This is a genomic window from Cobetia sp. cqz5-12 (genome assembly GCF_016495405.1).
Taxonomy (GTDB): Bacteria; Pseudomonadota; Gammaproteobacteria; order Pseudomonadales; family Halomonadaceae; genus Cobetia.
In genome coordinates this window covers 399,756-457,426 of record NZ_CP044522.1, presented here as the reverse complement: position 1 = coordinate 457,426, position 57,671 = coordinate 399,756, and the positions used below count along the sequence as shown (strand labels likewise).

Annotated in this window: 43 protein-coding genes (1 of these 43 only partly in view); 18 read left to right on the top strand and 25 right to left on the bottom strand. The window is 62.2% G+C overall.

The features are described from left to right. A protein-coding gene (locus F8A90_RS02080) for an S-(hydroxymethyl)glutathione dehydrogenase/class III alcohol dehydrogenase (protein ID WP_200018694.1) crosses the window boundary here: on the bottom strand, positions 1-678 show its 5' portion. 432 nt of this gene lie to the left of the window's left edge; 678 of the gene's 1,110 nt are visible here — the first part of the coding sequence; it begins with the start codon at positions 676-678; its stop codon lies beyond the left edge, outside the window. Positions 679-964: 286 nt separating this feature from the next. Here F8A90_RS02080 and F8A90_RS02075 point away from each other — a divergent pair, with 286 nt between their 5' ends. Beyond that, entirely contained in the window at positions 965-1,858 is an 894-nt protein-coding gene (locus F8A90_RS02075) for a LysR family transcriptional regulator (protein WP_166019770.1), read from the top strand. A 112-nt stretch (positions 1,859-1,970) separates the two neighbouring features. Here the strand turns inward: F8A90_RS02075 and F8A90_RS02070 are convergent, their stop codons facing one another. After that, positions 1,971-3,497 (bottom strand): NCS1 family nucleobase:cation symporter-1, encoded by a 1,527-nt coding sequence (locus F8A90_RS02070; RefSeq protein WP_200018693.1) that lies wholly within the window; start codon positions 3,495-3,497, stop codon positions 1,971-1,973. 83 nt (positions 3,498-3,580) lie between these two features. Next, positions 3,581-3,874, bottom strand: coding sequence for a hypothetical protein (locus F8A90_RS02065; RefSeq protein WP_200018692.1), 294 nt, complete (start codon positions 3,872-3,874; stop codon positions 3,581-3,583). Between the two features lie 487 nt (positions 3,875-4,361). Here F8A90_RS02065 and F8A90_RS02060 point away from each other — a divergent pair, with 487 nt between their 5' ends. The 4 genes from F8A90_RS02060 to preA all read left to right on the top strand — a co-directional run bounded on the left by F8A90_RS02060 (position 4,362) and on the right by preA (position 9,748). Further along, a complete protein-coding gene (locus F8A90_RS02060; RefSeq protein ID WP_200018691.1) occupies positions 4,362-5,264 on the top strand; it encodes a nitrilase-related carbon-nitrogen hydrolase in 903 nt (300 codons plus the stop codon). A 94-nt stretch (positions 5,265-5,358) separates the two neighbouring features. Next, entirely contained in the window at positions 5,359-6,801 is a 1,443-nt protein-coding gene (gene hydA, locus F8A90_RS02055) for a dihydropyrimidinase (protein WP_200018690.1), read from the top strand. Positions 6,802-7,007: 206 nt separating this feature from the next. Further along, on the top strand, positions 7,008-8,396 hold the full coding sequence (locus F8A90_RS02050) for an NAD(P)-dependent oxidoreductase (protein WP_200018689.1): 1,389 nt from the start codon (positions 7,008-7,010) through the stop codon (positions 8,394-8,396). After that, positions 8,396-9,748 (top strand): NAD-dependent dihydropyrimidine dehydrogenase subunit PreA, encoded by a 1,353-nt coding sequence (gene preA, locus F8A90_RS02045; RefSeq protein WP_200018688.1) that lies wholly within the window; start codon positions 8,396-8,398, stop codon positions 9,746-9,748. The genes F8A90_RS02050 and preA overlap by 1 nt, the downstream gene beginning before the upstream one ends. A gap of 160 nt (positions 9,749-9,908) precedes the next feature. Here preA and F8A90_RS02040 read toward each other — a convergent pair whose 3' ends face one another. The 3 genes from F8A90_RS02040 to F8A90_RS02030 form a co-directional block, all read right to left on the bottom strand. Beyond that, positions 9,909-10,529, bottom strand: coding sequence for a TetR/AcrR family transcriptional regulator (locus tag F8A90_RS02040; RefSeq protein WP_043333730.1), 621 nt, complete (start codon positions 10,527-10,529; stop codon positions 9,909-9,911). Between the two features lie 156 nt (positions 10,530-10,685). Next, on the bottom strand, positions 10,686-11,894 hold the full coding sequence (locus tag F8A90_RS02035; protein WP_166019765.1) for a CmpA/NrtA family ABC transporter substrate-binding protein: 1,209 nt from the start codon (positions 11,892-11,894) through the stop codon (positions 10,686-10,688). Between the two features lie 50 nt (positions 11,895-11,944). Next, the gene (locus F8A90_RS02030; protein WP_054555320.1) at positions 11,945-12,520 is read right to left on the bottom strand and encodes an ANTAR domain-containing response regulator; all 576 of its coding nucleotides are present in this window, start codon (positions 12,518-12,520) and stop codon (positions 11,945-11,947) included. Positions 12,521-13,082: 562 nt separating this feature from the next. On the opposite strand from F8A90_RS02030, the gene F8A90_RS02025 reads away from it, so the two are divergent. Continuing rightward, on the top strand, positions 13,083-14,441 hold the full coding sequence (locus F8A90_RS02025; protein ID WP_043333727.1) for a NarK family nitrate/nitrite MFS transporter: 1,359 nt from the start codon (positions 13,083-13,085) through the stop codon (positions 14,439-14,441). Positions 14,442-14,562: 121 nt separating this feature from the next. Here the strand turns inward: F8A90_RS02025 and F8A90_RS02020 are convergent, their stop codons facing one another. The 3 genes from F8A90_RS02020 to dbpA all read right to left on the bottom strand — a co-directional run bounded on the left by F8A90_RS02020 (position 14,563) and on the right by dbpA (position 17,131). After that, a complete protein-coding gene (locus F8A90_RS02020; RefSeq protein ID WP_166019763.1) occupies positions 14,563-14,730 on the bottom strand; it encodes a hypothetical protein in 168 nt (55 codons plus the stop codon). 208 nt (positions 14,731-14,938) lie between these two features. After that, positions 14,939-15,511: a GNAT family N-acetyltransferase gene (locus F8A90_RS02015; RefSeq protein ID WP_200018687.1), complete on the bottom strand. Its 573-nt coding sequence runs from the start codon at positions 15,509-15,511 to the stop codon at positions 14,939-14,941. A 219-nt stretch (positions 15,512-15,730) separates the two neighbouring features. Beyond that, positions 15,731-17,131 carry an ATP-dependent RNA helicase DbpA gene (gene dbpA, locus F8A90_RS02010; protein WP_200018686.1) on the bottom strand — a complete coding sequence of 467 codons (1,401 nt, stop codon included), beginning with the start codon at positions 17,129-17,131 and terminating at the stop codon, positions 15,731-15,733. Positions 17,132-18,269: 1,138 nt separating this feature from the next. Between dbpA and F8A90_RS02005 the strand changes: the two genes are divergently transcribed. Then, positions 18,270-19,787 carry a hypothetical protein gene (locus F8A90_RS02005; protein WP_200018685.1) on the top strand — a complete coding sequence of 506 codons (1,518 nt, stop codon included), beginning with the start codon at positions 18,270-18,272 and terminating at the stop codon, positions 19,785-19,787. A 342-nt stretch (positions 19,788-20,129) separates the two neighbouring features. Here the strand turns inward: F8A90_RS02005 and F8A90_RS02000 are convergent, their stop codons facing one another. Beyond that, positions 20,130-20,564 (bottom strand): hypothetical protein, encoded by a 435-nt coding sequence (locus F8A90_RS02000; protein WP_233593402.1) that lies wholly within the window; start codon positions 20,562-20,564, stop codon positions 20,130-20,132. 391 nt (positions 20,565-20,955) lie between these two features. Between F8A90_RS02000 and F8A90_RS01995 the strand changes: the two genes are divergently transcribed. Both F8A90_RS01995 and F8A90_RS01990 read left to right on the top strand, forming a co-directional pair. After that, positions 20,956-21,459 (top strand): hypothetical protein, encoded by a 504-nt coding sequence (locus tag F8A90_RS01995; protein ID WP_200018684.1) that lies wholly within the window; start codon positions 20,956-20,958, stop codon positions 21,457-21,459. Positions 21,460-21,663: 204 nt separating this feature from the next. Then, positions 21,664-21,978: a hypothetical protein gene (locus F8A90_RS01990; protein ID WP_043333722.1), complete on the top strand. Its 315-nt coding sequence runs from the start codon at positions 21,664-21,666 to the stop codon at positions 21,976-21,978. Between the two features lie 119 nt (positions 21,979-22,097). Here F8A90_RS01990 and F8A90_RS01985 read toward each other — a convergent pair whose 3' ends face one another. Continuing rightward, positions 22,098-24,449, bottom strand: a complete 2,352-nt coding sequence (locus F8A90_RS01985) for a P-loop NTPase (protein ID WP_200018682.1) — start codon at positions 24,447-24,449, stop codon at positions 22,098-22,100. Between the two features lie 386 nt (positions 24,450-24,835). Here F8A90_RS01985 and F8A90_RS01980 point away from each other — a divergent pair, with 386 nt between their 5' ends. The 3 genes from F8A90_RS01980 to F8A90_RS01970 all read left to right on the top strand — a co-directional run bounded on the left by F8A90_RS01980 (position 24,836) and on the right by F8A90_RS01970 (position 27,674). After that, the gene (locus F8A90_RS01980) at positions 24,836-25,726 is read left to right on the top strand and encodes a pseudouridine synthase (RefSeq protein ID WP_200018680.1); all 891 of its coding nucleotides are present in this window, start codon (positions 24,836-24,838) and stop codon (positions 25,724-25,726) included. A 140-nt stretch (positions 25,727-25,866) separates the two neighbouring features. Beyond that, positions 25,867-27,060, top strand: coding sequence for a DUF3500 domain-containing protein (locus F8A90_RS01975; protein ID WP_200018678.1), 1,194 nt, complete (start codon positions 25,867-25,869; stop codon positions 27,058-27,060). Beyond that, on the top strand, positions 27,057-27,674 hold the full coding sequence (locus F8A90_RS01970) for a hypothetical protein (RefSeq protein ID WP_200018676.1): 618 nt from the start codon (positions 27,057-27,059) through the stop codon (positions 27,672-27,674). The genes F8A90_RS01975 and F8A90_RS01970 overlap by 4 nt, the downstream gene beginning before the upstream one ends. A gap of 174 nt (positions 27,675-27,848) precedes the next feature. Here the strand turns inward: F8A90_RS01970 and guaA are convergent, their stop codons facing one another. Both guaA and guaB read right to left on the bottom strand, forming a co-directional pair. Further along, positions 27,849-29,423, bottom strand: a complete 1,575-nt coding sequence (gene guaA / locus F8A90_RS01965; RefSeq protein ID WP_166019754.1) for a glutamine-hydrolyzing GMP synthase — start codon at positions 29,421-29,423, stop codon at positions 27,849-27,851. A 165-nt stretch (positions 29,424-29,588) separates the two neighbouring features. Further along, positions 29,589-31,058 (bottom strand): IMP dehydrogenase, encoded by a 1,470-nt coding sequence (guaB, locus tag F8A90_RS01960; RefSeq protein WP_166019753.1) that lies wholly within the window; start codon positions 31,056-31,058, stop codon positions 29,589-29,591. A 398-nt stretch (positions 31,059-31,456) separates the two neighbouring features. Here guaB and xseA point away from each other — a divergent pair, with 398 nt between their 5' ends. Further along, on the top strand, positions 31,457-32,827 hold the full coding sequence (xseA, locus tag F8A90_RS01955) for an exodeoxyribonuclease VII large subunit (protein ID WP_233593401.1): 1,371 nt from the start codon (positions 31,457-31,459) through the stop codon (positions 32,825-32,827). A 283-nt stretch (positions 32,828-33,110) separates the two neighbouring features. Here the strand turns inward: xseA and glrR are convergent, their stop codons facing one another. The 6 genes from glrR to F8A90_RS01925 form a co-directional block, all read right to left on the bottom strand. Continuing rightward, a complete protein-coding gene (gene glrR / locus F8A90_RS01950) occupies positions 33,111-34,478 on the bottom strand; it encodes a two-component system response regulator GlrR (protein WP_054555312.1) in 1,368 nt (455 codons plus the stop codon). 121 nt (positions 34,479-34,599) lie between these two features. After that, complete coding sequence (locus F8A90_RS01945; protein WP_200018672.1) at positions 34,600-35,166, bottom strand: hypothetical protein; 567 nt, start codon at positions 35,164-35,166, stop codon at positions 34,600-34,602. Positions 35,167-35,170: 4 nt separating this feature from the next. Beyond that, positions 35,171-36,727, bottom strand: coding sequence for a sensor histidine kinase (locus F8A90_RS01940; RefSeq protein ID WP_166019745.1), 1,557 nt, complete (start codon positions 36,725-36,727; stop codon positions 35,171-35,173). 1,088 nt (positions 36,728-37,815) lie between these two features. Beyond that, on the bottom strand, positions 37,816-39,126 hold the full coding sequence (gene argA / locus F8A90_RS01935; protein ID WP_200018670.1) for an amino-acid N-acetyltransferase: 1,311 nt from the start codon (positions 39,124-39,126) through the stop codon (positions 37,816-37,818). Between the two features lie 217 nt (positions 39,127-39,343). Beyond that, positions 39,344-40,627: an inorganic phosphate transporter gene (locus tag F8A90_RS01930; RefSeq protein ID WP_107335585.1), complete on the bottom strand. Its 1,284-nt coding sequence runs from the start codon at positions 40,625-40,627 to the stop codon at positions 39,344-39,346. A gap of 40 nt (positions 40,628-40,667) precedes the next feature. Further along, positions 40,668-41,348: a TIGR00153 family protein gene (locus F8A90_RS01925; protein WP_166019743.1), complete on the bottom strand. Its 681-nt coding sequence runs from the start codon at positions 41,346-41,348 to the stop codon at positions 40,668-40,670. A gap of 474 nt (positions 41,349-41,822) precedes the next feature. Here F8A90_RS01925 and F8A90_RS01920 point away from each other — a divergent pair, with 474 nt between their 5' ends. Together F8A90_RS01920 and F8A90_RS01915 are read left to right on the top strand one after the other, a co-directional pair. After that, positions 41,823-42,833 (top strand): CYTH domain-containing protein, encoded by a 1,011-nt coding sequence (locus F8A90_RS01920; protein WP_200018668.1) that lies wholly within the window; start codon positions 41,823-41,825, stop codon positions 42,831-42,833. 151 nt (positions 42,834-42,984) lie between these two features. Further along, positions 42,985-44,058, top strand: a complete 1,074-nt coding sequence (locus F8A90_RS01915; protein WP_200018666.1) for an ion transporter — start codon at positions 42,985-42,987, stop codon at positions 44,056-44,058. A gap of 148 nt (positions 44,059-44,206) precedes the next feature. Here the strand turns inward: F8A90_RS01915 and F8A90_RS01910 are convergent, their stop codons facing one another. Both F8A90_RS01910 and F8A90_RS01905 read right to left on the bottom strand, forming a co-directional pair. Further along, positions 44,207-44,830, bottom strand: coding sequence for an L-threonylcarbamoyladenylate synthase (locus F8A90_RS01910; RefSeq protein WP_054555307.1), 624 nt, complete (start codon positions 44,828-44,830; stop codon positions 44,207-44,209). 65 nt (positions 44,831-44,895) lie between these two features. Then, entirely contained in the window at positions 44,896-45,756 is an 861-nt protein-coding gene (locus tag F8A90_RS01905; protein ID WP_200019835.1) for a PHP domain-containing protein, read from the bottom strand. A 368-nt stretch (positions 45,757-46,124) separates the two neighbouring features. On the opposite strand from F8A90_RS01905, the gene F8A90_RS01900 reads away from it, so the two are divergent. The 3 genes from F8A90_RS01900 to mnmC all read left to right on the top strand — a co-directional run bounded on the left by F8A90_RS01900 (position 46,125) and on the right by mnmC (position 49,531). After that, complete coding sequence (locus F8A90_RS01900) at positions 46,125-46,706, top strand: septation protein A (protein ID WP_043333711.1); 582 nt, start codon at positions 46,125-46,127, stop codon at positions 46,704-46,706. Then, the gene (locus tag F8A90_RS01895; RefSeq protein WP_166019740.1) at positions 46,706-47,005 is read left to right on the top strand and encodes a YciI family protein; all 300 of its coding nucleotides are present in this window, start codon (positions 46,706-46,708) and stop codon (positions 47,003-47,005) included. Before F8A90_RS01900 ends, F8A90_RS01895 begins: the two co-directional genes overlap by 1 nt. Positions 47,006-47,146: 141 nt before the next feature. After that, on the top strand, positions 47,147-49,531 hold the full coding sequence (gene mnmC, locus F8A90_RS01890) for a bifunctional tRNA (5-methylaminomethyl-2-thiouridine)(34)-methyltransferase MnmD/FAD-dependent 5-carboxymethylaminomethyl-2-thiouridine(34) oxidoreductase MnmC (protein WP_325096935.1): 2,385 nt from the start codon (positions 47,147-47,149) through the stop codon (positions 49,529-49,531). Between the two features lie 140 nt (positions 49,532-49,671). Here mnmC and F8A90_RS01885 read toward each other — a convergent pair whose 3' ends face one another. The 4 genes from F8A90_RS01885 to smc form a co-directional block, all read right to left on the bottom strand. Continuing rightward, a complete protein-coding gene (locus F8A90_RS01885; RefSeq protein WP_166019899.1) occupies positions 49,672-49,950 on the bottom strand; it encodes a YheU family protein in 279 nt (92 codons plus the stop codon). Positions 49,951-50,042: 92 nt separating this feature from the next. Beyond that, positions 50,043-52,133 carry an NAD-dependent DNA ligase LigA gene (gene ligA / locus F8A90_RS01880; RefSeq protein WP_233593622.1) on the bottom strand — a complete coding sequence of 697 codons (2,091 nt, stop codon included), beginning with the start codon at positions 52,131-52,133 and terminating at the stop codon, positions 50,043-50,045. Positions 52,134-52,524: 391 nt separating this feature from the next. Beyond that, entirely contained in the window at positions 52,525-53,790 is a 1,266-nt protein-coding gene (locus F8A90_RS01875) for a cell division protein ZipA C-terminal FtsZ-binding domain-containing protein (protein WP_200018663.1), read from the bottom strand. 260 nt (positions 53,791-54,050) lie between these two features. Continuing rightward, positions 54,051-57,572: a chromosome segregation protein SMC gene (gene smc / locus F8A90_RS01870; RefSeq protein WP_200018662.1), complete on the bottom strand. Its 3,522-nt coding sequence runs from the start codon at positions 57,570-57,572 to the stop codon at positions 54,051-54,053. Positions 57,573-57,671: the final 99 nt, after the last annotated feature.

Below are 57,671 nucleotides of genomic sequence, written 5' to 3'. Positions count from 1 at the left end.
CAGGTCGAACTTGTCTTCATTGATGTCGATGGCGATGATGCGCGACGCCTTGGCCATCACCGCGCCCTGGATGGCGGCCAGACCGATGGCACCGAGGCCGAAGATGGCGACGGTAGCACCCGGCTCGACCTTGGCGGTGTTCATTACCGCGCCGATACCGGTGGTGACGCCACAGCCCAGCAGGCAGATCTTGTCCAGCGGCGCTTCCTTGGACACCTTGGCCAGCGAGACTTCCGGCACCACGGTGTATTCGGAGAAGGTAGAGGTGCCCATGTAGTGGTGCAGCATCTTGCCATCGAGAGAGAAGCGCGAAGTGCCGTCCGGCATCAGGCCGCGACCCTGGGTGGCACGCACGGCGCTGCACAGGTTGGTCTTGCCGGAGAGGCAGAACTTGCACTTGCCGCATTCCGCGGTATAGAGCGGAATGACGTGATCGCCCGGCACCAGGCCAGTCACGCCCTCGCCCACTTCCTCGACGATACCGGCGCCTTCGTGGCCCAGCACGGACGGGAACAGGCCTTCCGGGTCTGCGCCGGACAGGGTGAACGCATCGGTATGGCAGACGGCGGTATTGACGATGCGTACCAGCACCTCACCGGCCTTCGGCCCTTCGACATCGATCTCGAGCAGTTCCAGCGGCTTGCCGGCTTCCAGCGCAATCGCAGCACGTGATTTCATGAATCTCTCCTAGTGAGCATCAATAGCGGTAAACTGGCTGCCAATCTCATGCCCCCTGGCGTAGTGACGACCAGCGCGGAGGTCACCCTGAAAGGTAGCAGCACCTGACAGGTTGCATAGATGAGTCGCCCGGGGGACTCCCCACGCGACAGGCACTGGGCTCGTCCTTGCGGTTCATCCTTGCGGGCTTGGCATGCAGCACAGTCTACGCAGTCATGCGGGTGGGATTAAGCCGTCGGCACTCAGATGATTATTGCCACTCAACAACAATGAAAGAGGAGCCAGCATGCAGCGCTGGGACCGTATCGAAGCCTTCGTGGAAGTCGTCAGAATCGGCTCATTTTCCGGTGCCGCCCGTCATCTCGGGGTGTCCAGCTCACATGTCAGTCGTCTGATCAGCCAGCTGGAAGCCCAGCTCGATACCCAATTGCTCTACCGCACCACCCGTCAGACGCGTCTCACCGATGCCGGACAGGTGTATTTCGAGCACTGCCATCACCTCTTCGATGGCTTCCGCGCCGCCGAACAGGCCATCGGTGACTTCCACGCCCGCCCCAGCGGCGTGCTCAAGCTGACCAGCGCCACCACCTTCGGCGAGCGCTACGTCGCGCCGCTGGTCAACGACTTCCAGCTGCTGCACCCGCAACTGGAAGTGCAGATGCACTTCACCAACCGCCCGGTGGAACTGATCGACGAGGGTTTCGACGTCGCCATCCGCATGGGCGTGCTCAAGGATTCCTCGCTGATCGCAAGGCGGCTGGTGGACCGCCGCGAATTCGTGGTCGCCTCGCATGACTACTTCCAGCAGGCGCCGCGCCCGCACACCCTGGCCGAGCTCTCCAGTCACCGCTGTCTGGCCGGTTCCAAGCGCGAATGGCTGTTCGAGGTCGAGGGTCAGCGCCGTGAGGTGCGCATCACCGGCAGCTGGCAGGCCAACTCCGGCCCGGCGCTGTTGGACGCCACGCTCAAGGGCCTTGGCCTTGCTCAGATTCCCGACTATTACGTCGCGCCCCATCTGGCCAGCGGCAAGCTGATCTCGGTGCTGGATGAGTACCAGGTGCGCGATACCGGGGTGTGGATCGTCTATCCCCGCCACCGCCACCTCTCGCCCAAGGTGCGCCAGTTCGTCGATTTCATGGTCGAGCGCTTCGAGGGCGGCATCCCCGGTCTGGTGGGCTGACGATCAGGGCGCGAAGGCCTGAACCGGCCGTCACTTTCCCTGGCCACGACGACAGACGGGCTGCCGATTGGCAGCCCGTCTGTCATTGCACTCACCATACTCATCAGCGGCGTCAGGCGCGCTGCGCGCCGCTGCCAGGTACTGCCTCGGGCAGATGTACTGGTGGTGCCTTGACCAGCAGCTTGCTGGCCACGAAATAGACCAGCGCCCCCAGCAGCGAGCCGGTGAACCAGCCGTAGTCGTAGAACCAGGACAGCCCAGGCTGCGAGAAGCTGATCACCGTCAGTCCCACCGGCACGAAGAAGGCGATGAAGCCCGCCGGATTGAAGGCCGGATAGGTGCTGCCATCCAGATAGAGTGCCGGCAGATCAAAGGACTGACGACGGATCACGAAGTAGTCGACGATCATGATCCCCGCGATCGGCCCCAGCAGACTCGAATAGCCCAGCAGCCAGTTGGAATAGAGGCTCTCGAGACTCACGTCCGAGACGATCCAGCCCATCTTCTTAATCAGCTCGAAGCCCATCAGCAGCACCCCGACCAGCCCGGTCAGCAGCACGCCGCGCGTCTGGTTGATCAGCTTGGGCGCGATGTTCTGGAAGTCATTGGTCGGCGAGACGATGTTGGCGGCGGTATTGGTGGAGAGCGTCGCGATGATGATCAGCACCATGGCGATGGCGACCCAGCCGGGACTGTCGATGCGACCGATCAGGTTGACCGGGTCAGAGATGGTCTCGCCCACCAGCGAGCTGGAAGCGGCCGTCAGCACCACGCCGAGCGCGGCGAAGAAGAACATCGTCAGCGGCAGGCCGATGATCTGACCGACGATCTGGTCCTTCTGGCTCTTCGCGTAACGACTGAAGTCAGGAATGTTCAGCGACAGCGTCGCCCAGAAGCCGACCATCGCGGTCAGGCCCGCCATGAAGTAGCTGGCCACGCCATCGCCTTCGGGACGATTCGGCGGCTGGGCCAGCAGCTCGCTGATCGAGGTATGCGGCAGCGCCCACACCATCAGGCCGACGCCCACCGCCAGCAGCAAGGGCGCGGAGAGCGTCTCCAGCCACTTGATGGATTCCGCGCCGCGAATCACCACGAACAGGTTGAGCGCCCAGAACACGAAGAAGCCGATGACCTCGCCTACCCCGCCCAGCGCCTTCCAGTCGGCCGAGAGGCTCGACAGCAGCAGGTGAATCGCCAGTCCGCCGAACATCGTCTGGATACCGAACCAGCCACAGGCGACCACCGCGCGAATCATGCACGGCACGTTGGAGCCGATGATCCCGAAGGAGGAGCGCAGCACCACCGGGAAGGGGATCCCGAAGCGCGTGCCGGGGAAGGCGTTCAGCGTCAGCGGAATCAGCACCACCAGGTTGGCGATCAGGATCGTGAACAGCGCCTCGCCGACGCTCAGGCCGAAGTAGGCGGTCAGGACGCCACCCAGGGTGTAGGTCGGCACGCAGATCGACATGCCGACCCACAGTGCGGCGATATTCCAGCGCGACCAGGTGCGTTCGGCACTTCTGGTCGGCGCGATATCCTCGTTGTAACGCGGGCTGCGGGCGACATCCTGTGCCACCACCAGCTCGATCATTTCCTCATTGCTGCGCACCATGTGCGAGCGCGTCTGTGTCGGGGCCATGAGTCCTCACCTGTTCAGCTGTTGTTATTGTTGAGGGTGATGCACTGCGCTTGCCTTGTGTCACTTGTCGTTTCTTGTCTTCCTCACCTTCTCCGTCGCTTTTCTGGCTCCTCCTCGCTCCTCCTCGCTCCTCCCCGTTCGGCATAAATCATCAGGCACACTTCATTCAGCACTGCATGCAGAAGATTCTGCGGCAGACGAAACTGCGGCAGACGAATCTGCGGCAGACGAATCTGCGGCAGGCCGTGTAGAAGAAACACCTTGCGCAGCTTATGTGCAAAACCCTGTGGCAAATCGCATGCCGCCGGCCGGATTATTGCCGACAAATCAAACCTGTCTTGCAAGACAACTTGAGATGCAATGGCGCGTATTTTCATGCATGACGCCTGTCAGGTGGCGACAAGCCTTGTTCGCGCCAACTGTCAGTATGGTCAGGTTCCAAGCTGGTGCAAGGCGGTCTTGCGCAATGCCCGCGCAAACGGTCACAAGCCACTGTTGTGCATCGCATTTTCCTTTGAAAATCGTGTGAACCACGCTGATTCTCCAGGCACCACAATGGTGAAATATGGCCTTTTCTTGAATAAAAACTCTTTGATAACAACAAGATGAATCCACAATACTTTATTTGACACTTCATCTTGCCGAACGCGGGAACACTGTCTAATGTTCATTAAGCTGACTGGTAAGACAGGATTTAAATCGGATCTTTCCTGACCCACGATGCCTGCCATCGGCGTGCAGACTTGCCAGGCAGGCGGCGTGTTTTTCTTGGGGCCATTTCGCGCTATCCCTGCTCACCCGTTCAGCCCACCAGCACTCATTGAAGACAACAACAACCGGCGCCAAGCGCCCGATGAGGAAGACATGTCGAACGATTCCCGCATCTCCCATACCGAGGATGCCGGCAAGCTGCGCTGCGCCGTCATCCAGATGGGACTCAACGTCTCCACCGACCTCGAGCCCGCGCAGATCCGTGATGCCATGAACGAGGCCCACCTGCCGCTGATCGACCAGGCCGGTGAAGCAGGCGTCAAGATCCTGTGCTTCCAGGAAGTCTTCAATCAGCCCTACTTCTGCCCGAGCCAGGATGCCAAGTGGTATGCCGCCGCCGAGCGCGTGCCCGACGGCCCCACCGTCACCCTGATGCAGCAGTACGCGAAGAAGCATCAGATGGTGATCATCGTGCCCATCTACGAGGAAGTGCAGCCGGGGGTGTACTACAACACCGCCGCCGTCATCGATGCCGACGGCAGCTATCTGGGCAAGTATCACAAGACCCACATCCCGCAGGTGGCGGGCTTCTGGGAGAAATTCTTCTTCAAGCCGGGCAAGTCCGACTGGCCGGTCTTCGACACCGCCTACGGGCGCATCGGCGTCTACATCTGCTACGACCGCCACTTCCCGGAAGGCTGGCGTGCGCTGGCGCTCAACGGCGCCGAGATCATCTTCAATCCCTCCGCTACCGTCGCGGGCCTCTCCCAATATCTGTGGGAGCTGGAGCAACCCGCCTCCGCCGCCGCCAATGGCTGCTACATCGCCGCCATCAACCGCGTCGGCCATGAACAGCCCTGGGATATCGGCGAGTTCTACGGCTCCTCCTATTTCGTGAATCCACGCGGCCAGATCGAAGCCCAGGCCAGCGCCACCGAGGATGAGCTGCTGATCCACGACCTCGACATGTCGATGGTGCGCGAGGTGCGCAACAACTGGCAGTTCTTCCGCGACCGCCGTCCGGACGCCTATACCCGCCTCACCGATGGTGAATGACGGCCAGCACGATAACGACAACGACAACGACAACGACAACACGACCTGACACTCAATGCCGGACAAGGCCGCGCGATGCGGCCGGGAGAGATTCATGGCAATCCTGATCAAGGGCGGCAGCATCCAGACCCACGAAGAGCGCTACACCGCCGATGTGCTGTGTGACGGCGAGACCATCACCGCCATCGGCACCGACCTGGACGTCCCGGACGACTGCGAAGTGATCGACGCCAGCGGCTGTCTGGTGATGCCCGGCGGCATCGATCCGCACACCCACATGCAGCTGCCCTTCATGGGCACCGTGGCCAGCGAGGACTTCCAGAGCGGCACCGCCGCGGCACTGGCCGGCGGCACCACCATGATCATCGATTTCGTGATTCCCTCCCCCCAGCAACCGCTGATGGAGGCCTATCACACCTGGCGCGAATGGGCCGAGAAGTCGTGCTGCGACTACAGCTTCCACGTCGCCGTCACCTGGTGGGACGAGAGCGTCAGCCAGGACATGCAGACGCTGGTTTCCGATTACGGGGTCAACAGCTTCAAGCACTTCATGGCCTACAAGAACGCCATCATGGCGCCGGATGACACCCTCGTCTCGAGCTTCGCGCGCTGCCTGGAGCTGGGCGCGATTCCCACCGTGCATGCCGAGAACGGCGAGCTGGTCTACCACCTGCAGCAGAAGCTGCTGGCCGATGGCATCACCGGGCCGGAAGCGCATCCGCTGTCGCGTCCGCCGCAGGTCGAGGGCGAGGCCGCCAGCCGTGCCATCCGCATCGCCGGCACTCTGGGCACGCCGGTGTATCTGGTTCACGTCTCCACCGCCGATGCGCTGGAGGAGATCCGCTACGCGCGTGAGCACGGTCAGCCGGTCTACGGCGAGGTGCTGGCAGGCCATCTGCTGATCGATGAAGAGGTCTATCAGAACAAGAGCTGGGAATTCGCGGCAGGCCACGTGATGAGCCCACCGTTCCGCTCGCTGGTGCACCGCCAGGCGCTGTGGGGCGGCATCCAGTCCGGTGACCTGCAGACCACCGCCACCGATCACTGCTGCTTCTGCGCCGAGCAGAAGGAGATGGGCAAGGACGACTTCTCGAAGATTCCCAACGGCACCGCCGGGGTCGAGGACCGCATGGCGATGCTGTGGCACGAGGGCGTCAACACCGGGCGCTTCTCCGCCGAGGACTTCGTCGGCCTGACCTCCACCAATGCCGCCAAGATCTTCAATCTGTATCCGCGCAAGGGCGCGATTCGCGTCGGCAGTGACGCCGATATCGTGGTCTGGGACCCCAACGCCGAACGCACCATCTCGGCCAAGACTCACCATCAGAACATCGACTTCAACATCTTCGAAGGCCGCACCGTCAAGGGCATTCCGCGCCACACCATCAGCCGCGGCGACTGGGCATGGCGCGATGGTGAGCTGCATGCCAGGCGCGGCCACGGCCAGTACGTCGAACGCCCGCCCTACCCCAGTGTCTTCGACCAGCTCAAGGCCCGCGCCGAGAGCAATGTCGTCAGTGCCGTGGATCGCAGCTGACGGACGACGAACGGCCAGCCTGAGACCAGTACGAAACGGCTGAGACCAGTACGGCACGACTGAACGGCGGCCTGGCGGCGCACCTGACGCGCTGCCGGTCCCTTAGCACTTCCAAACAAGCCGCTGCCAGTCAAGAAGCGCAACCCGACTCGCCTGCAAGACCAACAACAACGACCCCGCGCCTGAGCGCGGGCAGGAGCCACACCGTGACCACATCCTCCACTCCTTCCCACTGGGCCCCGTCCGGGCTCGCGGAAGAGGCGCTGAGTGCGCGTTTCACAGACCTGCATCCGGCGCTCACCAAGCGCCAGGCCTTCATCGAGAGTTCGCGTTGCCTGTATTGCTATGACGCGCCCTGCATCAAGGCCTGCCCGACCAGCATCGACATCCCGACCTTCATCCGCCGTATCCACGATGACAATCTCGAAGGCGCCGCCAGCGAGATTCTCGATGCCAATATCCTCGGTGGCAGCTGCGCCCGCGTCTGCCCCACCGAGATCCTCTGCGAGCAGTCCTGCGTGCGCAATCAGGGCGATGAGTGCCAGCCGGTGCTGATCGGCCTGCTGCAGCGACATGCGCTGGACAACGCCCAGTTCGAAGCCCACCCGTTCACGCGGGCAGCGAGCACCGGCCGACGTATCGCGGTGGTCGGCGCCGGGCCTGCCGGACTTTCCTGCGCCCACCGCCTGGCGCGTTTCGGCCACGACGTGGTGATCTTCGAGGCCGAGGAAAAGGCCGGTGGCCTCAACGAATACGGTATCGCTCGCTACAAGCTGACCGATGACTTCGCCGCCCGCGAAGTCGAATTCCTGCTCGAGATCGGCGGTATCGAGATCCGCCACGGCCAGCGCCTCGGCGACAACCTGGCGCTGGCCTCCCTGACACGCGAATTCGACAGCGTCTTCCTGGGCCTCGGCCTTGGCACCAGCCATGCCCTCGGCCTGACCGGCGAGGATGCCAGCGGCCTGATGGCGGCCACCGACTTCATCAAGGTGCTGCGTCAGAGCGGCGAACTGAACGCCCTGGCAGTACCGAAGCAAGCGGTGGTGATCGGCGCGGGCAACACCGCCATCGACATCGCCGTGCAGGCCAAACGCTTGGGCGCGCAGACGGTGGACCTGGTCTACCGGCGTGGCGAGGAGCAGATGTCCGCCACCCATCACGAACAGGAAATCGCGCGGGCCAATGGCGTGATGATCCACACCTGGGCGCGCCCGCTGGCCATCGATGTGGCAAGCGGCAGTGAGGGTGGTGATGCCGCGCTCAGTGCGATGCAGTTCGCGCGCACGCGGGTCGAGGATGGCCGCCTCGTCGATACCGGCGAGACCTTCACCCTGGCCTGCGATGGGGTCTTCACCGCTATCGGCCAGGGCTTCGATGACGCGAGCCTGAGCGATGCCCATGCCGCAGGGCTGGCCCGCGAGGGAGCGAAGATAGAGGTGGACGAGATGCTGCGCACCAGTCTGCCGGGCGTCTATGCCGGCGGTGACTGCATCGCTCGCGGGCAGGACCTCACCGTTCAAGCCGTCGCCCACGGCAAGCTGGCCGCCGAGGCCATCCATCACGATCTGATGCTCAAGGTGGAGGCCGCCTGATGACCATTCATACCCCGCTCAATGATGACAACGCACGCCCGGCAGGCGCTGGCGCGGCTGACGATCACGTCGCCAGCTACAAGGCCGATCTGTCGATCAACTTCGCCGGCATCCGTGCGCCCAACCCCTTCTGGCTGGCCAGTGCCCCGCCCACCGACAAGGCCTACAACGTGGTACGCGCCTTCGAGGCCGGCTGGGGTGGCGTGGTCTGGAAGACACTGGGCGAAGACCCGGCGGCAGTGAACGTCTCGTCACGCTACTCGGCGCACTATGGCCCGAATGGCGAGGTCAGCGGCTTCAACAACATCGAGCTGATCACCGACCGCTCGCTGGAGATCAACCTGCGTGAGATCACCCAGGTCAAGAAGGACTGGCCGGACCGCGCCCTGATCGTCTCGCTGATGGTGCCGTGTGAGGAAGAGGCCTGGAAGACCATCCTGCCGCAGGTCGAGGCCACCGGCTGCGACGGCATCGAACTCAATTTCGGCTGCCCGCATGGAATGCCGGAACGCGGCATGGGCGCGGCGGTGGGCCAGGTGCCGGAGTATGTCGAGCAGGTCACGCGCTGGTGCAAGACCTACAGCTCGCTGCCGGTGATCGTCAAACTGACTCCCAACATCACCGACGTGCGTGAACCGGCCAAGGCCGCCTGGCGTGGTGGCGCCGATGCCGTCTCGCTGATCAACACCATCAACTCCATCACCCATCTGGATCTCGACCGCATGGTCGCGCATCCCATCGTCGGCGACCGCAGCACCCACGGCGGCTATTGCGGCAGCGCCGTGAAGCCCATCGCGCTGAACATGGTGGCCGAGATAGCGCGCACGCCGGAAACCGCCAACCTGCCGATCTCCGGCATCGGCGGCATCTCCAACTGGGAAGATGCCGCGGAATTCATCGCCCTCGGCGCGGGCAGCGTGCAGGTGTGCACGGCGGCAATGCTGCACGGCTTCCGTATCGTCGAGGAGATGAAGGATGGCCTGGGGCGCTGGATGGACAGCAAGGGCTATCAGCGTATCGACGAGTTCTCGCGCGCGGCGGTGCCCAACACCACCGACTGGAAGCAGCTGGACATGAACTATCAGGTGATCGCCCGCATCGACCAGGACAAGTGCATCGGCTGCGGACGCTGCTACATCGCCTGCGAGGACACCTCGCACCAGGCCATCATGCATCTGACCAAGGACAACGGCACCGCCCGCTATGAGGTGAAGGACGCCGACTGCGTGGGCTGCAACCTGTGCGAGATCACCTGCCCGGTCGAGGACTGCATCACCATGGAAGTGCAGGACACCGGCAAGCCGTACATGAACTGGATGGAGGACCCGCGCAATCCGCATCGCGCGGCCTGATCGTCTGCTGCCCCTCTGATCGCGGGGCGCAGGTAGCAATAGAGGGGAACCAAAAAAAGGGCTGCCAGCAATGGCAGCCCCTTTTTGATTGGCCTGATGACCCATCAACGATGGCCATGATTAGCTCAAGGATAATCAAGTCATGAAGTCATCTACTGACTCAGGCAGACAGGCCGACGCCCTTCAGCAGCACCCGCGTCACGTTCTGCACCGCCTGCTCGAATTCCCGATCACTCAGCGCCTTGCCCTGATTGAGCACCGCGATCTGGTGGTCGAAGTCGGCGTAGTGCTGGGTGCTGGCCCAGATCATGTACAGGTAGGCGGAGGCATCGACGTTATCGATGCGGCCCTCGCCGATCCACTGGCGCAGACGTGACTTCTTCATCTCGGCCCACTCGTCGAGCCACACCGTCAGCTCTTCGCCCAGCACCGGCGCGCCCTGCATGATCTCGCTGGCCCACACCTTGGAGCCATAGGGGCGCTGGCGCGAGTGCATCATCTTGGCGCGGATGTAGGTGGAGAGCACCAGCTGCGGGTCGTCATAGGCCTCGAAGCACAGCGCATCTTCCTTCCACAGCGCCAGCAGACCATCGAGCACCGCGCGATACAGCGCTTCCTTGGTGCTGAAGTAGTAATGCAGATTGGACTTGGGCAGCTCTACCTCGGCGGCAATATCGACCATGCTGGCGCCGACATAGCCCTTGAGAGCGAAGATCTTTTCGGCGGCGAGCAGAATGCGGCCGACATTGTCCTTGCGAATCTGAGACTTGCGAGTGGTCATGCGATCCCCTGACGCGGTGCTGGCAGTGCGATGAGAATATCACAACCGCACTGCCAACATGTCTGAGCCGTCAGGTTTGCCCGGCATCCGCTCAATGGCGGCGGTTGCCCTGACAGCCCTTGCTCGCAGGGGGCTGCAAGGCGCGCAGCCGAAACGTCACTCGAAGACCGCGCCATCAATGAAGCCATCCGCCGGCATCGGCACCTGGCCCGCCTCGCCGCTCAGCCACCAGGGGGCCGGGTGCGTGCCTTCGCTGCGCTCATCCGCCACCGGCACTACCATGCCCAGCTTGCGGGCCGCCGTGCGGTAGAGATCCGGTCGCACACAACGTGTCAGCGTCGCCTCGAGATCCTCGTCATTGAAGCCCTGCAGATGCCCCCAGCGCTGCATCTGGGCGATGTACCAGCGTGTCTGGGAACGCCACGGGAAGTTGGCTGCGTAGCGATGGAAGATGGTCCAGCCGGGGTTGTGCTGCTGAAACTCCTCCACCGACTGCTCGACATCGACATCCTCCAGCCCGCGTGTCACCACGCTCATCGGCACCTCCGGCATGCCCTCGTCGTGCAGCCACTCGGCGGCTTTCGCCCGATTGCCGGGGCGGTCCAGCCAGGCGCAGGCATTGAGCAACGCGCGAATCAGAGCCTGATGCGCCAGCGGATGCTGCTCCGCCCAGTCCTCGCGCACGCCCAGCACCTTTTCCTGCCCGAAGCGCCAGATATCGTGACTGCCTGCCACCACCTGCCCCATGCCCTGCGCCGCCGCCAGACTGTTCCAGGGCTCACCGACACAGAAGCCATCCAGCGCGCCACTGGCCAGCTGTGCCGCCATCAGCGGCGGCGCCACGGCGCGCATCTCGACGTCGCGGTCCGGATTGATGCCGCCCGCTGCCAGCCAGTAGCGCAACAGATAGCGATGCGAGGAGAACGGGTGCACGCTGGCCAGCTTGAGCAGCGGCTCACCGCGCTGCTTGCGCTCGCGCACATGCGCCGCCAGCGCCTTCGCGACCTGCAACGGGCTGGAGAGGTCGTGACCATCCTCGCCGAGGGTGGCCATCAGCGCGCGTGACAGCGTGATGGAGTTTCCGCCCAGATTGAGCGTCATGGCACTGATCACCGGCGTGGCGCGACCATCCAGGCCCAGGGTCGAGGTCAGCGGCATCAGCGCCAGCATCTGCGCGCCCTGCAGCACACCGGTCTGCAGGTCATCGCGCAACGCCGCCCACGAAGGTTGCCACTTGAGTGTCACCGCCAGCCCCTCCTCGCGGAAAAGCCCCAACTGCTCAGCGACCACGAAGGGCGCGGCATCATTGAGTGGCATCAGGCCCAGCGTCAGCTGATGGCCATTCAGGGGTACATCTGTGGGCATCACGCACACCTCTTGAACGATCGAGAGAGAAGGACAGTACGGCGACCGGCTCAACGCCGTCGCGCGGCCTTGAGCAGCTCATCGGCCAGCTCATGCAGGGCCAGGCGCCGGTTCATGGCGGTCTTGCGCAGGTATTGGTAGGCGGCATCTTCACTGAGCCCGCGCGTCTCCATCACCACGGCCTTGGCGCGATCGACGCTGCGGCGCTGCACCAATGTGGTCTGGGTACGGTTGAGCTCCCCCTTGAGCGCACGGTGCGCCTCGAAGCTGGTGATGGCGACCTCGACCATGCTGCGCACCATCGCTGGCATGACGTGGTCCACCACGTAGGCCGAGACGCCGGCGCCGGCCGCCTCACGCACGAGGTCCGGGGCATCTTCACTGGCCAGCATGATCATCGGCTTGGGATAGCGTCGCCCCAGCTGGCCGAGATGCTCCAGGGTGTCGCGGCTGGGCAGGTCGGCGTCGATGATCACCGCATCGGGTTGATGCTGCTCGACCAGCGCGTGCAGGTCCTCGTGCTCGTCGACGCGCAGCGCCACCTCGAAGCCGGCGCTCAATAGCGCCTGCTCCAGCGCGGCAGAGCGCTCACTGCGGACATCGACGATCAGCACGGTCACTGGCATGTCAGGTTTCCTTGAGTCGGGCATGAGTCTTGCGGTACACCCAAGCAGGATTCGTGCCGCAATCTGGTGCAACCTTGCGGCCAAGGGCCTTCGCAGCCGTCAAGCCGAAAGCGCCGCTGCACTGCAATGAGGCACGCGCCTTCCCGGCGCTCCCAACGCCACTCGCGTGCGCCAGACTGGTACCTCGCGCCCTGCCGACGCACCGCCAGCGCGCATCGAGTGGGCAGCCATCCCGTGATACCGCCGGCGCAGGCCAAGCCACTGCCATCGCCAAGGCATTGATCTTCTGGGACTTGTCCCGACCATACCCCCGCAACTGGCGCGCTACTTGCTTTGTTCCTGTCACTTGCCGCACAGACGCTCTGCTGCCGGCAACCATGGCATCACCGACTGCTGCCATCGCTATCCATGACGTGGACCAGGCTCTTCGGAGTACGAGTGCGTCGAACCAGGCCCCTCAAAGACGAGGCGCCCTTGCTGTCGTTCATTCACAGCCGTTCGACCACTCGCCGAGCACACCTGACTTCGTGCCCGGCACCGACGCTGAATCAGGAGCCCACTCATGGATATCCGCAACAAGGCCAGCCGCATCCGGCTGTTCAGCTTCAACACCCCGCAAATGCGCGCCTTCCACATGTCGTGGTTCGCGTTCCACGTCTGCTTCTTCGGCTGGTTCGGCATCGCGCCGCTGATGGCCGTGGTGCGTGACGACCTTGGCCTGACCAAGACCCAGATCGGCAACACCATCATCGCCTCGGTCGCCATCACGGTGATCGTGCGTCTCGCCATCGGCGTGCTGTGTGATCGCATCGGGCCACGCAAGGCCTACACCTGGCTCTTGTGCCTCGGCTCGCTGCCGGTGATGTGCATCGGTTTTGCCGACAGCTTCGAATCCTTCTTCCTGGCCCGCCTGGCCATCGGTGCCATCGGCGCCTCCTTCGTCATCACCCAGTACCACACCTCCGTGATGTTCGGTCCGAATGTGGTCGGTACCGCCAACGCCACCACTGCGGGCTGGGGCAACCTGGGCGGCGGCACCACCCAGATGCTGATGCCGCTGGTGATGGCAGGCCTGCTGATGCTGGGCGTCGAGCAGACCCTGGGCTGGCGTCTGGCGATGGTCGTGCCGGGCATCGTGCTGTTCCTCACCGGTATCGCCTACTACTTCTTCACCCAGGATGCCCCGGATGGCAACTTCAGCGAGCTGCGTGAGCGTGGTGAGCTGCCCAAGGCCGAGAAGGAATACAGCATGCGCGCCACCTTCGGCGCGGCGGCACGCGACATCCGCGTCTGGGCCCTGTTCCTCGTCTATGGCGCCTGTTTCGGGGTCGAGCTGACCATCAATAACGTCGCCGCCATCTACTTCTTCGATCATTTCGATCTCGATCTCGCCACCGCCGGCCTCATCGCGGGCCTGTTCGGCCTGATGAACCTGTTCGCCCGCACCCTGGGCGGCGTCTTCTCCGACCTGTTCGCCCGCCAGTCCGGCCTCAAGGGCCGCGTGCGCTGGCTGTTCATCGCGCTGCTGTGTGAAGGCGTCGCGCTGGTCGGCTTCGCCCAGATGGAAACCCTCGCGGTGGCCATCGGCATCATGCTGGTCTTCAGCCTCTTCGTGCAGATGGCGGAAGGCGCCACCTTCGGTATCGTGCCCTTCGTCAATCGCAAGGCACTCGGCGCGGTCGCCGGTATCGTCGGTGCGGGCGGCAACGCAGGCGCGGTCGCCGCGGGCTTCCTGTTCCGCAGTGAGGAACTGACCTACCAGGAAGGCCTGATGTACCTGGGCATGGGCGTGATCGTGATCTCGCTGTTCGCGCTGCTGGTGCGCTTCAGCGCCGCCACTGAAGCCGAGGAAAGCCGTGCCTATGACGCCGCCGTCGCGGACCGCAAGCAACAGAGCGAGCAGCAGCCCGCCTCGGCATAAGCGGACGTCTTTCTCCCCGAGCCAGACACAAGAAGGCCCCGCCTCATGGGAGGCGGGGCCTTCTTGTGTCTGATGACGACTCAGATCAGCGGCGACTCATCGCGGCACTGGCGGCCGAGCCTCAGCTATCGGTGGCGTTCTCGACGCTATCACCGGCTTCCTCGACGGCGTTGTCCATCTTCTCACCGGCCTTCTCCATCGGGCCTTCGTCCTCGCAACCGGCGAGCGACAGGCCACCGAGACCGAGCATGGCAATCATCAGCGAACTACCCAGAGTCTTGAGCTTCATGATGTCTCTCCTTGAATCATCGGTCGGAATGACGCGACACCTGCCATCACATGCAGGCTGCCACGTGGTGTCACCCATGACATGGAGCGGGAGCCTTGCCGTTTCAAGGGTCACGCAACGCCGAGTTGCTCGTTGCTGCTCACAACAACCGCTCAAGGCTGTTCAGATCAACCGCTCAGAGCTGATCAGATCATCCACTCCAGACGGCTCAGATACCAAGCTCAGAGAAGGTATCGGGAAACTGCACTTCTCCACCCAGCCCCTCCAGATAGTCCGGCAGCAACTCGAAGGCGACGAAGGAACCCGGCACGTCGTCATGATGGCAGTAGAGCCCGTAATGACACGCCGGATGAAAGCCCAGGTGGGTATAGAAATCCGCATGACCAGCCGCCACCACAGCCCCCGCTCCCAACAGTCGACAGCGCTTGACCGCCGAGATCACCAGCCGCTTGCCGATGCCGTGACGCTGATACTGGGGCAGCACCGCCAGCGGTGCCAACGCCATCAGCACGCGGTCCGGGTAGCCGGAAAGCGTCACGCGCGACACCATCACATGCCCCAGCAGACCGCCCTCGCCTTCACTGAGATGGCGGCCGGTCTCCGGGTCGGTGACACGCTCGGCCACCAGCGAGATCTGCGCCAGATTGCCCCGGCGCAATCTGTCACCCAGGCGCGCTTCACGATGGCCGGCAAAGACGGATTCATGAATGCGGTAGATGCGCTCATGATCAATGAGACGTTCTTCACGGATGCGAAGGTTGTCGACGGCGTTGGCAGTCATCACGAGGTACCGGATCAGCGCCCTGCCGATCAGGGACGTTACCTCAAGCTTAGCCACCGCCCGCAGCGGCTGCGAGCGTCAATCTGCTGCTCAAAAAGCACGAAGCCCGCCGTGGTGGCGGGCTTCGCTTGGGGTGATATCAAGGTCGCATGGCAGATGAAATGCGTGGTGCAGCCCTCCTCAGAGAGCTGCTGATCACGCGACCTGACACTGCCCCGTTCAGCTCTTGAGACGACGTGCGCGGAAGGAGCGCCCCTTGAGCTTGCCGTTCATCAGCTGGGTGAGTGCCGACTTGGCGACATCACGCTCCACGGCGAGGAAGGTGGTCCGCGCCAGCACCTTGATCTTGCCGATCTTGCTGCCTTCCAGGCCGCCGTCACCGGTCAGCGCACCGAGGATATCGCCGGGACGCAGCTTGTCCTTCTTGCCACCGTCGATCTGCAGCGTCGCCATGCGCGCATGGAAGGGCTCACGCGTCAGCATGCTTTTCGAGGGCAGCGGCTCGGCTTCCAGCGTCTGCTCGAGGAAGTCTCCCAGCTTGGTCAGGCGATAGTCTTCCTTCTCGGTGTAAAGCGTACAGGCGATGCCGGAGCTGCCGGCGCGGCCAGTACGCCCGACACGGTGCACGTGGGCATCGAGATCACGCGCGATCTCGTAGTTGAATACCGCGTCCAGCGCTTCGATATCCAGCCCGCGCGCCGCGACATCGGTAGCCACCAGAATCGAGGTGCTCTTGTTGGCGAACATCACCAGCGTCTGATCACGCTCGCGCTGCTCCAGATCACCGTGCAGCGCCATGGCACTGAAGCCGTGCTCATTGAGGGCATCGCTGACTTCCTGCGCCTGACGCTTGGTGTTGCAGAACACCACGCTGGATTCCGGGCGGTACTTGAGCAGCAGGATACGCAGCGCCTCGAAACGCGCCTCGTCATCGGCGACACGGTGGAACAGCTGACGGATGCTGCTGTCATCGTGGGTGGAGGCCACCTCGATGCTGACCGGGTCACGCAGCATGCGCTCGGCGATCGGACGCACGCCATCGGCGAAGGTCGCGCTGAACAGCAGTGTCTGACGCTCTTCCGGGGTCTCGGCGACGATGGCGTCCAGCACCTCGGCGAAGCCCATGTCGAGCATGCGGTCGGCTTCATCCAGCACCAGAGTATTGAGCTCTTCAAGGCTCAGGCTGCCCTTGCGCAGATGCTCATCCACCCGTCCCGGCGTGCCGACGATGATATGCGCGCCGTGTTCCAGCGAGCCCAGCTGCGGACCGAAGGGCGCGCCGCCGCACAGTGTCAGCACCTTGACGTTGTGCAGGCCGCGCGCCAGACGACGGATCTCGCCGGCGACCTGATCGGCCAGCTCACGCGTCGGGCACAGCACCAGTGACTGCACACGGAAGCGCGAGACCTTGAGGCGCGACAGCAGGCCCAGACCGAAGGCAGCGGTCTTGCCGGAGCCGGTCTGGCCCTGGGCGATGACATCGCGCCCTTCCAGCATCGGCGGCAGGCTCTGCGCCTGAATCGGCGTCATGGTGTGATATTCGAGCGTGGCGAGGTTGTCGAGCAGCTCGGGCGCCAGCGCCAGAGAGGCAAAGGCAGGGGTGGCGGTGGCGTCAGTCACGGGGACATTCCTTCAATCGATGAACAGGCACGAGCCGAACGGGCTTACGCGCGGGCGCAGAGCATAGCAGAGCATGACCACCAACGCCTGCCACGGATAACGCCTGCCACGGATAACGCCTGCCACGGATGTCTGCGCCTGATACCGGCTCCCCAGGCGAGATAGCCTTTTTGAGCAACGCCCTCTCTTGCTCGCCAGACTCGCCTCTCAGCACACCGTATGAGTCACCTCGAATTCAACTCAACTCAAAGCATGATTTTCGTCACGACAGGATTCGATTCCTGCCAAATATCATTTATTAATTATCGTTAATTAAACAAAATGGCCAACGGTCAGTTGGCATGGTACGGAAACTCATATCAGACGTTGGCTGAGTCGCTGCGTATTTCACGCCGTGCATTTCCTGCAGTGCACTTCATGAAAATGGCGCTGGCATTCGTGACGGGTTAATCATCAAGACGTTCTTGTTATCTGCCTCAGACTATCAGTGCCAATGACACACCAGAATTGGCGCATACCGAGATGGGCCCACCCCCATGCCGAGCATGAGGAATGCCACCTCTCATCAGTGATGTACTGCGGGATACCGCTCGGCTACCGCAGCGGTGCCGCTGCGCGCCCAAAGGTTCTATCTGAATCTATGTCATGAATATCAACGACTTGCAGATAGCGAAATGCTGTCCGTGCCGCATAGGCGTTTCAGTCTCGGGGTGGTCTCCCGAATTGGATCGTTGCAAGCGTACTGACCGGCAGCGCAAAGCCGCTCATCACACTGGCCATGAAACCGGTCATGGAACCGGTCATGGAACCGGTCATCAAGCCCGGCCCAAGGCACAGGTCGCTGATACACAGAACCGGCAACACCATGGAAACACCAATGACGTGAATCCTGTTACTTCATCGCCACAATGCACGTCACCACGCATAGGAAAGTTGCTGTAATAGCGTGAGAAAGAGAAAACGATATCGCACTGACAGGTGATATTTACCCTCTGCAACACCACGGTCACCGCTGCCCCGACAACAGGGGAGCAGCAATAGAGCGGCGCAGTCATCAAGCCGCCAGCTGTCAGAGGGGGTCACACCTCTCTACCGAAACAGCCACTAGATGTCACTACGACCCAGGGAGCAAGACGACATGAAGGACCTCTCAAGAATCACGGGCTACGGATGTATCGTGGCCGGTGTCGGCCCGGCAGGCATGGGATTTCTGTTCAATGCCCTCAAGACAGGCCAGATCACGACACTGGCCCGCCACGGACTGCTGATTCTCGATGCTGGCGGCACCCACGCCAGCGGCAAGCTTGGTGCTGGGCGGCTGGGCGAATATCGCATCACCGCCAACTCGGTCGGCGATGTGTTCCTCGACTGCCTGCGCGACCCGGCACTCGCCGACGTGCTGGCCCCGCTCGAAGGTGAACCCTGCCTGGAGCGAATCCGGGCCGCCCCCTACTCCTCCCCGCGACTCGATGAGATCGGCGAGCTGCTGGAAGCCGCCAGTGCGCTGGTATTGGCGCACATCACCGCCCTGCCGGGCGTCGAGATGTGGTGCGGTACCAGCCTGGATACGCTGCGATACCTCGACGGCACCAGCATTCTGACCCTCTCGCATGAACCGGAGGTGGCCCAGCGCACGACGCGACTGCGCACCAACAATCTGGTGCTCAACCTGGGCGGCCAGCAATGCCCGGAGCGATTGACCCAGAGCCTCAATCGTCAGGGACTGACACCGTCGCGGCGCGCACGCATCTACAGCGGGGATGAGCTGTTGCGCATGCCGCCGGGACAGCTGCGCAGCCTGTTGCTGCCGCGTCTTCGCCGTGGTGGTCGTGTCTGTGTGGTGGGTGGCTCGCACAGCGCCTTCTCGATGCTCGACGTGCTGGCCGACGCGCTGCGCAACACCCGCGTCAAGGAGATCACCCTGCTGCATCGCTCGCCGATTCGGCTGTTCTTCGAGAATGCCGAAGAGGCGCGCGCCGCAGGCTATCACTACGATGCCGAGCGCGATGTGTGCCCGATCAGCGGTCGCATCAATCGCTCCGGCGGGCTGCGCTACCGGGCACTGGCCATCGGTCAGGAAATTCTGGCCACCGGCCGCATCGAAGAGTGCGCGATGGACATCCAGCTGGTGCAGACCGGCCCCGGCAGTGCCCAACGCCTGGAACTGGCCAGCGAAGTGCTCGCCGACGCGCCCATCGTCGTGCAGTGCAATGGCTATCAGCCGATTCTGCCCACCATCAGCGACGCCCATCATCAGCCCATCACGCTGCGCGAAGTGAATGGCGGTCTGGATTCCGATGCCAACGGCAACCCCTGTGACATCCACGGCCAGCGTCTTGCGGGCCTCTACATGTTCGGGCTGGGCGCCGGGCTTGCCGTCGACCCGACTCTGGGCAGTGAAGCCTCCTTCGATGGCCGCATCTATGGCGTATGGCAATTCCACAATCACGCCAGCCTGCCGGCCCTCCACGCCATCATCGCGCGCAACGCCAGTGACGACGCCCTCGCCAGCAACAAGACCAGCGCCAGCAGTGTCGTCAGCGAGAAGCCCAGCGCGGACAGCCTCGCGCAGGCGACCGAGTCCGAGGATTTCTCCAGCGCTCTCAAGGTGCTGGGTGACTCACTGGGCCTGCAGCAGAAATCCCGCATGGCGTAGCAAGGCATGACGTGATTGGAGCGAGCACAGTGCTGCCTGTGAGCCTTGCCACCAGATGATTACGTAATGCTGATTATGGAGCACGGCAGAAACAATCATGGGCTTTACCATCTGCACATTAGCCAACTGATTGGCTTTTGGATAAATATAACAAGAAACAACACATAACAACGCTGGAACCCCCACTCTCCCCGGCGCAAGCAACAAAGGCCACACGAAGACGTACGATGGCGATACTTCCCCACACAAAAGCGCCGCCCGGGCATGTCCCGAACGGCGCTTTTGTGTGTCATCTCATCAAGGGAAAGGGTCGAACCTTGCAGCCAGTTCGGCCACGGCCACTTAGCGTGCCGCTTCTTCCTCAAGACGCGCCTGCTTGCCGCCGAGGGTGAAGCAGGTGTCGATCTCGCGCAGCATGAACAGCGCGACACAGGCCGCCAGCATCGGCCAGGCGGCGAAGAACAGCAGGTGATCGAACGGGTCCAGATACTGCTTGAAGGCAGAGAAGGTAGACCCGGCGTGCAGCAACAGCACCAGACCGTAGGTGAGGGTCTTCTTCACGCCGGTGACGAACAGCAGCAACAGCACCATCTCGACGATGGCAATCGCGATGACGATGCCTTCGCCCAGGCCACCGATGGCATAGAACTTCTCGAAGATGGCGGCGGCGTGGCCAGGATTGAAGAACTTGTCCAGTGTCCACATCGTGATCACGAGGAAGACCCCGAGGCGCAGCAGCAATAGGGAAATGCGAATTCGATCGGCGTACTTCGTCATGTCAATTATCTCCAGGGGGGATGGTCCGGCGCTGCAACGCAGCGGGCACGTCCTGCTGTGTACGCACGAAGTGGCCGTCTGGTTGCATCGATTGATGATTTGTCTCGCAAGATTAACCACTTGGCAGCGCAATCCCTCCTTGAGGCCCCTTGACGCAAACACCTGCCACATCGGAGCGTTTAAGCCTCCGCGAGCTGCCATGGTGGGGCGCGATAGCAGCAGCGACTGCCGCTCAAGCGACGCTGATACTTCCGCCATCCAACACTTTGCCCTTCTCGCTGTCACATCCATCAACGGCAGTCGCCTTTGCTGCCTCGCCCTGAGCCTAGCCCTTCGACCCTAGCCCCTTGACCGGCCTGCCGGTTCGCCCTTCGCTCTGGAGTTTATCCACATGGCCTCCAAGATTGATCACCCGTCTGCCTGCCCGTCGTCAGGCGCTTCAAAGCCTGACTCTTCAATCAAGCTCCCTCCTGCGCTGCGCCGCTGGCAAGCGCCCGGGCCTGGGGACTCGTATCTGCCAGCCCACATTGCCGAGGCACGCTTTCCGGCCTTGAGCGCCCAACTTCTGGCGCATGCCGCGCGCATTGCAGCAGAACGCGAGCGCGGCGAGATTCTCGACTACGCCTGTGCCATGAGTGCGGTGCCGACGGTGATTCAGGAGATCTGGCTGGCCAGTGGCGAGCATGAGACATTCGCATTACGCGAAGGCATCCAGATCGAGAGCCTGGCGGAGCTGCTGGGTGAGCACACTCCCACTGCTAGCCCCGCCACCGCTGCACAAAGTGGCGTGCCAGCGCGGGTCGTGAGGCCCCTTGATACTTTCGACTGGCTGCATCTGGCGCTGGAGCACCTGTTGCAGATACATCAGGATAAGCACCGTTTACACTCAGACTGATGTATCTCGGCGCCAAAACTCGTATGGTGAGTAGAGAGGCTCGGCCTGTCGTTGATCAAGACGACGCGCGAGCCTCTAGCACGACTGTCACATGCACGACTGGAACGCATTTCTGGTACGAGCAACAAGGCACGACATCAAGCACAGCACGCGGAGCAGAACATCACGATCGATCATTGAAAACGACCAGCCGAGGAGGTTCACATGAAGGTCTACAAACCTGAATGGCGTTGCACGCTCGACGTGACGGAAGGCCCCGACCCCACCGCCCGCTGGAAAACACGGCTTGCCTGGCGCCTGCGCGCCCTCGCCGACCGCTTTGATGGCGGTAGTCGTACGATGAAGATTGACTGCAATGTCACCCCGGCGCTCACCCGCGAAGAGGTCGACACCTGCCTGGGCAAGGGCTTCGCCCTCAGCCAGAATCTGATGCTGCAATTGGCCAACCACAGCGCCTGCGAAGATGTCCTACGCGACGCCAAGGCCGAGCTCTACGAAGAAGAGCAACACCCGATGTAATGGTCTGATCTCAGTAGAATCCCGCAGATCAGCCCATCGGTGAACGTAGTCCGCAAGACGCAAGAAAAAGCCCTTCCGGCGATGCCGGGAGGGCTTTTCTGGGCTATGTACTAATTAAATCATACAGTTCTGTCTAGCGTTCGCTTCATTTGTCTTATCTCTCTTAGCAATCTATTCATAGCCCTATCTCCTGGTCTCGACATTAACTCCTTATCTAGCCATGTACTTGCTTGATCTAGATACGTATAGCTTTCAGGCTCCTTAGATAAACGCTCAGCAAAATTAATAGCATGATTTGCAAATACTTTCGCATGATACGCTTTCCTGATGTCACTAGTATAACAAGAAGCCAATATTCTCATACTTTCATTCAAAGTATGGACAACCTCACTATCTAGCTCTTTATCTTTATTAGCTTTAAAAAGAATAACTGCATATGTATTTTTAACTGAAGCATTACGCCTCCCAACCTTAGCTAATGCTTCATCGATCCAACTGAAAGCTAGATTATATTGTTTTTTATGTGATAGGTAAATTGCACCTTGTTGTCTCAATGCAGGAGTATCATCTCTAAGCTTAGCCATTTCATAAAAATCTAGACCCTCCTCCCAGTTTGGGAAGGCACGGCTTACCAAGCCTGAATCATAACCACCACGTCTAAATATATCATACCTATTAATCTTTGTTGGCGACACTTCGTTGTGGAAAGTTAACAGTAGCCTTCTAAGATCAAAAGAGGGAACCTTGTTAATTACAGACTCAGCTATCGAGCGAGACCTCGGCACATAATATGCTTGCTCAGAATTAGATAGAGCACCTTCATATTTAGAAAGGAAACTACTCATAGACTCTAAAATATTATATATATCTTGATAAACTAAACCATGTTCTCGCGTATAAGCTATAGCCACATCCAAGGAAGTAGGGATTCTGCATGAATAAAGATAGCAAGTCAAAATCAGGAGATCATATTTTATAGGAGACTCTAACTTTAGAGTCCGCAAAGAGTCTATAAATCTTTGTGCTAAAGTATGATCAGCAATTGAGTTATCAATTACCTCAAAAAATGTAGGTGGTGTATCCACACCATCAATCAGGCTTTCCATCGGTTCACTTCTTCTTTTTAAGCCTGTAGGTATTTTATTTTTAACAGACTGTACATCCATTAAGCACAACCCCGTAACATCTAGAGTCTTAAACTTACTACGGGGGAACCTATGTGCAACACTATCATAAATATAATCTCTTTCAGCCGCAATAACCTGAATATTTTCACTGCTGGTTAAATCACTAATAGCCTCCCATGCATCTGCTGCATTATCAATAAAAATCAGTACATTCTTACCTTCACTATCAATATCTCTCTTCAATAATCGTGCTTTTTCAGGGGTTATTTCTTCAATAAAAAATGGCCAGCCGAAATCAAATGTATCGATAGACAAGAGCTTAAGCAAAGTAGTTTTACCCGCCAGAGAGCCGCCAGTTATGATTATGTTATTTCCGGCAGCCAAGTCGTTTTTAATCTTATGGTAATATTCATTCTTATGTAAAAAACCATACATAACATCATACCAAACAGGCTCCGCACCTAAGTAAAACTCATCTAAAGTACGGACAGGAAGCTGGGCTTTATCAGGAATACAATATTCTTTAAAAGAGGAAGCCGCCAGCATCGGAGATTTACTCTTATTTCTAGGCTTCTTAATCTGCTTAAAATATTTTAGAAGTTTATCAGTTTCGCCAACAATAATCTGAAACCCTAGCGAACTATAATATTCTCTTGACTCTTCATCATCTTCTCTCAGTACAATCCACGACAAAGCTCTATCTTGACCACCAGTTGTATCTTTTGCTAGGGATTGAAGAACGCCCGCATCAGATACACTATAGCCCCAATAGAGTGTAGGAACTTTCTTTATTCTATCTATATAACCATACCACTTATCTTTGTCTCTTTCGAAGCTAGTAGCTAGCTCAAGCGGTGAAAAATCAAAATCATCATTATTGTATTTGACAGAGCCATGCAATGGAATATAGTCAATAGAACTACCATCTCCGATAGATGGGCCGCGAACCGAAATATCATTCAGGTAATGATCCAAACTATTCCCATAGATCTTATAAACCAAATCGTCTATATTGGTAGTAAATATAGATTTAACATTAACACGCAGTAAGGCATTATATTCTTCATTATAATCAACTACAGAAAATCGTCGTTTTAAGAATCCAACTAGCTTATCTTTACTAACCGAATCTAATACCGAGCAAAGCTGGGGCAATGATAGCTTTGAATTTTTATCTCTTTCAAAATATTGCAACAGTTCTTTTTTTAATCCATCACCAACAGGCATAGTTCTAGCTGTATCTATAAATGTTCCGCTAGCTAGAACAGAAAACCCAGAGCCTAAGAAAAGGTTAATTCCGTTAATTAGACAGTGCTTAAAAATTGCTTCGCTTTGAATTTCCATATTCAACCTTTCATAAGTAATTTCAAGTAGCACTAACAATCAATAAGTGATAACAGGAATCTACATATATAAGCATACAGTTAGCATGTAGCCTATTATAATGCAGATACTACTCAACAACTTGTCACCCTCAGCATTACTCCTCACCACCACTGGAAATAATAATCTTGAGAGAAACCAATCATCAATTATCACTTACATCGCTTATATCACTAAATCTCCACACAACATATATCTTATAGTAGTATTTTACTCTAGACACAAGAGTATAGACATATCGATATTGTAAATAGCCCTAACCTTTGATGACACTCTCTTCCCATCTTTCCCCACCACTCCCTGTACAATGGCTCCCTCAAGCCGCTCCCCTCAACCTCAGGCCTTCCATGTCCATTTCCGCCCGCCCCTCCAAGCTGAGCCTGCCGCAGATCAACCCCGGCGTGGCGACGGTACTGGAATATCTGCTGCAGAAGTTTCCGGCCATCGATGAGGCCACCTGGCGCGAGCGCATGGCCACCGGCAAGGTGCATCGCGAGGATGGCGCATTGATCACCCCGCAGACGCCCTACCAGCCACATCTGCGCGTCTTCTATTACCGTGAGGTGGCGCGCGAGCCGAGCATCCCCTTCGCGGAGCGGATTCTCCATCAGGATGAGCACATCCTGGTGGCCTACAAGCCGCATTTTCTGCCGGTGACGCCCGGTGGCCTGTACGTGAACGAGTGCCTGCAGCAGCGACTTCGCAAGCGCACCGGGATAGAGGCGCTGCAGGCGGTGCATCGGCTGGATAGAGTCACGGCGGGGCTGGTGCTGTGCTCCGTCAATCCCGACACGCGCCCCCTCTACCATCAACTGTTCAAGTCGCGAAATATCCACAAGACCTATCAGGCCATCGCCGAAATACACAGCGATGAATCCCTGGTGGGCCAGCAGTGGGAGGTGAAGAATCGTCTCGAACAGAGCGAGCAACGCTTTCGCATTCATATCACCGACGGCGCGGCCAACAGCCACTCGGTGATTCGCTGCGTGGAGCAGACAGACCACCAGGCATTGTTCGAGCTGCACCCTGTCACCGGCAGAACCCACCAGCTACGCGTGCATATGCAGACGCTGGGCTGGCCGATCCTGAATGACCGCTACTACCCCGAGCTGCAACCGCTCTCGCCGGATGATTACGCGCGCCCCTTGCAGCTGCTCTCCAAGGGGTTCGAGTTCATTGATCCCGTCACCGGCGAGGAAAGACGCTTCGAATACGACGGTGACCTGACACTGGCGTGAGCCGTACATGCCCCGTGGCTGTCGTCGCCAACCGACGCACAGCCCACGGCATGTGCACAAAGAAATCATCGGGTGAAGGCTTCCTGCTCGACATCAGGCGGGCTAAGGTTTTCCTTCGTCCCCGGAAAATAGGCCTATCGATGTCCCGACGTCTCGCAGTGACCGGAGGAGCCGCGCTGGCCGCGCTCCTGTCCTTCCCCGTCCTCGCACAACAAGGGCACGACGGGCCGCCGCCCGATCACGATGGCCCGCCGCCGATGTCAGCGGAAGACCAGGCCCTGAGCGAGGCGCTGCGCGCGCGCATGGGCGATACCAGCACCCAGATGCAGAGCGTACCGATCCCCGAGAGCGCCGCCGAGTGCGGCGACACGCCCGGCTACGAGCGCATGCTGTGCCTGATTGATCTGCTCAAGGCCGACATCTCCGACGATGCCATCCTGCAGAACCTGCAGCATGACTATTCCCTCGCAGAGGCCGAGAACTGGAGCAACCTGCCAGCCGGTGCCTTCCCGAAACGCCCCGGCGTGCTGCTGGGCGAGCTGAGCATCAAGCAGCGCGGCCTCGTCAAAGCCATCATGCTGGAAGCCACCGGCCATGCGCCGGATGAAGGCTTCGACGAGATGATTCAGACGCTCAACGCCGACGACTACATCAACACCGTCAGCACCGACTACAAGGCCGGTTACTCCTCCTACAACACCAAGTTCGCCTTCCTCGGCACACCGGGTGAGAGCGGCACCTGGGAGCTTTACTACGGCGGCCACCATATGGCCTTCGCCAACACCTACACCGACGGCAAGCTGGCCGGGGCCACGCCCTCCTTCCGTGGCGTGGAACCCTTTCCGTATTTCGAGATGAACGGGCGCGTGAACGAGCCGCTGACTCAGGAACGCGATGCCTTCGCCACCCTGTTGAGCTCGCTCTCCGATGATCAGAAGGCTAAGGCGACGCTGGAAGGCACCTACCGTGACATCCTCGCTGGCCCCCAGGCCGACGATGCCATCCCCGATAGCTATGAAGGCATTCCCGTCTCCGAGCTGGATGACGACCAGCAAGCGCTGCTGCTCACCGCCATCGAGACCTACGTGGACGACATCTCCGCGCCGGAGGCCAAGGCCTACATGGCGAAGTACACCGCAGAGCTTTCGGACACCTACCTCGGCTTCTCCGGCACGCCGCAGGTCAGCGCCGAGAACGATTACGTGCGTATCCACGGCCCCTCGCTGTGGATCGAATTCTCGTTGCAGTCGAACAAGTCCACCGACAAGGTCGGCAACCACCCGCACTCGGTATGGCGGGATCGCACCGACGACTACGGCGGCCAGACCGAATGAGCCGGCGCGCTTCCTGGCGCACCGCCCTGCTCGCCCTTGCCGTGATCTCCCTCGGCAATGGGGTCAGCGGGGCGGGAGGCGGCCTCATCGAGACGGCTCACGCCCACGCCCTGCCCGGCAGCGTGCTGACATTCGAGCAGCAACCGCAGCACACGCTGCACCTCTCGCTCCAATTCCCGCGTGAAGACCTGCTGATCGCCGCGCCGGAACTGGCAACCCTTGGTGAGCAGGCATCAGGCCAGCCCCTGCCGCAGCCACTGGTGGATCAGCTCGGCGACTACCTCAGTCACCACCTCGCGCTCTCCGAGGATGGCGACAGCCTGCCGCTGAGGCTGAACGGGGCGCATCTCGAATCCACCTATCAACCACAACTCGGCGACTACGTGCTGGTCATCACCCAATGGAACGTGACGACCGAAAAGCCCGAACCGGGCTCACTGCTACTGCAATACGATGCCGTGATGCACGAAGTCCGCAATCACCGCGCCGATGTCTACTGGCAGACTCCCGATGGCGACACTCGCCCACTGGCCGGTTTCGGCTTCTTCCACTCTTCTCACGGCGTCCGGCTGAACCTGCAGAAGGCCAGGAAGGAGACAGCCGAGCAGGAGTGATCCGAACTGCAGTAAACAAGGCGGTAAGCACTTCCTGAATCGCGTCCACAAAAAAAGCCCTTCCGGCCAATGGCCAGAAGGGCTTTTTGCTTGCTGCGTTCTTGTATCGATCAGCTCAAGAGACCGTCAAGACACAACGCTGCCTCAGCTCAGCGAGGGATGATCGTCAGGCGATCATTCCCACTCGATGGTGGCCGGCGGCTTGCTGCTGACGTCATAGGTGACGCGCGAGACGTGCTCCAGCTCGTTGATGATGCGATTGGAGACCTTCTCCAGCAGCTCATACGGCAGGTGCGCCCAGCGGGCCGTCATGAAGTCGACGGTCTCGACGGCACGAATGGCGATGACCCACTCGTAACGACGGCCATCGCCGACGACGCCGACGGACTTGACCGGCAGGAAGACGGCGAACGCCTGGCTGGTCTTGTGGTACCAGCCGAAGTTGTGCAGTTCTTCGATGAAGATGGCGTCGGCTTCACGCAGGATGTCCGCGTATTCCTTCTTCACTTCACCGAGGATACGCACGCCCAGACCCGGCCCCGGGAAGGGGTGACGGTAGACCATGTCGTAGGGCAGGCCGAGTTCGAGGCCGACCTTGCGGACTTCGTCCTTGAACAGTTCGCGCAGCGGCTCGACCAGTTCCATCTTCATGTCGTCCGGCAGGCCGCCGACATTGTGGTGGGACTTGATGACGTGGGACTTGCCGGTCTTGCTGGCAGCGGATTCGATCACGTCCGGGTAGATGGTGCCCTGGGCGAGGAAGTCGACGTCCTTGAGCTTGGCGGCTTCGGCATCGAACACTTCGATGAAGGTGTTGCCGATGGCCTTGCGCTTGGCTTCCGGATCGCTGACGCCAGCCAGCTTGCCGAGGAAGAGGTCTTCGGCATCAACACGGATGACCTTGACGCCCATGTGGCGAGAGAAGGTTTCCATGACCTGGTCGCCTTCCTTCTTGCGCAGCAGGCCGTTGTCGACGAAGACGCAGGTCAGCTGGTCGCCGATGGCCTTGTGCAGCAGCGCCGCGACCACGGAGGAGTCGACGCCGCCGGACAGGCCGAGCAGCACCTTGCGGTCACCGACCTGAGCGCGAACGCGATCGGTGAGGTCTTCGATGATCTTGGCCGGGGTCCACAGACGCTCGGACTGGCAGATCTCGATCACGAAGTGCTCGAGGATGCGCTGGCCCTGCAGGGTGTGGGTGACTTCCGGGTGGAACTGCACGCCGTAGAACTGCTTCTCTTCCCACGCCATGGCGGCGATCGGGCAGCTCGGGGTGGAGGCGGTGACGGTGAAGGTCTCCGGGACCTTCGCGACCTTGTCACCGTGGCTCATCCAGACGTCGAGCAGCGGGCGGCCTTCGTCGTCCAGGTGGTCCTTGATGTCCTTGAACAGCGCGGACTCACCATCGACACGAATCTGGGCATAGCCGAATTCGCGCACGTTGGAGCCTTCGACCTTGCCGCCGAGCTGCTCGGCCATGGTCTGCATGCCGTAGCAGATGCCGAACACCGGCAGACCCATCTCGAACACGCACTCGGGCGCACGCGGCGAGTCCAGCTCGGTGACGGATTCCGGGCCACCGGCCAGGATGATGCCGTTGGGGTTGTACTCGCGGATCTCTTCTTCGGTGATGTCGAAGGCACGCACCTCGGAGAACACGCCCAGCTCACGCACGCGACGCGCGATCAGCTGTGTGTACTGGGAACCGAAATCGAGGATCAGGATCTTGTGGGAATGGATGTCTTGCATCTTCAGTCTCTCATTGGGGAGTCGTGAGACCCGCTTCGGAGCTGCGAGGGAGCGCAGGGCCGAAACAATCTGGCATCGAGGGTAGCCGATACCGAAAGTTCGTTCGACCCAAGCAAAGCGGGAACCCGTGTTGGGCTCCCGCTTTACGTCGCGCTTCGCTATGTCTCAGTCGCGCCGATAGTTGGGCGCTTCCTTGGTGATCTGCACGTCGTGGACGTGGGATTCGGCGAAGCCGGCACCGGTGATCTGCACGAATTGCGGCTTGGTGCGCATCTCTTCGATGGTCTGGCTGCCGGTGTAGCCCATGGAGGCACGCAGGCCGCCCATCAGCTGGTGCACGATGGCGCTCATCATGCCCTTGTAGGGCACGCGGCCTTCGATGCCTTCCGGTACCAGCTTCTCGACGCCGGCATTCTTGTCCTGGAAGTAACGGTCGCTGGAACCCTGGGTCTGGGACATGGCGCCCATGGAACCCATGCCGCGATACGCCTTGTAGGTACGGCCCTGGAACAGCTCGACTTCACCCGGCGCTTCCTCGGTACCGGCGAGCAGGCCGCCGATCATGACGATGCTGGCGCCTGCGGCGATGGCCTTGGCGATGTCACCGGAGAAGCGGATACCGCCATCGGCGATGACCGGCACGTCGTACTTGGCCATGGCGGCCGCGACGTTGGCGACGGCGCTCATCTGCGGCACACCGACACCGGCGACGATGCGCGTGGTGCAGATGGAACCCGGGCCGATGCCGACCTTGACGCCGTCCGCGCCGGCTTCTGCCAGGGCGATGGCGGCTTCGGCGGTCGCGATGTTGCCACCGATGACCTGAATCTTCGGATGATGCTCCTTCACCCAGGCGACGCGGTCGATCACGCCCTTGGAGTGACCGTGAGCGGTGTCGACAACGATGACGTCAACGCCGGCTTCGGCGAGCGCCGCGACGCGGTCCGGGGTTTCCGGGCCGGTGCCGACGGCGGCGCCGACCAGCAGGCTGCCGTTGCTGTCCTTCGCGGCGTTCGGGTAGGTCTTGACCTTCTCGATGTCGCGCACGGTGACGAGACCGCGCAGGCGGAATTCGTCATCGACGATCGGCATCTTCTCGATGCGGCTTTCCTGCAGCTTGGCCTTGATCTGCTCGAGCGGCGTGCCTTCCAGCACGGTGACCAGCTTCTCGCGGCCGGTCATGATGCCGGCGACGGTATCGCTGAAGTCAGGCTGGAAACGCATGTCGCGACCGGTGACGATGCCGACCAGGTATTCACCCTCGACCACCGGGAAGCCGGAGTAGCCATGCTCCTCGGACATCGCCAGCAGATCCTGGATCTTGGCCTTCGGGCTGACAGTGACCGGGTCACGCACGATGACGCTCTCGTGCTTCTTGACCTTGCGGACTTCCGCGGCCTGCTGGGCGATGCTCATGCTCTTGTGGATGATGCCGACACCGCCTTCCTGCGCCATGGCGATGGCCAGGCGAGCTTCGGTGACGGTATCCATCGCAGAGGAGATGAGCGGGATATTGACGCTGATGTCGCGTGTGAGACGTGATCTCAGGCTGACGTCCTTGGGGAGGACCTCGGAGTAGCCGGGGACGAGAAGAACGTCATCAAACGTCAGAGCTTCTTGCGCTATACGTAGCATGTCGAACGCCCAGTAGCAGTTTATGAGGGATGCGCGAAAGCCGCAGTGCAGGGCCCGATGGACAGGCGCCATGACTACGGTTCTAGCGGTTGCTGCGAGGTAATCACCCATGATAACCCATTCGCCCCACTCGAGACAAACGTCGCAGGCTATCAAACTCGCAACATCTCGTCCCGATGACACTAACCATCTGGTCAACTAAAGCCACGAATGGCGCGGCCTGCGGCCTGGCGGGCAGTGAGTCACCTTGCCAGAGCCAAGCCTCGCTGGGCGCTGGCAAGCGCAGCCCACGGGTCGCTTTGAATCGTCTCTCACTTCTCGCCTGTGGCATCATGTCCACCTCACTCGGCCAAGCTTCCGCCCCGCGCCCTCACTCGCTCCCATACAAGGAATGTCGCGTGTTCGAAACCTCGTCTGCCGCCAACGCCATCAGCGTGACCCAGCTCAACCGCGAGGCCAAGGGCCTGCTGGAGCGAGGCCTGGGGGAGCTGTGGATCGAGGGGGAAATCTCGGGTTTCTCGCAGCCACGCTCCGGCCACTGCTACTTCACGCTCAAGGATGACAACGCCCAGGTGCGCTGTGCGCTGTTCAAGAGCCGTGCCCAGTTTCTGCGCGAGAAGCCCAAGGACGGAGATCGGGTGCGGGTGCGCGCCAAGGTGTCACTGTTCGAGGCGCGCGGCGACTATCAGTTGATCGTCGAGGTATTGCAGCAGGCGGGGCTGGGGGAGTGGCTGGCGCGACTGGCGCGCCTCAAGGAGCAACTGGCGGCCGAGGGCGTGTTCGCCAATCAGCGCGCCCTGCCCCATCCGCCGCGCCATCTGGGCGTGATCACCTCCGCCACCGGTGCGGCGCTGCAGGACGTGATCGCGGTGACGCGCAAGCGCTGGCCCCAGGCGCATCTGAGCGTGTTGCCGGTCGCCGTGCAGGGGCCGCAGGCGGTGCCACAGCTGATTCGCGCCGTGGCGATGGCCAACCGCGACAGCGACTGTGATGCACTGCTGATCACGCGTGGCGGCGGCAGTCTGGAAGACCTGTGGGCCTTCAATGACCAGCATCTGGCGCGCGCCATCTTCCACTCGCGCCTGCCGGTGGTGGCGGCCATCGGCCACGAGACCGATACCACCCTGGCGGAGCTGGCCGCCGACCTGCGTGCGCCGACGCCCTCCGCCGCAGCCGAGGCGCTGTACCCGGACCAACGCGCCCAGGTGCAGCAGCTGAGTGCCCTCAAGCAGCGTCTATGGCGTGCGCAGCGTGCCCGCCTCGACCAGGCGGCGCAGCGTCTGGATCATGCCCGCTCGCGCCTGCGCCATCCGGCCCGTGAGCTGGAAACCCAGCGCCAGCGGGCCCGCGAGCTGGAACGCCGCCTGCACGCCGCAGTGCGCATGCGCATGACCCGTGAGCAGCAGAAGGCCGACCAGTTGACCCGCCGTCTACAGCAGGCCAGCCCCGCGCGCGACATCCAGCGCCATCGTCAGCAACTGGCGATGCTGACCCCGCGCCTCAACAACGCCCTGCCACGTCGCCTGGCCGCTGACCGTGAGCGCCTGGAAGGCGCTATGCGCGCACTGAATGCGGTCAGTCCGCTCAATGTGCTCAACCGTGGCTACGCCATCGTCGAACGCGTCGGCAGCAGCCAGACGCCGGCACCCGGCGACAGCAAGGTGATTCGCGCTGCCCACCAGACCCAGCCCGGCGAGATGCTCTCCATTCGCCTCGGCGAAGGCCGCCTGGCCGTCGAGGTCAAACGCCGCTACAAGCCGCGCCCCTGACCTCCTGTCTTGCCTCGCATGACGAGAACACGACGAAAAAAGCCCCGCTACCGGAACCGGTAACGGGGCTTTTTCATGGGCGCTTCACGTCAGACACATCGAGCCGCTTCTGACCTCATGCCTTTCGCATGGCTACGGACGCGTTGGGCCGCTTTGACCTCACGCCCTTCGCGCGGCAGCGGGCGCGCTGGATCGCTTTTGACCTTGCGCCCTTCGCGTGGCAGCGGGCGCGCTGGATCGCTTTTGACCTTGCGCCCTTCGCGTGGCTTCGGACGCGATAAACCTAGAAATCAGGCGGTCCCTGCTCGGCGCCCGGCTTGAACACGCCCGGCTCCAGATCATGACGCCCCAGCAGCTTGTAGAAGTCGGTGCGGTTACGCCCGGCGATACGCGCCGCCTGGGTCACGTTGCCTTCGGTGATCTTCAGCACCTTGATCAGGTAGCTGCGCTCGAAGCCGGCACGCGCCTCGGAGAAGGACGGCAAGGCGTTCTCTTCCGCCGCCAGCGCCTGGGAGACCAGCGCTTCCGGAATCATCGAGGAGCTGGTGAGCGCGACACACTGCTCGACCACGTTGACCAGCTGACGCACGTTGCCCGGCCAGGCACTGGAGGCCAGCAGGTTGAGTGCTTCCGGCGAGAAGCCCTTCACGAACGGCTTGTGGCGCGCGGCGGCCTGGCTGATCAGGTATTTGGCCAGCAGCGGCACATCCTCGGCACGCTCGCGCAGGGCGGGCAGCTTCAGATTGACCACGTTGAGGCGGTAGTAGAGGTCTTCGCGGAAGTCGCCATCATGCATCGCCTTGTCGAGATTGCGGTGCGTGGCGGAGATGATGCGCACATCGATGGGCACCGAGGTGGTGGACCCCAGCGGGCGAATCTGACGCTCCTGCAGTGCACGCAGCAGCTTGACCTGCAGCGCCAGTGGCATGTCGCCGATCTCGTCGAGGAACAGGGTGCCACCGTCCGCGGCCTGGAACAGGCCCTGATGGGCACTGACCGCGCCAGTGAACGAGCCCTTGGCGTGACCGAACAGCTCGCTTTCCAGCAGCTGCTCCGGCAGCGCGCCACAATTGATGGCAACGAAGGGACGCGAGGCACGCGGGCTGGCGTTGTGGATGGCCTTGGCCATCAGCTCCTTGCCCGAACCGGACGGACCGGTGACCAGCACGCTGACATCGGATGCCGCTACCATGCGCGCCTGCTCGAGAATCTGCTCCATCTGCGGGGAGCGAGTGATGATGCCAGCGCGCCAGGCATCGTCACCCTCCTTTACGGGCGGCGCCTGGGCCAAAGCCTCATCGATGGCGGCGAACAGCTCGTCCTTGTCGACCGGTTTGGTCAGGAAGCTGAACACGCCCTGACGGGTGGCGCTGACGGCATCAGGGATGGAGCCGTGTGCGGTCAGCAGGATGACGGGCATGCCCGGCTGACGCTTCTGCAGCTCACCGAACAGGGCCATGCCATCCATTTCATCCATGCGCAGGTCGGACAGGACCAGGTCTGGACGTGCGGCTTCGAGACGGCTGAGCGCCTCGCGGCCGCTGCTGGCCGTCGTGACCTTGAAGCCACGGCTTTCGAGACGCATGCCGAGCAGCTTGAGCAGGCTCGCATCATCATCGACGAGCAGAATATGCGCTTGTGCGTATTTCACACTAACTCTCCTTGCGACACCCGAGGGCCTGGGGACATCGACGTCGGGGCCGCACAGTCTTGCGTCATGCAATCACGGGGATTGAGTGACAGGGTCGTGGCCAGAGTCTGCCGCTGATGGCTCAGGGCGTGCTCTGGCGGCGCGAATTGATCGATTCTTCGATGGCCGTCAAGGCTTCCAGCTTCTTGGTCAGCTGGGCGTTCTCGGCGCTGAGCTTGCGACGGGCACCGTCATTCTTGTCACGCTCGGCGATCAGACCGCGACGCTCCTCGAGGCCATTGAGCCACTGGCGAAGCAGCGGCTGCAGGCGGCTCGGGGCGGTGGGCAGGTCCGCCTTGTAGAGGTCGGAGGCCAGCTGCCAGTCCGATTCATCGCCCCAGCTGAGCACGATGGCACGCGCGAGGCGACGGTCGTGACGGTTGCCTTCCAGCTGCAGCAGGGTACTTTCGCGCCAGTCGCTGTTGCCACGCTGGGCCTGCAACGCGAAGGCGACCCATTCATCCAGCAGACAGTCCTCGCCGGTGAAATCCGGCAGATCACCGGCGCCGTAGCAGCTCTCCCGCACACTCGGGCTGACCACTTCCGGCTCGCTGCCCGGCATGGTGATATTGGTCAGGGCGCCACAGGCGCTAAGCGTACTGAGCAATACGCCTGCGGCCAGGCGCATCAGTAGTCGTTGACCCTTCATCACTTCAGTTCCTTGCGTGCTTGATGGCGTTCAATGACGCCATTTCATGTGGTGTGGACTGCTGATCCGCCCCGGCGGCATCCCTGTCTGCCTGCGGTTCATGCTCACTACCTTCCCCTGACGTCAGCGAGCGACTCGGTGTCGGCAATGTCAGCCGGAAGCAGACATCCGCCTTGGGGTCATCCACCAGCGCCAATTGACCAAATTGGGCGCGGGCGCTGTCAGCGGCGACCGAGAGACCGATACCCGAACCCTTGAGCGGGCCCTTGCGCTTCACCGCGCCCTGATAGAAGGGCTTGAACAGGTGGTCACGGTCCTGGGCGGCGATGGGCTCACCGCTGTTGGCGACTTCGATGACCAGCTTGCGACGTTCCTTGCGGGCTCTCAACCACAGGTCACCGCTGTCTTCGCCATAGGCGATGGCATTGGAGATCAGGTTGTCGAGAATACGCCCGGTACGCGGCCTGTCTGCCTCCCAACTGAGGCTGGCAGGCGGAAGATGCACGCGCATGCCCTTCTTTTCCAGTGCCAGGCGATGTTTTGCCAGCACTTCCTTGAACACTTCATGCACATCGAAGCGGCTCTGTTCGAGACCTTGATTGTGCTGCAGCAGATTGTAGTCGAGGAGTTGCTCGATCAGCTTCTGCAATTCCTTGCTGGAATCATCCAGCAGGCCAAGAATCTCGGCCTGGTGCGGACTCAGCGGCCCGGCGACCTCGTCGATCAGCAGACCGGTACCTTCGCGGATGCTGGCCAGCGGGGTCTTGAGCTCATGCGACATGTGGCGCAGGAACTGCTGCTTCTGCTCCTCCAGCTCATCCAGACGCGTCGACAGCCAGTTGAGACGCTCGCCAAGCTGCACCAGCTCCGCCGGCCCCTTGATGACGATGGGTCGCTCGCTGTCGGTGCCGCTGCCCAGGCCATTGATGCGCCGCTCCAGCTGCCGGATGGGACGGATGATCAGCCAGGTGAAGAACAGCATCAACAGCAGACTGATGGAGACCAGCGCGGCGGTCTGCCACCACAGCTGATTCTTGACCTGGGAGGCGCGAGCGCGGATGCCTTCGATACGCGCATCGACGAGTTCACGCGTGGAGTTGAGCAGGCCGCTGGCCTGGATCGAGAAGGGCCCGAAATCTTCCAGATGACGACTGACCTGGTCAACGCTCATCTCGGGCATGCGTTCGAGCTGTGACAGCGTCGCCTTCAACTCGCTGACGCGGGGGTCCCCCTCGCCCAACAGCCGCGCCTGCTCATCCAGCAAGGTGCGGAAGCTGTTGGCCTTGTCGGCGTAGATCTTCATCAGATCGGGATTTTCCAGCACGGCGTACTGGCGGGCGCTACGCTCCATCTCGACGGCGAGATTGGTCAGCGTGCGGGCGCGGCGGGTCTGGTCGACGGCCTGGCGGGCACTGACATCCGCCAGTTCCGACAACTCCGACAGCGCCTGCCCTGCTTGAAACATGAGCACGGCAATCGGCAGCATCACCACCAGAAATGCCATCAGAACCAGCTGCGGCAGCGAGCGGGGACGCCAGCGTCGTGACACTGTGGAGGCCATGGAAAGAACTCTATGCAAGAAAGGGGTGGTCATCATCGAATCACGTCTTCCTAGAATACCAGAGTTCACCAGCGTCCATCGCGGTTGCCAGTTCGTTAATAAATATGACTCTTATTCAAATCATCACGCTGCCACGAGACAAACCGCCCCATTGGCAACGTTTCGCATGAAATTGTTGGCCATTCAGCGCTAGACGCACAAAAAAAGAGGGCCGGCATAGCCGGCCCCAAGTACGCAGGGAACTGAAGGGTCAGTCATCACGTGGTGCCTCTGGTACCTGGAGACCAGAGGCACCACGTGATTGGCGGGCCTGACAGGTGGTCTGCCTGTCAGGCCCGGGAGAAAAGAACGTCACCTGGTGGTCGTTCCAGGTCAGTTGACGTTCACGCCGGACAGCGTCCGCGCTCCCTATCGGATGTGAAGCAGGGGGCAACACATCGCAATGTGGATGATCGAGTCGGATGGCTTGCCGACTTGCCCGCCTCGATCGTCAATTCGGGGATGACGGCAGCCAATCTCTCCGGCTACCGCATCGGTTTCGGGCATCCTTGCCCGGGCGTCCTTGCCCTCAAGATACTGTCCATGCCCACCAGGGGCCGTACCTGTCTCATCGCAACCTGAAGTCACACATCGCGTGGAGCAGACGCTTGGCCTGTCAGCGATCACGGAGCGCACAGGGTAGTGAGTACCGTCATCGCTGGAAGGCCAGAGAAAGGGCCGATGATGCACCGCATATCTCTTGCTCACGGTACCTATTGCCAAAGGCGTGCCATAAACACGAAAATACTTTACAAAACAATGACTTGAAATATAGAACACGGCGACTTACATGCCAATGTTGCCCCGGACGGCACACAGCGTCATGTTTTACTGGCCGATTCGTCGCGATTTGCCAACACATATACGAGTCATGCTGTTTTCCGTTTTAAAATCAATACCTTGAAACGTCTCCTTTGCAAGACAACTCCGCAAGGGGTGAGGGGAAACTGCGACACCTACGCAAGAACACCCGCTGATCTGCCCTTATCGTGGGGGTCATCAGCGAGTGTTCTCTGAGCGATTCACACTGGCAGGCAAGCGAGGTGTGACTAGAGCGACTTGAGCAATACCTTGGAGTTGCGCGCCGAGTTGTAGGCCTCACGACGCATGGGCGGCAGGTCTTGCAGGCCAGCCGACACGAAACCGTGCTCGATGAACCAGTGAACGGTGTGGGTCGTCAGCGCATACAGACGCTCGACGCCAGCGCGACGCGCGCGCAGCTCGATCTCGGCCAGCAGCTGCTCGCCGCGCTGTCCGCGGCGATAATCATCATGCACGGCCACGCAGGCCAGTTCGCCCATGGCGGCGTCACGGCTGAGATGCAGCGCCGCGCACCCGATGACCATGCCATCGCGCTCCAGCACCACATAGTCGTCGATCTCATGTTCGAGGCGCTCCCGCGAGCGGGCCACCAGGATGCCACGCTGCTCCAGCGGCCCCAGCAGCGCCAGCAGGCCACCGACATCCTCGAGCCGCGCCTTGCGCAGCTGCTCGTAGCCCTGACGCGTGATCATGGTGCCGATACCGTCACGGGTGAACAACTCACCCAGCAGGGCGTCACGGTCGCGCCAGCTCAACAGGTGAGTGCGCCCGACGCCACGCCGTGCGGCGCCACAGGCAGCGGCCAGATGGCGCGACAGCTCGCTGTCGTCATCGCGGGGCGGCGCCATCAGCGCAGCCTCCTCCGGATTGAGCTGACGCAGCAGCTCGCCGTCTTCGCCGAACAGGCCCTCCCCTTCGCCAAGCAGGATCAGCTTGTCAGCGGCCAGCGCCACGGCGGCGTGTTCGGCGACCTCAGCGGCGTCCAGATCGAACACCTCACCGGTGCTGGAATAGCCCAGCGGCGGCAGCACGACGATGGCCTGCTGCGAGAGCAGCCCCTGGATCGCCTCGCTGCGCACGCGACGCACCTCACCGCCATGCAGGAAGTCGACGCCATGACGCACGCCCAGCGGCTTGGCCATCACCAGATTGCCGGAGACGGCGGAAAGCTCCACGCCATGCAGCGGCGTATTGGGCAGTCCCTGGGACAGACTGGCCTCAAGGCGCAGGCGCAGCGTGGCGACCTGCTGCTCCAGATGGCCGAGAATCTCGCGCGTCACCACCCAGCGGCCCTGATGACGGTCCGCCTCGACACCGGCAGCCTGCAACGCCTCGGCCACCTGCGGGCGCACCCCGAACACCACCACCAGCTTCACGCCGAGGGTATGCAGCAACGCCAGATCCTGTATCAACTGCGTTCGTCGTGACGAGGACAGGGCATCGCCCTCGATCAGAATGACGAAGGTACGGCCGCGATGGGCATTGATATAGGGAGAGGAGTTGCGAAACCAGTCCGCGAAGGGGAAACGCGTGTTCAAGAGCCAGCTCCGGGCAGGAGAGAGGGAAAATGGCATGTCAGGCATGCCCATGAATCATCATATCAGCGCCGCAGCCTGCACGGCGAGCGGTGCCCCCCTGACATCCATGTGTCAGACACGAGAAAGGCGACCCGAAGGTCGCCTTTCTCGTTTTTCCGTTCATCTCATGCAGAGCGTCTGCTCGAGCCAAGGCTCAGGCTCTGAACCATGCGTCGGCTTAGCCGAACATGCCCTTGAACATGAAGAAGAACAGAATCGACAGGATCGCGCCGGCCGGCAGAGTGATCAGCCAGGACATCACGATGGTGCCGATGACACGCAGGTTGAGCGCTGCCATGCCGCGTGCCAGACCTACCCCCAGCACCGCACCGACGAGGGTGTGGGTGGTGGAGATCGGCAGGCCGGTGCCGGAGGCCAGCACCACGGTGGAGGCCGCCGCCAGGGTGGCCGCGAAGCCGCGTGACGGCGTCAGCTCAGTGATGCCGGTACCGACGGTGGCGATGACGCGGCGACCATAGGTGACCAGACCGAAGACGATACCGCCGCCGCCCAGTACCAGCACCCACCACGGCATGCTCGCCTTGGCGCCGATCTGACCGGCAGAGTCGACGACGCTGATGATGGCCGCCAGCGGACCGACCGCATTGGCCACGTCGTTGGAGCCGTGGGCAAAGGCCATCGCACAGGCGGTGAACATCATCAGCAGGCCGAAGACCTTCTCGACGCCGCTGAAGTCGAAGTCGTCACCGGTGGCGCGATTCTTCTCCTTGAGACGTGAACGCGCGACCTTGCGCTCCATCAACACGCCGATACCCATCACGATGGCGCCGATGACGACGGCCAGCAGCAGGCTGGATTCGAAGCTCAGGTGCAGGCCGACATGCTTGAGGCCCTTGACCATGGTCACCATCGAGATGATGAAACCGACCAGGAACATGTACATCGGCACGTAGCGCTTGGCGGCCGCGAACGGGTCTTCGTTGTCGAAGATCAGCGTCTGCACGGACTTGAACAGCACGAAGGCGATGGAGCCCGCCAGCAGCGGCGAGACCAGCCAGGAGGCTGCGATCTGACCGACCTTGGACCACTCGACGGCGTCCACGCCCAGCCCCGCAGCGGAGAAGCCGACGATGGCGCCGACGATGGAGTGGGTGGTCGAGACCGGCCAGCCCTTCATGGAAGCGATCAGCAGCCAGATACCGGCGGCCAGCAGTGAGGCCAGCATGCCGTAGACCAGGAACTGCGGATTCTCGATCAGCAGTGAAGGGTCGATGATGCCCTTGCGGATGGTGTCAGTCACCTCACCACCGGCAAGCCAGGCACCGAGGAATTCGAAGATCACGGCGATGATGATCGCCTGCTTGATGGTGATCGCCTTGGAACCTACCGAGGTTCCCATGGCATTGGCAACGTCATTCGCACCCACACCCCATGCCATGAAGAAGCCGAACAGGCAGGCAAGAATGACGAGCACATCGCCGTATTGAGCAATGATGGACATAGAAGACTCTTGGACAGATGGCAGGACGTCCTGATGGCGCTCAGCGCGCCATCAGGATCTGCAGTCGGGTACCGACCTTTTCCGCTTGGTCAGCCACATCGCCGACCCAATCGATGATCTTGTAGAGGAAGATCACATCGACGGGCGGGAGACTGGCTTCCAGCGAGAACAGGGTCTGGCGGATGGCGATCTGCTGTTCGTCGGACTGCTTCTCGAGCTCATGCAGCTCGTTGATCAGCTTGTCGACCAGCTCGCTCATGTTGCGCCCGAAACCGGACTCGACGAGGTCTTCCAGTTCACCCAACGCACGACGCGCCTGGCAGACCGATTCGACCGCAGTCTTGAGATACTCACGCATGGCGGGCACCAGTGCGGCGGGTATCTGCATATGACGACCCAGCATGATCCCGGCGATGTCCTTGGTGACATTCGCGATGGAATCCTGGACATGGATCAGCTCGAGAAGGTCGGAGCGCGAGACCGGCAGGAACAGCGAGTTGGGCAGGTTGAGACGCAGCTGCGTCTTCAACTCGTCCGCTTCACGCTCCAGCCTGCTGATAGTCTTGCGAATGCTGGCTGCCTGCTCCCAATCACCCTGCTCGCAGGCGTCGAAGAAGGTCAGCAAGTGCTGGGCGCACTCGTCGGTCTTGATGATGTGGGTGTGCAGCGCCTTGAAAGGCGAGCGCCCGAACATCGAAGAGAAAGGGTTGGTCGTTACCATAGTGGCCGTCGGCGTTAAGGATTGACGCGCGGAGTGTAGCAAAGCCTTTGTGACGATCACATAACTTTCATCGTAACGTCATGATACCGCCATGCTGTTGTAGTTTACGCAACAACAGCGGCAGTTCGGGGGAACACGAAGGATTCCAGAGGAGAGATTGTCATGTAGCAGCAGGACCCGTGGTCGCTGGCTTGATCCACTGATCGTAATATAACCAAGGACGTGACGTCAGGCAATCGCTGTCACCGCAATGTCATCATGCTGTCACACAAGTGTGATCACACCAACAAGCCGACGCTCACCATGCCCTTGCCACTCCCCGTGCTTGCCTTGCCGCAGGCCAGGCGCGAGCATGAGACACATGGGCCTTCACCACCATGCACCACGCTTGCCGAAGGCTCTGCGGTCCTGGCGCCACTGTCATCCTCATCCGTCAGCATCCGTCTTCTTTCATCTGTACAGGGAGTGCCCATCATGGCGCAGGAAATCGAACTCAAACTGGCACTGTCTCAACCCGTCATTGATCGCGACGCCATTCTGGAAACACTGACGAGCATTGCAGAGCTGGCAACGGTCACCCCTAGGCGGCGCTGGCTGGCCAACACCTACTTCGACACCCCCGAGCATGCGCTGGAGCGCGCGCGCATGGCGCTGCGTCTGCGCCAGAGCGGTGAGGACGCCGACAGCACGGGCGCCCTGCGCCAGACGCTCAAGACCAGCGGCGAGAGCCATGGCGGGCTGCATTCTCGCGGCGAATGGGAGTGGGAGCTGCCAGAGGGCCAGACCGGCCTCGACCTCGACGGCCTGCGGGGCCTGCCGCCCTTGCAGGCACTGGAAGACGGCGCCCGCGAGCAGCTGCTGAATGCGCTCGCGCCCAGTTTCAGCACCGATTTCGAGCGCCATGCCTGGCAGCTCGACGTCACGGCGACATCTAGCGACGAGAATCTGAGCGATGAGCAGGTCACCGTCGGCGTCGAGCTGGCGCTGGACCTGGGCGCGGTGAAGGCCGGTGGTCGCGAAGTGGCCATCCAGGAGATCGAGCTCGAGCTGACCGGCGGCGAAGAACTCGCCCCCGAGGTGAGAGAAGGCGTGCTCTGGCAGCTGGCGGATTCACTGGCCAGCCGCCTGGCACTGCGTCCGGCAGATGCCAGCAAGGCCAAGCGCGGCGCGGCGCTGCGGGATGGCGAATGGCATGAGAAGACGCTGGATACCGCTGACCCGGGCGCGCTGCTGTCCGCCGCCATCGATGCACTCGATGCCCACGCCGACCGTCAGGCGAAAGACGACCTCAAGTGGCACGCGCATGCGCTGGCCGCCCTGTCGGCGCTCGCAACACGGCTGGCCGCCTGTCAGCATCCCGGCCATATCCATGCGGTGGCGCTGGTCGAGGCGCTGGAAAGCAGCGACGGCGACGCTTCACAGGACTGGGCGACTCGCGACTTCGGCCAGCACAGCCTGTCACTGCTCGCGACACTGCGCAGCTGAACCTCAGCACGACACTGACTGCCCAGCTGCCAGGCGCTAGACCACTGACTGATGGACAACGGCCGGGCAGTCACTGAAGGTCACACACTGAGACATCCCCGATACGCCCTGACATACATCCGGCGTCGTCACGCCCGTCAAGGAAGCCTGCATGCCTGAACGCCAGGGCCCTGCCAATGAATATGGCAGCACTCCGCAAAGCCCCCCAGCGGCCCCCTCGCACCCCAGCGACTACGAGCCCGCGACAGGTCGACTGCGCGCGCGACTGTTCCATTGGATCTTCGAATCCGACACCAAGGCGGCCAAGGCCTTCGACATCGGCCTGATCCTGATGATCTTCGCCAGTGTCGCCGTGGTGATGCTCGACAGCGTCCCCTCGCTGAATGCGCAATACGGCGAACTGTTCCGCATCATGGAGTGGGGCTTCACGATCATCTTCACGCTGGAATACGCCGTCCGCCTCTACTGCCTGAAGCATCCCGGCACCTGGGCGAAGGGTTTCTACGGCGTGCTCGACCTGCTGTCGATCGCCCCCACCTGGCTGTCGCTGCTGATACCGGGCGCCCAAGCCTTGCTGGTGGTACGCGTACTGCGTGTGCTGCGCCTGTTCCGCGTGTTGCGCCTGATGGCCTTCGTCGGCGAGGGCCGCATGCTGGTCGAGGCCATGACGCGCAGTCGGCGCAAGATCCTGCTGTTCTTCATCACCGTGCTCAGCATCGTCACGGTGTTCGGCGCCCTGATCTATCTGATCGAGCCGCCAGAGGCCGGTTTCACCTCCATCCCCAAGGCGCTTTATTGGGGCGTGGTGACGCTGACGACGGTGGGCTATGGCGACATCGCGCCCATTACGCCGCTGGGGCAATTCATCTCGGCGCTGATGATGATTCTCGGCTACTCGATTCTCGCCGTGCCCACCGGGGTGTTCTCGGCCGAGGTCCTCAACGGCCTGCGCATGCAGCAGACCAGCGACGAAGCCTGCCCGGGCTGTGGGCGTGAAGGCCATGACCGCAACGCCAAGTACTGCAAGTTCTGCGGCACCTGGCTGGATGAGGACACCCGCGACCCACGCGAGCCGGAACCGGAGCCGGAACCGGAACCGGAACCTGAGCCTGAGACAGACTCAGACCCCGAACCTGGATCTGGACCAGAGCCCGACACCGAGCCGCCAGCGAAGGAGGAAACCGCCTCCCCAGGCGACGACTCCCCCGACCGCGACCGCAGCTGATGAAGCCGAGTGTCACTCAGCCCACGACAACGCCTCGGAAATGACAATGCCTCAGAAATGACAACGCCCCCGCGACCGCAAGGTCCGGGGGCGTCTTCGTGTGGCAAGGCGATGTCAGCCAGCGCCGTGAAGCGCTACGCTGTCGCGATCACTCCGTGAAGCTCGAGATATCGCCGCGCCCTTCACGCACGATCACCGGCGGCAGCTCGCGCAGGTCCACCACACTGGTGGTCTCGAAGCTGCAGGCGCCGCCATCGATGACCAGATCCAGCGCGTGTCCGAAGCGTTCGCGAATCTCTTCGGCGTCCGTCATCGGCAACTCCTCACCCGGCGGAATCAGCGTCACGCTCATCAGCGGTTCGCGATGGGTTTCCAGCAGGGCGTGGGTGATGGCGTGGTCCGGCACCCGCACGCCGATGGAGCGACGCTTGGGGTGCAGCAGCAGACGCGGCACTTCGGAAGTCGCCTGCAGGATGAAGGTATAGGCGCCCGGCGTGTGACTCTTGAGCAGACGAAAGATGGCGTTGTCGACCTTGGCGTAGGTGCCGATTTCCGAGAGGTCAGAACACACCAGGGTGAAGTTGTGCTTGTCGTCCAGCTGACGCAGGCGCTTGATGCGCTCGATGGCCTTCTTCTCACCCAGATGACAGCCCAGCGCGTAGCCGGAGTCGGTCGGATAGGCAATCACGCCCCCCTGCTGGATGATGGCGACGGCCTGGTCGATCAGGCGTTTCTGAGGATTTTCAGGGTGAATCTGGAAGAACTGTCCCATGCGGTGCTCCTTGCGTCTGGGCGCCAGCCCGGCAGGCGGACTGGCGTCACGGTGATCTCTTGATATCACATGGAGGCAGCGTCGGCCGCAAAAAAGGGCGCGATGCGCGGATGACACCACACGGGCGGCACCTTGGTGCGCGGCGGCGGGCTCATGCTGCCGGGTGCCAGCGGGCCGCCGGGGAAGTGGAAGTCACTGCCGACGGAGGCATAGAGGCCCAGCTCATCCAGCTGACGCGCCAGGTCTCGCGCGCGATCGATATTCTGGAAGCCGCTGACCAGCTCCGCGCCTTCGCCACCGGCGGCAATGAAGTCACGCAGCAGCTCGCCACGCTTGGTGCGCGTCAGCTTGTAGCGCATCGGGTGCGCCATCACGGCGATGCCGCCATCGGCACGCACCCAGCCCACCGCCTCTTCCATCTCTGGCCAGTGCGCCTTGACGTCGCCCTTCTGGCCCGCGCCAAGGTGCCGCTTGAAGGCGTCCTGCAGGTTGCGTGCAATCCCGGCCTCGACCAGCGCACGGGCAAAATCCGGGCGTGACAGCGGGCGGTCGCCCGCGCCACTCAGCGTGGCCTGCTCACGGGCGCGCTCGAAGGCATTCTCGAGCCCGAGCTTTTCCATGCGCGTGGCGATCTCGTGGCTGCGGCGCTCACGCGCCTCGTGCTGCTGCTTGAGGCCGGCACTCAGCGCATCGCCGGCGCCCTCGGGCATCAACGCGACGATGTGGATGGTCTGGTTGCGCCAGCGCACTGACAGCTCACAGCCGGGCAGCAACGAGATTCCCTCGGCGCGGGCGGCCTGCTGGGCCTCGAAGATGCCTTCCATGCTGTCGTGATCGGTCAGTGACATGCGTGACAGACCGCGCCGCGCGGCCAGCGCCACCAGCTCTGTCGGTGCCATGCCGCCGTCGGAGGCGGTGGAGTGCATGTGCAGGTCGATGTCCGGCACTTCAATATCGGAATCGAAGCGCTGGGGCAGCGGGCGAAACTCGATCGGCTTGCGGGATGCGGAAATCGGCGAAGAGTCGGACGGGACGTCGGACACGGGGAACCTCTCGGGATGAACGTCTGTACCACGCGATGCCTGAGATGCAGGCGATCCAGCGCGACAGACGTCTGGCAGTATTGGCTGCGATGCGCGCCCGGAGATACAGGGGCTTTGTCAGCAGGCAGCAATGGCGGCAGAATGAGCACATGCAGGCAGGGGTGCGCCGCTGGTGTCAGACAGGATACCACTCGCACAGGCCCTTGCCTTCCCGACGGCTGCGTCGTCGTGTTCAGGAGTGCGCATTACCCATGAAGATGTTGCTCGACTTTCTGCCGATCGTGATCTTCTTCGCCGTCTACAAGATGACTGGCGACATGATCATGGCTACCGCCGTGTTGATTCCCGCGACCCTCGCGCAGGTGCTGTACATCTATTGGCGCCACAAGCGCGTCGAGAAGATGCAGCTGGTCACCCTCGCGCTGGTCGTCGTACTGGGCGGCGCGACCGTGCTGTTCGGCAACAGCTCCTTCATCCAGTGGAAGCCCACCGTGGTCAACTGGCTGTTTGCCGTCGCCTTCCTGCTGTCGCCGCTGTTCGGCGGCAAGCCGCTGGTGGAGCGCATGATGGAAAAGGCGATTCAGCTGCCGCGCCCCATCTGGCACCGCCTCAACCTAGCCTGGGTGGTATTCTTCCTCGCCATGGGCGGCCTCAACATCTACGTCTTCAGTCACTATTCGGAAGACATCTGGGTCGATTTCAAGCTGTTCGGCATGCTCGGTCTGACACTGCTGTTCGTCATCGTTCAGGGCGTCTACCTGTCCCGTCATATGGTGCAGGCCCCTCAGGAAGAGAACGCTTCCTCGACCAATTCTCAAAAGGATGATTCGTGATGCTCTACTCCATTGTCTGTCAGGACGTCGAAGGTAGCCTCGAAGCGCGCATGGCGGCGCGTCCGCCGCATCTGGCACGTCTGGAAGCGCTGCACGCCGCCGGCCGCCTGGTCATCGCCGGCCCCAACCCGGCCATCGACAGCGAAACACCGGGCGAAGCCGGCTTCAGCGGCAGCGTCATCATCGCCGAGTTCGATTCTCTCGAAGACGCCCAGAAGTGGGCCGATGCCGACCCCTTCGTCATCGCCGGTGTCTATGCAAGCGCCGAAGTGAAGCCCTTCAAGCAGACCCTGCCCTAGCCCGGCGCCCGGTCGGTCACCTGACCGACGGTTTCTTTCCGACGACGGACAGCCTGGCTGTCCGTCGTCTGCGTTGCAGGCCTTGCTCTGCCGCTATCTCGCTGTGCCGCTCTCCCGCTCGACCTCCTGCCAGGAATGCCCGTGAACGATCGCCCCTCCTCTACCCGCCAGCCCGCTCCCGGCCAGTCAGCTCCCGATCCGTCAGCTCCTGATCTATCAACTTTCGATCAGCCAGCCCCTGATCAGGCCGCCGCGTCAGCCCGAAAGACGTCGCCTCAGGACACCCCCGGCACCGCGGCACGCAAGCCTGCCACGACGCCACCGAGCGCGATCGAGCCGGTCACGGCGCCCGGCGTGGTGCCGAACGTGCCGCTGGCGCCGCTGGCGGCATTGGAGGAGGCGCAGCTCGAGTGGGACGACACCGCGCCACAGGCCACCGATTACGGCGATGTGTACTTCTCGATCCACGATGGCCGCGCCGAGACCGTGCACGTCTTCCTGGACAGTAACCGGCTGAGTGAGCGTTTCCGTGACTGGCGGGAAGCGCGCCCCTTCGTGATCGGCGAGACCGGCTTTGGCACCGGCCTCAATATCCTGTGCGCCGCGCAGCGCTTTCTGGCTACCGCCCCGGCGGAGGCTCGTCTGCATGTCGTCTCGGTGGAAAAGCACCCGATGCAGGCAGCGGACCTTGAACGTGCGCTGTCCGCATGGCCGGATATTGCATCTCTCGCCAAGCCGCTGGTGGCTCAATGGCCGTCAGCAGTGCTCGGCGTGCATCGCCTGTGGCTGGACGAGCGCATCACCCTGGACCTGCACTTCGGCGACGCGGTGGAGCGTCTCTCACGGCTGGAAGGTGGTGTGGATGCCTGGTTCCTCGATGGCTTCTCACCATCGAAGAATCCGGAAATGTGGTCCCCCGAGCTGTTCGCAGCCATGGCGGGCGTCTCACGCCCCACGGCGACCTTCGCCACCTTCACCGCCGCGGGCTTCGTGCGGCGTGGTCTGCGCGCGGCAGGCTTCGTATGGCGCAAGGTGCCCGGCCACGGCATGAAGCGCGAGATGATCTGCGGCGAGCTGGACGAGCCGACCGCCGCCGCGCGCGCCGCACTGATGGGGCTTGATGCCTCTCCCGCATCCGGTCATGCCCCCGTGAAGGAGCATGCGGTGCGTGGCGCCCTGCATCCGCTGCGCCGGGAACAGCCCTGGACGCAGCCTCCCCAACCCGCCCCCATTTCTCGCGAGACGCATGTCGCGGTACTCGGCGCCGGTATTGCCGGTACCAGCTGCGCCGAGGCGCTGGCACGGCGCGGCGTGCAGGTCACGCTGATCGATGCCGAAGCCCCCGGCGCGCGTGCCTCCGGCAATCGCCAGGGCGCGCTCTACGTCAAGCTGGCCGCCGAGACCAATCCCGCTAGTCGCCTCCAGCTGGCCGCACTGCAGTACAGCCGTCGCTGGCTGGCAAGCCTCGACCCCGAGCAGACTCTGTGGTCCGCCAGCGGCGTGCTGCAGCTGGCCACGAGCGAGCGTGAGCGCAAGCGTCAACAGCGCTTCCTCGGCAATCACCCGCTGCCCGAGGCGCTGATCACGCCTGTCAGTGCCAGCGAGGCCAGCCGAATCGCCGGCAGCGAGATCACCTTCGACGGTCTCTTCTATCCGGTGGCGGGCTGGGTGCGCCCCAAAGCACTCTGTCAGCACCTCGCCGCCACACCGGGTATCCGCTTTCTGCAGGCGCGTATCGAGGCCATTCAGTCGCTGGGGGCTGGGGAAGGCAGAGAGGAAGGCGCAGAGACAGACAACGGCGTGCCACGCTGGCAGCTGGAAGCCAGCGACGGCCACTGTCTGGAAGTGGATCAGCTGATCGTCGCGCTGGGCGAGCAGACCCACCTGCCTGCACCGCTCGCACACCTGCCGCTGCAGCCGATTCGTGGCCAGGTCAGCGAGATCACGGTAGCGCCCGAACAGGCAGCAGGTCTGCCCATGCTCGACAGCGTGGTGTGTGCCGGTGGCTATGTCTCGCCCTGTCAGCGCCACGCCGATGGCAGCGTGACCTTGAGCTTCGGCGCGACCTTCGCCCCGCGCGATGAGGATGACTCGGTACGTGAGGCCGACCACGCCGCCAATGTCGCCGAGCTGCGCAGTGCCCTGCCCGCCTTCGTCGCCGCATGGGAGCAGTCGCGTGGCGTCAGGCTGGAAGACGATGCCTGGCAGGGGCGTGTCGCCTGGCGCGCCGCGAGCCCCGACAAGAGCCCGCTGGCCGGCCCGGCACCGGACGCCGCGCAATGGCGTGAGGATTACGCCGCCATGGCCTTCGATGCCAAGAAGCGCGTCCCGCAGTCAAGCGGCGCCCATCTGCCCGGCCTGTGGCTCTCCACCGCACACGGCTCACGCGGCTTCACCACCGCCCCGCTGTGCGCCGAACTGATCGCCTCGCAACTGTGTGGCGAGCCGCTGCCGCTGGAACGTGAACTGGCCGAGCACCTGCACCCGGGACGTCGCCTGATCCGCGATATCGTCCAGCGGCGCTGAGCTGGCAAGTGTTGGAGTGGAGGACACGCGCTGACCAGATGAAACTTCTGTTCCAATGAAAAATGCCCTTGGCTTTCGCCAAGGGCATTTTGATTTCTCAGCCTGAAAAAGGGCTGATGAAAGAGCTGGAACAGGCGGGCTCAGTCGCCTTCTTCCTCGTCGTCCGCCAGCTGGCGACCGAAGGACTGCCACTGTTCCAGCGTCATCACCTCGGTGGATTCGGTGCCGATATCGTGGACGATCAACAGCTTGCCGCGTGACAGCTGGCCTTCCAGCTCCGCGACCCAGCCGGCCATGCCTTCACCGACATCGGTGGTGTCGTAGCCCTGACGAGTGACGAAGGCTTCCAGCAGGGCGCGCCGTGTATCGGCGGGCAGCATGGTCTGCGGCACCTCGATGAAGCGATCCTTCGGATCCATCTGATCAAGCGGCATCTGGCTCATGGGTAGCTCCTGTCCATCATCAGGGTGGCGTGACGCCGCCTGCGGTGCATCATTCAGCGTATCCGTACTCATGCATCCTCTCCCGCGCTGTCTTGCGCACTGTCTTGCGGATTGTCCTGCCGTGCATCAGCCCCGGATTCCCATTCGGCCAAGCGCGCCACGAAGGTCGCTTCGTCCAGCACCGTGAGGCCCAGCTGCATCGCTTTCTCCAGCTTGCTGCCTGCAGCCTCGCCGGCGACTACGCCAGCGGTCTTCTTCGAGACACTGCCCGCCACCTTGGCGCCCAGCGCCTGCAGACGCGCCTTGCCTTCATCGCGCGTCATGCTGTCGAGGCTGCCGGTCAGCACCCAGGTCTGGCCTGCCAGCGGCTGGGGACGCTCACCGATCTCGACCTCTTCCCAGCTCAAGCCACAGGCGAGCAACGCTTCCAGCGTCTCGTTGTTGGTCGGCTGCTGGAAGAAGGTATGGATATGCGCGGCGACGATGGGGCCGACATCTTCCACTGCCTCCAGCGCGGCTTGATCGGCTGCGCGCAGCGCTTCAAGCGTACCGAAGTGCGTGGCCAGATTCGCGGCGGTGGCTTCCCCGACTTCCCGGATGCCGAGGGCGTAGATGAAGCGCGCCAAGGTGGTGTTGCGGCTCTTGTCCAGCGAGGCGACCAGATTGGCGGCGGACTTATCGCCCATGCGCGGCAGCTCGGCCAGGGTGGCAGCTCCCAGGTGGAACAGATCCGCCGGCGTCTTGACCAGCTCGCGTTCGATCAGCTGCTCGATCAGCTTCTCACCGAGACCATCGACATCCAGCGCCTTGCGGCTGGAGAAGTGCTTGAGGGCTTCCTTGCGCTGCGCGGCGCAGATCAGTCCGCCCGCGCAGCGTGCCACCACCTCGCCTTCGAGGCGCTCGATCTCGGAGCCACACACCGGGCAGCCGTCCGGCAGCACGATGGCTTCGCGGCTGGCACCTTCACTGGCGACCCGCACCACCTGCGGGATGACATCGCCGGCGCGGCGGATGATGACGCTGTCACCGATCTGTACGCCGAGACGCTCCACCTCGTCCATGTTGTGCAGCGTGGCGTTGGAGACCACCACACCGGCGACCTGCACCGGTGCCAGACGGGCGACCGGTGTCAGCGCGCCAGTGCGTCCGACCTGGAAATCAACACCTTCCAAGGTGGTTTCCTGCTCCTGCGCCGGGTACTTGTAGGCGATGGCCCAGCGCGGTGCGCGCGCCACGAAGCCCAGTTCACGCTGCAGACGCAGTGCATCGAGCTTGATGACCGCGCCATCGATGTCGTGATCGAGGCCATCGCGCTGCTCGCCGAGGCGGCGGGTGTAGTCGATGATGCCCTGAGCGCCGCGCACCACCTCAAGCTGCGGGCTGGTGCGGAAGCCATAGTCGTTGAGCAGCGCCATCAGACCGGAATGATTCTGGCCGGCCTCGCTGGCGAGCAATGCATCATCTACCCGCGCGACCTGATAGGCGCAGAATTCCAGCGGACGCGAAGCGGCGATGTTGGAATCCAGCTGGCGCAGGCTACCGGCCGCGGCATTGCGCGGGTTGGCGAACACCTTGCCATCCTCGTCGCGGCCGCGCGCGTTCAGCGCCTCGAAGCCAGCGTGGCTCATGTAGACCTCGCCACGTACTTCCAGCAGCGCCGGCAGATCATCACCCCGCAGCTTGAGCGGAATCGAGCGGATGGTGCGCAGATTGGTGGTGATGCCTTCGCCGGTGCGGCCATCGCCGCGCGTCACGCCCTGCACCAATACGCCGTTCTCATAGATGAGCGACACGGCCAGGCCATCGAGCTTGGGCTCGCAGCAGAAGCTCAGTTCATTCCCAGCATCCTGGGCGTCTCCCAGCTCCAGCGTTTTCGCCGCACGCTGCACGAAGGCTCGCAGCTCATCGTCATCGAAGGCGTTGTTGAGCGACAGCATCGGCACCGCATGCTGCACTTCCTCGAAGCCGCTGGCCGGCGCGGCTCCGACACGCTGGGTAGGCGATTCCGAGCTGATCAGCTGAGGATATTCGGCTTCCAGCGCTTCGAGACGTCGCAGGCGCGTGTCGTAGTCAGCATCAGTCAGCGTCGGATCATCCAGCACGTAATAGCGGTGGCTGGCATCAAGCAGCTCGCGATGCAGCTGCGCAACCTCCTCCATCACCTTGGCTGGCACGCCTTCCAGCGCGGCCGGTGCAGCGGAGCGAGAAGCGCTCGAGGCGTTGGAATCATCGGCGGGCGCCGAAAACAGATCATCCTGGGCTGACATGACACTCACTCGATACAGTGGCTCGCCAGCACTGCCAGAAGACAGCGCTGAGCGACCTGAAAACGGGTGGCGAACCCTCCGACCTGACGCCCTTGCAAGAGCTTGCAAAGACTTGCAGGCGGAGGGGTCGCCTTGATGCTGCCATTGTACTCAATGCGACCACGAGTCCGAACCTTCAAGCCGTCTGTACTGTGACCAGGAACGAAAACGCCAACGGCGACCCGAAGGTCGCCGTTGGCGTTCTGGCATGACTGGTCGACTCAGAGAATGGCTGGGGAGTCGATCAGTTGGCCTGGTAGCGATGCAGACGATTGCGGCGCTCGAACTCGTGCACCTGCTGGCGCTTGAACTCGATGGTCTGGGCCGTCATCACGCTGTGGTTCTCGTCTTTCAGCTCACCCCCCAGACGACGCACCAGCAGCATGGCGATCTCGACCATGGTCTCGAAGGCGGCGGAGGTGTCGTCCGCGCCCGGTAGCGGCATGAGGAAGGTGACGCCATCCAGCTGGCTGTCCACCATCTCGGCCGGCTTGAAGATGCCCGGCTTGACCACGTTGGCCATCGCGAACTGCAGCGGGCTGTCATCGTCATCTTCCTCGTGGCGCAGGAACAGCCCCATCTCGGAATGACGCAGACCACAGGCCAGCGAGATACCCAGCACGTCTTCACCGCTGAAGCCCTCATCGCCACGCGCCATCACCGAGATGATGATGACTTCACTGGCGTCGGCCAAGGTGTCACGTGCGAGCTGGTCATCGACCTGATTGCGTTCGGCACGCAGCACCAGAGGATGACGATCATCCTCGGGCGCTGTCGCATCGGCAGCAGGCGCGACGGCCGCTTCCAGTGAAGGTTCCTGGCGCTGGGAAGCACTGCTGGCGACATCGGCCGGCTTGCCAGCGGAGGACGCCTCAGTCCTGGCATCCTGACCTTCCTCGATCTCGGCCATCGGCTCGAGATCATCGGCCTGGGTGGAGGAGACGCTGATGCTGTCGTCCTCGGCGGTGATCACCGGCTTCTCATGGAAGTCGTCTTCGCGCGCCGTCTCGGCCTGCTCACTGGAGGCGCTGCCGAGCACGGGCTCATGATGCGCATCGTCGTGCTCATGCTCGTCGTCACGCCGTGCGCCCAGACTGGCCGTCACATCGCGCATTGACTGACTGGCACGTGCACCGAAGGCAGCCGCACGCTCGCCGAAGCCCTTGCGCTCCGGCGCTTCACGACGCTCCATGGGCTGCGCCGGACGACTCGGTTGAGTCACCCGCGAGGCCTTGATGCCATGAGCATTGTCGAGCACGACATCTTCCTCGTCCTCGGCATGCGTTCCGGAATCGCCAACCACCCGGTAGCCGCCGTTCGGCAGCTCCCAGTTGTCACGTTCTTCCTCTTCTTCCACCGCGGGATTGCCCGCATCGTCGGTGGAATCCTCTGTACCCGCTCGATCCAGTCGGGGTACTCGACGTTGACGTTGGAGCCTGCGCACACCGTCAACGACGATGATTGCGACCAGCACCAACCCCAACAAGATGAGCCACTCTCTCAATTCCATGGGTCATTAGCCTGTTTGCTTGGGCACCATGCACGTGAACAGCATAGCGCGATTGCAGAAAAAGGGGACATTTTTTCGAATGTCAATCCTGTGGTGGTGACCTGCGCAATCGCCCTTCAATTATCCCTGACTGACACTATGACGCAAACTCGTAGTGCTTTCGATCTCTAGATGCAACACGATCTTGCCAACTAGGCCGCCAAGGCGGCCACTGGCTACCGCGCCGGAGGATGACCTTGCCCTCCTGAACGGCTTTTCCCTCACGCTTCGGCAAGCACGGCAGCTTCTTCTATCCCTACAGAGACAAGGCGCGAGACGCCGGGTTCCTGCATGGTGACACCCATCAGCCGATCTGCCGCTTCCATGGCGATCTTGTTATGGGTGATATAGATGAACTGTACGCTTTCCGACATCTCCTTCACCAGCCTCGCATAGCGTCCGACGTTGGCATCATCCAGCGGTGCATCCACCTCATCGAGCATGCAGAACGGGGCCGGATTGAGCTGGAAGATGGCGAAGACCAGCGCCAGTGCCGTCAGTGCCTTCTCGCCGCCTGACAGCAGGTGAATGGTGGAGTTTTTCTTGCCCGGTGGCCGCGCCATGATCGCGACTCCCGTCTCCAGCAAATCATCACCAGTCAGCGTCAACCATGCGGTTCCGCCCCCGAAGATCTTGGGGAAAAGCGCCTGGATTCCGGCATTGACCTTGTCGAAGGTGTCCTTGAAGCGCACCCGTGTTTCCTGGTCAATCTTGCGGATGGCGCGCTCGAGGGTCTCCAGCGCCTCGCTCAGCTCGGCATGCTGGGCTTCCAGATAGTTGCGTCGCTCGGCCTGCTGATCGTATTCCTCGATGGCCGCCAGGTTGATGGCCCCCAGCCGCTTGATGCGCTCGCCGATCTGCTCGAGGTTGTGGCTCCAGGTCGACTCGGCGGCATTGGGATCCAGCTCGTCCTCGAGCTGCGTGATCGCTGCTTCGTCATAGCCCAGCTCCACCAGTTGCTCGTCCTGCGCATCGCCTTTGAGGGTCAGCGCCTGCACCTGCATACGACCTTCCTCGAGACGCTGGCGAATCCCCTCGAGATTGCGTTCATGAGTCTGACGCGACTGTTCCGCCTGACGCATCTGTTCGACCAATTCATGAGTCTTGTCACGACAGGCGTTGAGCTTGGTTTCCTGATACAGACGCGTCTCGAGCAGCATCTCGAGCTTTTCGCGCTCCTCTTCCTGCGGCAGCGAGGCTTCTTCGCGGCTGGCCTCGAGCATCTCGATGCGCTCGGCGAGCTTCTCGCGCTGCTCGACAGCTCGCATGCGCTGGCCCTGCATGCCATCACGCTCGGTGGTCAGGCGCTGACGCTCCATGTCGAGACGGTTGACCTGCTCACGCGCGGGCGCCAGCTGGGCACGCAGCCCGGCCAGCGCCTCCTGATGTTCGCGCCGTGAACGCTCCAGCGACTCACGTGACTGGGCGTTGTTCTCGACCGCCTCCAATGCCTGCTGCCAGCGCTCACGCGCCTCCTCCAGCGTCAGGGCCTGAGTCTCGCGCGTTTCCGCCAGCTGCTCGAGTTCTTCATCCAGCTCTCGGGCGCGGCCATCGACATGCTCCAGGCGGCTGGCGATGCCGGCCTCCTTGAGACTGAGTTCACGCTGACGTTCGCCCAGCTCCCGCTCTTCGACGCGCAGATGCTCGAGCTGCTGCTCGGCGCCGGCAATCTGTTCGGCGGCTGCGGCCAGACGCGTCTCGATCTCTTCGAGACGCTCATCCAATGACTCGAGCTCCAGCACGACCTGCTCGAGGCGCGCCCGCTGGGCGATGACGCTATCGGCACGTTCACCGGCCACCTGACGGCGGCTCCAGCCCTGCCCCAGCCACAGGCCATCCGGCGTCAGCACGCTCTCGTGCGCGGCCAGTGAATCACGCCTGGCCCAGGCGGCGGCCTGCGACTCGACACAATGAATGCTGGCCAGCCAACCGGCCAGGGCATCCGCGCCGCTCACCTGTGCCGCCAGGGTGCCAGCGGGGCGGGCTGTCGCGCTGGACGCCGGCGTGCCATCAACCAGCAACAGCTCGCCGCCGGGCAGCTCATCCAACAGCGTGGCCAGACGCGACGGCTCGCTCGCCGCCAGACGCGCCTTGAGGAAGGGGCCCAGCACCCAGGCACTTGCCGATTCCCAGCCCTCGGCGACCTCGAGCCCCTCGGCCAGCGCCGGGGTCTCGGCGAGCCCGTGCTGCTCCAGGTGGCTCGCCAGGCTGTCATCGTCGTCACGCAGCGCCGCGTCGATCAGTGCCTCAAGCGAGGCCTTCTCGCCCTGCAGGACGTTGCGACGCTGGCGCAGCTGATCGCGCTCACCATCCAGCGCCAGACGATCAGCCTGGGCCTGCTCACGGGCTTCACTGGCCTGCTCGCGGCGCGACTCCAGTGATTCGCCGCTGAGCGACAATTCATCAAGCTGCTCGCGCAGCTCCTCGCGGGCTTCACGCAGCTCGGCGACATCCGGCAGCTCCGCCAGCTGCTGGCGACGGCGCTCGCGCTGGCGCTCGGCGTCAGCGATGGCATTCTCGAGCTGCTGGATCTCGCTCTGGGCCCGCTCGGCACCACGCTGGGATTCGTTGTCGGCCTGACTGAAGCGCTCCCAATCGCTCTGGCTGTCCTGGCGGCGCTCTTCGGCCTCCTCCAATGACAGCTCGAGCCCTTCGAGGGTCTCGCGGGCCAGCTCGAGTTCAGGGGCGATGTCTTCCAGGCGCGCATCGATCATCTCGAGGCGCTCGCCGTCCTCACCCTCGACGCGCTGAATGTCGCTCAGCTCGCGGCGGGCCATCTCGAGATCCGCCGCCAGCTGCTGCTCACGGGTGCGGGCGTGCTCGAGGCTCTGCTCGAGGCGCGCGATCTGGGCGCCGGTCTCATAGAAGGCGGCCTGATGGGTTTCCAGCTCACCGGCCAGCTCGTCGTGCTGATAGCGCTGCTCTTCCAGCTGGCTCTCGCACTGACGCTGACCGAGAATCTCGCGCTCGACACCGGTTTCCAGCTCCGCGACGCGTGACTGCTGCTCGCGCTGCTGCGCACGCAGGCCACGCCGACGCAGCACGGCCAGCTCGCCCTTGAGGCGATATTCATCCTGCTTGAGAGTCTGATAGCGCTTGGCGGCTTCCGCCTGACGCTTGAGGCGCTCGAGCTGCTTGTCGAGCTCCTCACGCAGGTCATCCAGGCGCTCCATGTTTTCCTGGGTGCGCTTCATGCGGTTCTCGGTCTCGCGGCGGCGCTCCTTGTACTTGGAGATGCCTGCGGCCTCCTCGAGGGTGCTGCGCAGGTCATCCGGGCGCGCCTCGATCAGCTGCGAGATCATGCCCTGACCGATGATGGAGTAGGAGCGCGGCCCGAGGCCGGTGCCGAGGAAGACGTCGGCGATATCACGCCGGCGACATTTCTGGCCATTGAGGAAGTAGCCGGACTGGCCATCGCGCGTCACCAGACGCTTGACCGCTATCTCGGCATACTCGGACCAGGCGCCACCGAGGCTGCCGTCGGCATTGTCGAAGGTCAGCTCGATGGAGGCCTGCCCCACCGGCTTGCGCCCGGTGGAGCCATTGAAGATGACGTCCGTCATCGACTCGCCACGCAGGTTCTTGGCGCTGGACTCGCCCATCACCCAGCGCACAGCATCGATGACGTTGGATTTCCCGCAGCCGTTGGGGCCAAGAATCGCCGTCATGTTGCTGTCGAAGGGCACGGTGACCGGATCGACGAAGGATTTGAAGCCGACCAGCTTGATCGATTTGAGCCGCATTGCGCCTGGCGCGTCCTTGAGTCTGGGAGAAGAGTGGCTGGTGCAGAAAACCTGACACGCTCCGGCCTTGCAGACCTCCGTGGGGAGATCCCGCACCGC

What these genes read in the sequence shown, in the direction of transcription:
- F8A90_RS02005 (WP_200018685.1), top strand. Translation starts at nt 18,270, where the DNA reads ATGAAGGACCTCTCAAGAATCACGGGCTACGGATGTATCGTGGCCGGT.
- F8A90_RS02030 (WP_054555320.1), bottom strand. Translation starts at nt 12,520, where the DNA reads ATGCCAGTGACCGTGCTGATCGTCGATGTCCGCAGTGAGCGCTCTGCC.
- hydA (WP_200018690.1), top strand. Translation starts at nt 5,359, where the DNA reads ATGGCAATCCTGATCAAGGGCGGCAGCATCCAGACCCACGAAGAGCGC.
- smc (WP_200018662.1), bottom strand. Translation starts at nt 57,572, where the DNA reads ATGCGGCTCAAATCGATCAAGCTGGTCGGCTTCAAATCCTTCGTCGAT.
- F8A90_RS01920 (WP_200018668.1), top strand. Translation starts at nt 41,823, where the DNA reads ATGGCGCAGGAAATCGAACTCAAACTGGCACTGTCTCAACCCGTCATT.
- F8A90_RS01910 (WP_054555307.1), bottom strand. Translation starts at nt 44,830, where the DNA reads ATGGGACAGTTCTTCCAGATTCACCCTGAAAATCCTCAGAAACGCCTG.
- F8A90_RS01925 (WP_166019743.1), bottom strand. Translation starts at nt 41,348, where the DNA reads ATGGTAACGACCAACCCTTTCTCTTCGATGTTCGGGCGCTCGCCTTTC.
- guaA (WP_166019754.1), bottom strand. Translation starts at nt 29,423, where the DNA reads ATGCAAGACATCCATTCCCACAAGATCCTGATCCTCGATTTCGGTTCC.
- F8A90_RS02025 (WP_043333727.1), top strand. Translation starts at nt 13,083, where the DNA reads ATGGATATCCGCAACAAGGCCAGCCGCATCCGGCTGTTCAGCTTCAAC.
- F8A90_RS02020 (WP_166019763.1), bottom strand. Translation starts at nt 14,730, where the DNA reads ATGAAGCTCAAGACTCTGGGTAGTTCGCTGATGATTGCCATGCTCGGT.
- F8A90_RS01930 (WP_107335585.1), bottom strand. Translation starts at nt 40,627, where the DNA reads ATGTCCATCATTGCTCAATACGGCGATGTGCTCGTCATTCTTGCCTGC.
- F8A90_RS01990 (WP_043333722.1), top strand. Translation starts at nt 21,664, where the DNA reads ATGAAGGTCTACAAACCTGAATGGCGTTGCACGCTCGACGTGACGGAA.
- F8A90_RS02040 (WP_043333730.1), bottom strand. Translation starts at nt 10,529, where the DNA reads ATGACCACTCGCAAGTCTCAGATTCGCAAGGACAATGTCGGCCGCATT.
- F8A90_RS01905 (WP_200019835.1), bottom strand. Translation starts at nt 45,756, where the DNA reads ATGCACTCCACCGCCTCCGACGGCGGCATGGCACCGACAGAGCTGGTG.
- F8A90_RS01940 (WP_166019745.1), bottom strand. Translation starts at nt 36,727, where the DNA reads ATGGCCTCCACAGTGTCACGACGCTGGCGTCCCCGCTCGCTGCCGCAG.
- guaB (WP_166019753.1), bottom strand. Translation starts at nt 31,058, where the DNA reads ATGCTACGTATAGCGCAAGAAGCTCTGACGTTTGATGACGTTCTTCTC.
- F8A90_RS02075 (WP_166019770.1), top strand. Translation starts at nt 965, where the DNA reads ATGCAGCGCTGGGACCGTATCGAAGCCTTCGTGGAAGTCGTCAGAATC.
- F8A90_RS01900 (WP_043333711.1), top strand. Translation starts at nt 46,125, where the DNA reads ATGAAGATGTTGCTCGACTTTCTGCCGATCGTGATCTTCTTCGCCGTC.
- F8A90_RS02000 (WP_233593402.1), bottom strand. Translation starts at nt 20,564, where the DNA reads ATGACGAAGTACGCCGATCGAATTCGCATTTCCCTATTGCTGCTGCGC.
- F8A90_RS01885 (WP_166019899.1), bottom strand. Translation starts at nt 49,950, where the DNA reads ATGGATCCGAAGGATCGCTTCATCGAGGTGCCGCAGACCATGCTGCCC.
- preA (WP_200018688.1), top strand. Translation starts at nt 8,396, where the DNA reads ATGACCATTCATACCCCGCTCAATGATGACAACGCACGCCCGGCAGGC.
- F8A90_RS02065 (WP_200018692.1), bottom strand. Translation starts at nt 3,874, where the DNA reads ATGAAAATACGCGCCATTGCATCTCAAGTTGTCTTGCAAGACAGGTTT.
- F8A90_RS02070 (WP_200018693.1), bottom strand. Translation starts at nt 3,497, where the DNA reads ATGGCCCCGACACAGACGCGCTCGCACATGGTGCGCAGCAATGAGGAA.
- F8A90_RS01995 (WP_200018684.1), top strand. Translation starts at nt 20,956, where the DNA reads ATGGCCTCCAAGATTGATCACCCGTCTGCCTGCCCGTCGTCAGGCGCT.
- F8A90_RS02060 (WP_200018691.1), top strand. Translation starts at nt 4,362, where the DNA reads ATGTCGAACGATTCCCGCATCTCCCATACCGAGGATGCCGGCAAGCTG.
- F8A90_RS01985 (WP_200018682.1), bottom strand. Translation starts at nt 24,449, where the DNA reads ATGGAAATTCAAAGCGAAGCAATTTTTAAGCACTGTCTAATTAACGGA.
- F8A90_RS01975 (WP_200018678.1), top strand. Translation starts at nt 25,867, where the DNA reads ATGTCCCGACGTCTCGCAGTGACCGGAGGAGCCGCGCTGGCCGCGCTC.
- F8A90_RS02035 (WP_166019765.1), bottom strand. Translation starts at nt 11,894, where the DNA reads ATGCCCACAGATGTACCCCTGAATGGCCATCAGCTGACGCTGGGCCTG.
- F8A90_RS01895 (WP_166019740.1), top strand. Translation starts at nt 46,706, where the DNA reads ATGCTCTACTCCATTGTCTGTCAGGACGTCGAAGGTAGCCTCGAAGCG.
- F8A90_RS01875 (WP_200018663.1), bottom strand. Translation starts at nt 53,790, where the DNA reads ATGGAATTGAGAGAGTGGCTCATCTTGTTGGGGTTGGTGCTGGTCGCA.
- F8A90_RS01945 (WP_200018672.1), bottom strand. Translation starts at nt 35,166, where the DNA reads ATGAAGGGTCAACGACTACTGATGCGCCTGGCCGCAGGCGTATTGCTC.
- F8A90_RS01980 (WP_200018680.1), top strand. Translation starts at nt 24,836, where the DNA reads ATGTCCATTTCCGCCCGCCCCTCCAAGCTGAGCCTGCCGCAGATCAAC.
- ligA (WP_233593622.1), bottom strand. Translation starts at nt 52,133, where the DNA reads ATGGAGGAGGTTGCGCAGCTGCATCGCGAGCTGCTTGATGCCAGCCAC.
- F8A90_RS01915 (WP_200018666.1), top strand. Translation starts at nt 42,985, where the DNA reads ATGCCTGAACGCCAGGGCCCTGCCAATGAATATGGCAGCACTCCGCAA.
- F8A90_RS01970 (WP_200018676.1), top strand. Translation starts at nt 27,057, where the DNA reads ATGAGCCGGCGCGCTTCCTGGCGCACCGCCCTGCTCGCCCTTGCCGTG.
- F8A90_RS02015 (WP_200018687.1), bottom strand. Translation starts at nt 15,511, where the DNA reads ATGACTGCCAACGCCGTCGACAACCTTCGCATCCGTGAAGAACGTCTC.